This is a genomic window from Actinoplanes sp. NPDC049316 (genome assembly GCF_040677315.1).
Taxonomy (GTDB): domain Bacteria; phylum Actinomycetota; class Actinomycetes; order Mycobacteriales; family Micromonosporaceae; genus Actinoplanes.
In genome coordinates this window covers 341,016-398,686 of record NZ_JBFAQM010000001.1, presented here as the reverse complement: position 1 = coordinate 398,686, position 57,671 = coordinate 341,016, and the positions used below count along the sequence as shown (strand labels likewise).

49 protein-coding genes (1 of these 49 only partly in view) are annotated in these 57,671 nt (G+C 74.2%); 16 read left to right on the top strand and 33 right to left on the bottom strand.

Features of this window, described 5'->3' with window-relative positions; translation table 11 throughout:
- The 26 genes from AB0K03_RS01780 to AB0K03_RS01655 form a co-directional block, all read right to left on the bottom strand.
- Positions 1-1,097: the 5' portion of an amino acid adenylation domain-containing protein gene (locus tag AB0K03_RS01780; RefSeq protein ID WP_364678994.1), read on the bottom strand. It extends 3,931 nt beyond the left edge of the window; 1,097 of the gene's 5,028 nt are visible here — the first part of the coding sequence; it begins with the start codon at positions 1,095-1,097; its stop codon lies beyond the left edge, outside the window.
- Positions 1,098-1,127: 30 nt separating this feature from the next.
- Positions 1,128-1,340: an MbtH family protein gene (locus tag AB0K03_RS01775; protein WP_364678991.1), complete on the bottom strand. Its 213-nt coding sequence runs from the start codon at positions 1,338-1,340 to the stop codon at positions 1,128-1,130.
- A 39-nt stretch (positions 1,341-1,379) separates the two neighbouring features.
- On the bottom strand, positions 1,380-2,375 hold the full coding sequence (gene sbnB, locus AB0K03_RS01770) for a 2,3-diaminopropionate biosynthesis protein SbnB (RefSeq protein ID WP_364678989.1): 996 nt from the start codon (positions 2,373-2,375) through the stop codon (positions 1,380-1,382).
- An 81-nt stretch (positions 2,376-2,456) separates the two neighbouring features.
- Entirely contained in the window at positions 2,457-3,776 is a 1,320-nt protein-coding gene (locus AB0K03_RS01765; protein WP_364678986.1) for a condensation domain-containing protein, read from the bottom strand.
- A gap of 11 nt (positions 3,777-3,787) precedes the next feature.
- Positions 3,788-4,747 carry a 2,3-diaminopropionate biosynthesis protein SbnA gene (gene sbnA / locus AB0K03_RS01760; RefSeq protein WP_364679393.1) on the bottom strand — a complete coding sequence of 320 codons (960 nt, stop codon included), beginning with the start codon at positions 4,745-4,747 and terminating at the stop codon, positions 3,788-3,790.
- Positions 4,748-4,805: 58 nt separating this feature from the next.
- Positions 4,806-5,081, bottom strand: a complete 276-nt coding sequence (locus tag AB0K03_RS01755; protein WP_364678983.1) for an acyl carrier protein — start codon at positions 5,079-5,081, stop codon at positions 4,806-4,808.
- A gap of 16 nt (positions 5,082-5,097) precedes the next feature.
- Complete coding sequence (locus AB0K03_RS01750; protein WP_364678980.1) at positions 5,098-6,858, bottom strand: acyl-CoA dehydrogenase; 1,761 nt, start codon at positions 6,856-6,858, stop codon at positions 5,098-5,100.
- Entirely contained in the window at positions 6,855-8,603 is a 1,749-nt protein-coding gene (locus tag AB0K03_RS01745; RefSeq protein WP_364678977.1) for an acyl-CoA dehydrogenase family protein, read from the bottom strand. The genes AB0K03_RS01750 and AB0K03_RS01745 overlap by 4 nt, the downstream gene beginning before the upstream one ends.
- Positions 8,600-10,351: a fatty acyl-AMP ligase gene (locus AB0K03_RS01740; RefSeq protein ID WP_364678974.1), complete on the bottom strand. Its 1,752-nt coding sequence runs from the start codon at positions 10,349-10,351 to the stop codon at positions 8,600-8,602. Before AB0K03_RS01740 ends, AB0K03_RS01745 begins: the two co-directional genes overlap by 4 nt.
- Before the next feature lie 69 nt (positions 10,352-10,420).
- Positions 10,421-11,113, bottom strand: coding sequence for a DsbA family protein (locus AB0K03_RS01735; RefSeq protein ID WP_364678972.1), 693 nt, complete (start codon positions 11,111-11,113; stop codon positions 10,421-10,423).
- Positions 11,110-11,859, bottom strand: coding sequence for a 3-oxoacyl-ACP reductase FabG (gene fabG / locus AB0K03_RS01730; RefSeq protein ID WP_364678969.1), 750 nt, complete (start codon positions 11,857-11,859; stop codon positions 11,110-11,112). The genes AB0K03_RS01735 and fabG overlap by 4 nt, the downstream gene beginning before the upstream one ends.
- A 12-nt stretch (positions 11,860-11,871) precedes the next feature.
- Positions 11,872-12,387 (bottom strand): beta-hydroxyacyl-ACP dehydratase, encoded by a 516-nt coding sequence (locus AB0K03_RS01725; protein WP_364678967.1) that lies wholly within the window; start codon positions 12,385-12,387, stop codon positions 11,872-11,874.
- Positions 12,384-12,764, bottom strand: a complete 381-nt coding sequence (locus AB0K03_RS01720; RefSeq protein WP_364678965.1) for a hypothetical protein — start codon at positions 12,762-12,764, stop codon at positions 12,384-12,386. Before AB0K03_RS01720 ends, AB0K03_RS01725 begins: the two co-directional genes overlap by 4 nt.
- Positions 12,761-13,036, bottom strand: coding sequence for an acyl carrier protein (locus AB0K03_RS01715; RefSeq protein ID WP_364678962.1), 276 nt, complete (start codon positions 13,034-13,036; stop codon positions 12,761-12,763). The genes AB0K03_RS01720 and AB0K03_RS01715 overlap by 4 nt, the downstream gene beginning before the upstream one ends.
- A gap of 35 nt (positions 13,037-13,071) precedes the next feature.
- Positions 13,072-14,172, bottom strand: coding sequence for a beta-ketoacyl synthase N-terminal-like domain-containing protein (locus tag AB0K03_RS01710; protein WP_364678961.1), 1,101 nt, complete (start codon positions 14,170-14,172; stop codon positions 13,072-13,074).
- A gap of 23 nt (positions 14,173-14,195) precedes the next feature.
- Positions 14,196-15,020: an SDR family oxidoreductase gene (locus tag AB0K03_RS01705; RefSeq protein WP_364678959.1), complete on the bottom strand. Its 825-nt coding sequence runs from the start codon at positions 15,018-15,020 to the stop codon at positions 14,196-14,198.
- Complete coding sequence (locus AB0K03_RS01700; protein ID WP_364678957.1) at positions 15,017-15,961, bottom strand: beta-ketoacyl synthase N-terminal-like domain-containing protein; 945 nt, start codon at positions 15,959-15,961, stop codon at positions 15,017-15,019. Before AB0K03_RS01700 ends, AB0K03_RS01705 begins: the two co-directional genes overlap by 4 nt.
- Positions 15,958-17,109, bottom strand: coding sequence for a beta-ketoacyl synthase N-terminal-like domain-containing protein (locus AB0K03_RS01695; protein ID WP_364678954.1), 1,152 nt, complete (start codon positions 17,107-17,109; stop codon positions 15,958-15,960). The genes AB0K03_RS01700 and AB0K03_RS01695 overlap by 4 nt, the downstream gene beginning before the upstream one ends.
- Complete coding sequence (locus AB0K03_RS01690) at positions 17,106-18,062, bottom strand: thioesterase (protein ID WP_364678951.1); 957 nt, start codon at positions 18,060-18,062, stop codon at positions 17,106-17,108. Before AB0K03_RS01690 ends, AB0K03_RS01695 begins: the two co-directional genes overlap by 4 nt.
- Position 18,063: 1 nt before the next feature.
- The gene (locus AB0K03_RS01685; RefSeq protein WP_364678949.1) at positions 18,064-18,840 is read right to left on the bottom strand and encodes an alpha/beta fold hydrolase; all 777 of its coding nucleotides are present in this window, start codon (positions 18,838-18,840) and stop codon (positions 18,064-18,066) included.
- On the bottom strand, positions 18,837-19,817 hold the full coding sequence (locus AB0K03_RS01680) for a beta-ketoacyl synthase N-terminal-like domain-containing protein (RefSeq protein WP_364678946.1): 981 nt from the start codon (positions 19,815-19,817) through the stop codon (positions 18,837-18,839). The genes AB0K03_RS01685 and AB0K03_RS01680 overlap by 4 nt, the downstream gene beginning before the upstream one ends.
- Positions 19,814-20,983, bottom strand: a complete 1,170-nt coding sequence (locus AB0K03_RS01675) for a beta-ketoacyl synthase N-terminal-like domain-containing protein (RefSeq protein ID WP_364678943.1) — start codon at positions 20,981-20,983, stop codon at positions 19,814-19,816. Before AB0K03_RS01675 ends, AB0K03_RS01680 begins: the two co-directional genes overlap by 4 nt.
- Positions 20,980-22,227, bottom strand: coding sequence for a beta-ketoacyl-[acyl-carrier-protein] synthase family protein (locus AB0K03_RS01670; RefSeq protein ID WP_364678940.1), 1,248 nt, complete (start codon positions 22,225-22,227; stop codon positions 20,980-20,982). Before AB0K03_RS01670 ends, AB0K03_RS01675 begins: the two co-directional genes overlap by 4 nt.
- A 34-nt stretch (positions 22,228-22,261) precedes the next feature.
- Positions 22,262-22,531, bottom strand: a complete 270-nt coding sequence (locus tag AB0K03_RS01665; protein WP_364678937.1) for an acyl carrier protein — start codon at positions 22,529-22,531, stop codon at positions 22,262-22,264.
- 90 nt (positions 22,532-22,621) lie between these two features.
- A complete protein-coding gene (locus AB0K03_RS01660; protein ID WP_364678935.1) occupies positions 22,622-30,025 on the bottom strand; it encodes an amino acid adenylation domain-containing protein in 7,404 nt (2,467 codons plus the stop codon).
- 134 nt (positions 30,026-30,159) lie between these two features.
- The gene (locus tag AB0K03_RS01655) at positions 30,160-31,353 is read right to left on the bottom strand and encodes a helix-turn-helix domain-containing protein (protein ID WP_364678932.1); all 1,194 of its coding nucleotides are present in this window, start codon (positions 31,351-31,353) and stop codon (positions 30,160-30,162) included.
- Between the two features lie 111 nt (positions 31,354-31,464).
- Between AB0K03_RS01655 and AB0K03_RS01650 the strand changes: the two genes are divergently transcribed.
- From AB0K03_RS01650 to AB0K03_RS01640, 3 genes are read left to right on the top strand one after another with little or no spacing between them, the layout of a single operon-like run.
- Positions 31,465-32,538 carry a ferredoxin reductase gene (locus AB0K03_RS01650; RefSeq protein WP_364678929.1) on the top strand — a complete coding sequence of 358 codons (1,074 nt, stop codon included), beginning with the start codon at positions 31,465-31,467 and terminating at the stop codon, positions 32,536-32,538.
- A 10-nt stretch (positions 32,539-32,548) separates the two neighbouring features.
- Positions 32,549-33,733 (top strand): acyl-CoA desaturase, encoded by a 1,185-nt coding sequence (locus AB0K03_RS01645; RefSeq protein ID WP_364678926.1) that lies wholly within the window; start codon positions 32,549-32,551, stop codon positions 33,731-33,733.
- Position 33,734: 1 nt separating this feature from the next.
- On the top strand, positions 33,735-35,282 hold the full coding sequence (locus AB0K03_RS01640; RefSeq protein ID WP_364678923.1) for an alpha-amylase family glycosyl hydrolase: 1,548 nt from the start codon (positions 33,735-33,737) through the stop codon (positions 35,280-35,282).
- Between the two features lie 3 nt (positions 35,283-35,285).
- On the opposite strand, the gene AB0K03_RS01635 is transcribed toward AB0K03_RS01640, so the two are convergent.
- On the bottom strand, positions 35,286-36,536 hold the full coding sequence (locus AB0K03_RS01635) for an FAD-binding protein (protein ID WP_364678920.1): 1,251 nt from the start codon (positions 36,534-36,536) through the stop codon (positions 35,286-35,288).
- A gap of 60 nt (positions 36,537-36,596) precedes the next feature.
- A complete protein-coding gene (locus tag AB0K03_RS01630; protein WP_364678917.1) occupies positions 36,597-37,844 on the bottom strand; it encodes a YncE family protein in 1,248 nt (415 codons plus the stop codon).
- A 141-nt stretch (positions 37,845-37,985) separates the two neighbouring features.
- On the opposite strand from AB0K03_RS01630, the gene AB0K03_RS01625 reads away from it, so the two are divergent.
- From AB0K03_RS01625 to AB0K03_RS01615, 3 genes are all read left to right on the top strand, one after another.
- Positions 37,986-39,116, top strand: coding sequence for a helix-turn-helix domain-containing protein (locus AB0K03_RS01625; RefSeq protein WP_364678915.1), 1,131 nt, complete (start codon positions 37,986-37,988; stop codon positions 39,114-39,116).
- Between the two features lie 100 nt (positions 39,117-39,216).
- Positions 39,217-39,864 (top strand): DUF6230 family protein, encoded by a 648-nt coding sequence (locus tag AB0K03_RS01620; RefSeq protein WP_364678912.1) that lies wholly within the window; start codon positions 39,217-39,219, stop codon positions 39,862-39,864.
- Positions 39,865-39,873: 9 nt separating this feature from the next.
- Positions 39,874-40,578, top strand: a complete 705-nt coding sequence (locus AB0K03_RS01615; RefSeq protein ID WP_364678909.1) for a hypothetical protein — start codon at positions 39,874-39,876, stop codon at positions 40,576-40,578.
- A 3-nt stretch (positions 40,579-40,581) separates the two neighbouring features.
- On the opposite strand, the gene AB0K03_RS01610 is transcribed toward AB0K03_RS01615, so the two are convergent.
- A complete protein-coding gene (locus AB0K03_RS01610) occupies positions 40,582-41,268 on the bottom strand; it encodes a TetR/AcrR family transcriptional regulator (RefSeq protein ID WP_364678906.1) in 687 nt (228 codons plus the stop codon).
- A 172-nt stretch (positions 41,269-41,440) separates the two neighbouring features.
- Here AB0K03_RS01610 and AB0K03_RS01605 point away from each other — a divergent pair, with 172 nt between their 5' ends.
- Genes AB0K03_RS01605 through AB0K03_RS01595 form a run of 3 tightly spaced genes read left to right on the top strand, consistent with a single transcriptional unit; the run spans position 41,441 to position 43,636 of the window.
- Positions 41,441-41,953, top strand: coding sequence for a SigE family RNA polymerase sigma factor (locus AB0K03_RS01605; protein WP_364678903.1), 513 nt, complete (start codon positions 41,441-41,443; stop codon positions 41,951-41,953).
- Complete coding sequence (locus AB0K03_RS01600; RefSeq protein WP_364678900.1) at positions 41,946-42,527, top strand: hypothetical protein; 582 nt, start codon at positions 41,946-41,948, stop codon at positions 42,525-42,527. The genes AB0K03_RS01605 and AB0K03_RS01600 overlap by 8 nt, the downstream gene beginning before the upstream one ends.
- Positions 42,524-43,636 (top strand): acyltransferase, encoded by a 1,113-nt coding sequence (locus AB0K03_RS01595; protein ID WP_364678897.1) that lies wholly within the window; start codon positions 42,524-42,526, stop codon positions 43,634-43,636. The genes AB0K03_RS01600 and AB0K03_RS01595 overlap by 4 nt, the downstream gene beginning before the upstream one ends.
- Before the next feature lie 19 nt (positions 43,637-43,655).
- Here the strand turns inward: AB0K03_RS01595 and ppk1 are convergent, their stop codons facing one another.
- The gene (gene ppk1 / locus AB0K03_RS01590) at positions 43,656-45,833 is read right to left on the bottom strand and encodes a polyphosphate kinase 1 (protein ID WP_364678895.1); all 2,178 of its coding nucleotides are present in this window, start codon (positions 45,831-45,833) and stop codon (positions 43,656-43,658) included.
- A 204-nt stretch (positions 45,834-46,037) separates the two neighbouring features.
- On the opposite strand from ppk1, the gene AB0K03_RS01585 reads away from it, so the two are divergent.
- The 3 genes from AB0K03_RS01585 to AB0K03_RS01575 all read left to right on the top strand — a co-directional run bounded on the left by AB0K03_RS01585 (position 46,038) and on the right by AB0K03_RS01575 (position 50,023).
- A complete protein-coding gene (locus tag AB0K03_RS01585) occupies positions 46,038-48,545 on the top strand; it encodes an alpha-L-arabinofuranosidase C-terminal domain-containing protein (RefSeq protein ID WP_364678892.1) in 2,508 nt (835 codons plus the stop codon).
- An 11-nt stretch (positions 48,546-48,556) separates the two neighbouring features.
- Positions 48,557-49,591: a glycoside hydrolase family 43 protein gene (locus tag AB0K03_RS01580; protein ID WP_364678889.1), complete on the top strand. Its 1,035-nt coding sequence runs from the start codon at positions 48,557-48,559 to the stop codon at positions 49,589-49,591.
- 168 nt (positions 49,592-49,759) lie between these two features.
- Complete coding sequence (locus tag AB0K03_RS01575; protein ID WP_364678887.1) at positions 49,760-50,023, top strand: VOC family protein; 264 nt, start codon at positions 49,760-49,762, stop codon at positions 50,021-50,023.
- Here AB0K03_RS01575 and AB0K03_RS01570 read toward each other — a convergent pair.
- Entirely contained in the window at positions 49,983-50,717 is a 735-nt protein-coding gene (locus AB0K03_RS01570; protein WP_364678884.1) for a hypothetical protein, read from the bottom strand. The two genes, AB0K03_RS01575 and AB0K03_RS01570, sit on opposite strands and share 41 nt — an antisense overlap.
- Positions 50,718-50,826: 109 nt before the next feature.
- On the opposite strand from AB0K03_RS01570, the gene AB0K03_RS01565 reads away from it, so the two are divergent.
- A complete protein-coding gene (locus AB0K03_RS01565) occupies positions 50,827-52,344 on the top strand; it encodes an MDR family MFS transporter (protein WP_364678882.1) in 1,518 nt (505 codons plus the stop codon).
- Positions 52,345-52,354: 10 nt separating this feature from the next.
- A complete protein-coding gene (locus AB0K03_RS01560) occupies positions 52,355-53,704 on the top strand; it encodes a protein kinase domain-containing protein (protein WP_364678879.1) in 1,350 nt (449 codons plus the stop codon).
- A gap of 181 nt (positions 53,705-53,885) precedes the next feature.
- Here AB0K03_RS01560 and AB0K03_RS01555 read toward each other — a convergent pair whose 3' ends face one another.
- Together AB0K03_RS01555 and AB0K03_RS01550 are read right to left on the bottom strand one after the other, a co-directional pair.
- Positions 53,886-54,899, bottom strand: a complete 1,014-nt coding sequence (locus AB0K03_RS01555) for a LacI family DNA-binding transcriptional regulator (protein WP_364678876.1) — start codon at positions 54,897-54,899, stop codon at positions 53,886-53,888.
- 97 nt (positions 54,900-54,996) lie between these two features.
- Entirely contained in the window at positions 54,997-55,620 is a 624-nt protein-coding gene (locus tag AB0K03_RS01550) for a response regulator transcription factor (RefSeq protein WP_364679391.1), read from the bottom strand.
- 138 nt (positions 55,621-55,758) lie between these two features.
- Between AB0K03_RS01550 and AB0K03_RS01545 the strand changes: the two genes are divergently transcribed.
- Positions 55,759-56,862 (top strand): sensor histidine kinase, encoded by a 1,104-nt coding sequence (locus AB0K03_RS01545; RefSeq protein WP_364678873.1) that lies wholly within the window; start codon positions 55,759-55,761, stop codon positions 56,860-56,862.
- Positions 56,859-57,533: a response regulator transcription factor gene (locus AB0K03_RS01540; RefSeq protein WP_364678870.1), complete on the top strand. Its 675-nt coding sequence runs from the start codon at positions 56,859-56,861 to the stop codon at positions 57,531-57,533. The genes AB0K03_RS01545 and AB0K03_RS01540 overlap by 4 nt, the downstream gene beginning before the upstream one ends.
- The last annotated feature ends 138 nt before the right edge of the window (positions 57,534-57,671 follow it).

The following is a 57,671-nucleotide window of genomic DNA, read 5'->3' as shown; positions in this document are numbered from 1 at the left end:
CCCGCGTACAGCTCGCCGGGGACGCCGACGGGCACCGGATCGCCGGCGGGGTCGAGCACCAGCACGCGCAGCCCCGGCAGGGGACGGCCGATCGGCACCGGACCGGCGGCCGTCGCGGGCTCGACGAGCTGGGCGGTCACGTCGATGGCGCACTCGGTCGGGCCGTACGTGTTCCACACCGTCAGGTCGTGGCCGAGCCGGGCCCGGACCCGCGACACGAGCTCGGCGTGCAGGGGCTCGCCGGCCGAGAACAGCAGCCGCAGCGCGCCGCACCGGGTCCAGAGATCGGCGGGCTCCTCGGCCAGCAGCCGCAGCACCGACGGCACCACCTGCAGCACGGTCACGTCGTGCCGGGCGACGGCTCCCAGCATCGCGGCCGGGTCCCGTTCGGCGCCGGTGGGCGCGGCGACGACAGTGGCCCCGGCGATCAGCGGGGCCACGATCTCCCAGACCGCCGCGTCGAACCCGATCGAGGTCTTGTGCAGCACCCGGTCGCCCGGCCCGAGGCCGTGCCCGGCGACCGCCCAGTCGACCCGGTTGGCGATGCCCCCGTGGGTCACGGCCACCGCCTTGGGGCGCCCGGTGGAGCCGGAGGTGAAGATGGCGTACGCGACCTCGTCGGCCGCGGTCGCCGCCGCACCGGACTCCGGGCCGGCGCCGCCGTCGTCCCCGCCGATCGGGGCCGCCTGCAGGATCTCGGCGCCGGCCGCGCGTGCCGCGGATTCCAGCCCGGCGGTCACGAAGGCGTGCCCGGCGCCGACGTCGGCGAGCAGGCCGGTGAGCCGGGACGGCGGGTTGCCGGGGTCCAGCGGGACGAACGCCGCGCCGGCCCGCCAGGTGCCGAGCAGCGCGACGACGAGGTCGGCGCCGCGCTCCAGGCACACGGCGACCAGCGTTCCGGGGCCGGCGCCGCGCTCGCGCAGCATCCGGGCGGTGCGCCCAGCCGCGGCGTGCAGCTCCCGGTAGGTGACGGAGCGTCCCGCGTCCACGACGGCGATCGCGTCCGGTGCGCGGCGGGCCTGCTCGGCGAGGCGGCCGGGCAGCAGGGCTGCGGCGCCGCTGTCGCCGGCGGCGACCGTCGGAAGTTCGGTGGTCACGGGCACTCCTGTCCAGGTGGCGGGGTCGGGTTACGCGGCGCTGTCCAGGCGCTTGCGCAGGCTCAGCGGGCGCATGTCGGTCCACACCTCGGCGATGTGCTCGAGGCACGCGTCCCGGGGACCCTCGAAGCCCTCGGCCCGCCAGCCGGCCGGCACCTCCCGGTCGCTGCGCCAGATGGAGTACTGCTCCTCGTGGTTGAGCACGACGAGGTAGGTGCGGTCGTCGGTCGCGTCGGCGGTCATGGTTCGCTCCTTGTGCGGATAGGGATGACGGATCGGTGGTCAGGGCAGGAAGTCGTCGACGCGGACGCCGAGCCCCGCGTCCGCGGCCGACCGGCGTACGAACTCGGTGAGCGCGATGTCGAGCACGCCGAGGCCGAACGGCGAGAAGACGACCGGCCGGTGCGGGTCGCGGGTGACCGTCGCGGCGCCGCGCAGCAGCGCGCCCAGCGAGGCGGTCACGAAGTCGCGGCCACCGACGTGCTGCTCGGCCAGGTGCAGCGAGGTGCGCTCGCGGCAGACGTGATCGGCGTCGTCGACCACGTTGGTGGCCGCGAGGATCGTCGAGACGGTCAGGTCGCGCAGCGAGACGTGCAGCACGGTGGTGTCGGGCGGCGAGGCCGTCAGGTCCATGTGCGGCTCGGCGGCGGTGGTCGCCAGCGACAACAGCCGCTGCCGGCCGACGACCTCGAACGCCGTCGCGGCCGTGGTCACCCGCAGCGCGGGGAACTCGGCGGCGCACCGGTCGGCGAACGCCGCGGCCCGGGCGGGGTCCGTGTCGAAGCAGACCGCCTCGGTGAGCCCGGGCAGGGTGACGGTGAGGAACCGCAGGATCTCGTGGTTGATGACGCCGCAGCCGATGAGCCCCACGGCGCTCGGCGGCGCCGCGGTGGTCAGCTCCCGGGCGGCCAGCGCCGCGCTCGCCGCCGTCCGCCGCGCCGAGATGACGGCCCCCTCGACGAGCGCCGTGGGCCGCCCGTCCGCCAGGGAGTTCAGCACGATCGCGGCGCTGGCCCGCTCCCGTCCCCGGGCGACGTTGCCGGGGAACGAGGCGATCCACTTCATGCCGGCCGCAGGCGCCGCTCCCCCGGCGTACGCCGGCAGCCCGATGATCCGGTCGCGGCTGTGCGCCTCCTCGGGAAAGCGCAGGAAGATCGAGTGCGGCACCGCGGTGCGTCCCGCGTCGTGCAGCCGGTACGTGTCGGCGACGAGGTCGACGATCTCCTTCTCCCGGCCGGCCAGCACCGTCTCCACGTCCGCGCGCCGAAGGATCAGCATGGGGCTCCTCTGTCGAAAACCGTCTCGGTGAGCCCATCGTGCGAGGCGCGGCTATACCGGCCCTATACGGCGCGGAACCCGTTACGGGGCACCGGATCCGAGGCTCAGCAGGAAGGCCAGGTCGTGCTCGGCGACGACGGCCGGGCGGGTCACCGGCTGGTCCGGGTCCTCGACCGACGCCTCGACCATCCGGCGGTAGACGCCGGCGAGCCGCTCGATCGTCGCGGGCAGGAACAGGTCGCGGTTGTACCGCAGCAGCGCGGTGAACCGGCTGCCGCTCTGCAGCACCTCCACGGTGAGGTCGAGCTGGCCCTCCTGCTGCGGGACGTCGACCAGCTCGAGGTCCAGCCCGGCGTGCCGGACGGGCCCGTCGAACAGCCCGGGCACGGGCAGCCGGTCGGCCGCCAGCAGGGTGAAGGTCACCGGCAGCGGCGGCAGCCCCTCGCACAGCTCGGTCGGCAGGCCGTTGTGCGCCATCCCGGCGAGCATCTGGCGGCCCGCCGCGGTGATGACGTCCCGGAACGAGGGCCCGGTCTCGAATCGGGCGCCGACCGGCAGGATGTTCACGTAGTAGCCGACCGCGTCGCGGGTGCCCGGCACCGAGCGGGTGGTCGCCGGGCAGCCGACGAGGAAGGCGGCGCCGCAGCCGAACCGGTGCAGCGCGGCCTGGAAGGCGCCGAGCAGCCACGCGAACGGCGTGATGCCGTGCGCCGCCGCCGACTCCTGGATGCGGGCGCCGAGCGCCGCCGGCAGCGCCAGGGTGTGGGTGGCGCCGTTGAGCGTGCGCTGGGCGGGCCGGGGACGGTCGGTGAGCAGCTCGGCCCCGGTGAGGGAGGCGCAGACCGTACGCCAGTGCTCCCGCGCCCGCCGGCCCCGGGCGGAGGCGGCGAGCTCGCGTTCCGCGCGCACCCGGTCGTCCCAGGGCAGCACGGCGGGCAGGGACGCCTGCGGGTCCTCGTACAGGCACAGCAGGTCACGCACGATCAGCCACTGCGAGGTCGCGTCGGTGACCAGGTGGTGGGCGGCCGTGACGAGCACGGCGTCGCCGGGTGCCCGGGTCAGCAGCACGACCCGGAAGGCGCCGGTCGTGTCCAGCGCGAACGGCTCCGCCCCGGCCCGGCGGGCGAGGTCGAACAGCTCGGCGTCGGTGGCTCCCGGCGCCGGCCGCACGTCGAGCCGGACGGTTTCCGGCGCGCGCACCTCACGGACGTGCCCGCCCGCCGCGGTCATGGTGAACGTGGAGCGCAGCAGCTCGTGCCGGGCCGTCAGCGCGGTCACCGCCCGGCCCAGGCGGTCCGGGTCGAGCGGCGTGCGCACCCGTACGGCCAGCACCACGTTGAACGCGCAGCTGTCCGGATCGAGCTGATGGGCGAGCCACAGCGCCTCCTGTCCGGCGCTCATCGACATCGGACTCAGCCCTTCCAGAGGTGGGAGATCTCCCCGAAGTTCTCGTGCACCCAGGCGTCGGAGTAGATCGTGTCGAGGTAGCGGTCCCCGCCGTCCGGGAAGATCAGCACGCAGTTGGCGCCGGCCGGGACGCGGGCGGCGTACTTGAGCAGCGCGGCGACCGTGGCGCCCGAGGAGCCGCCGGCGAGCACGGCCTCCCGGTCGATGAGCTGCCGGCAGGCGACCACGCAGTCGAGGTCGGACACGTGGATGACCTCGCCGGCCGCGGTCGAGTCCAGCAGCGGCGGCACCACCGAGGCGCCGTGACCCGGGATGAGCCGGCGCGTCGACTCGAGACCGAAGATGGCGCTGCCGAGGGCGTCCACGGCGATCACGTGGGTGCCCAGCCCCTCCCGCCGGATGTGGTCGGCACACCCCCGCAGCGTGCCGAACGTGCTGACCGAGGCGAACAGGTAGTCGACCCGCCCGTCCAGCGCCTCGGCGATCTCGCGCATGGTGGTCTCGTGCGCCCGCGGGTTGAGCGGGTTCGCGTACTGGTTGGGCCAGAACGCGTCGGGGATCTCCTCGACCAGCTCCCGCACCCGGCGCAGCCGGACGGGCAGGTACTCGCCGGTCCGCTCGTCGCGCTCGGTGACGACCTCCACCTCCGCGCCGAACGCGCGCAGGATGGCCAGGTTCACCCCGGTGGTCTTGCCGTCCACGACGCAGATGAAGCGCAGGCCGAGGTTGCGGCAGATCTGGGCGAGCCCGACGGCGAGGTTGCCGGAGCTGGACTCGACGACCACGGAGCGGCCCGGCACGACCCGGCCGTCGCGCAACGCGTCGCTGAGCATGCTGAGCGCGCTGCGGTCCTTGATGCTCCCACCGGGATTGAACCGCTCCACCTTGGCGAAGACGTTGAAGGCGGCGCCCGGGACCAGGTTGCCGAGCTCCACGAGGGGAGTTCGGCCGATGGTCGCCAGAATGCCTTTGTAGGGTTTGTCCCGCACGGCTGTCCTTCCCCCTCCGGCACTGCCGGTCGCGTCAGCGGTCACCGGAGACGAGGCCGGTGAGGTGGTCCGTCATCGCGTTCACGGTCGGGTGGTCCCACGCCATCGTGGCCTCGACCACGACGCCGAAGCGGTCCTCGACGTCGCCGCACAGGGTCAGCGCGTAGACGGAGTCCAGGCCCAGATCGACCAGCGGGGCGCTGACGTCGATGTCGGCGGCGGGGCGTTCGAGGTAGAACGCCACCCGGTCCACCAGCCACGCCCGGACGGTCTCGGCCGTCTCCGTCGTGGTCTGCGAGGTGTCTGTCATCGTTGCTCCCTGGGCGTCAGGCGGGTCCAGAGGCCAGGCGCCCCCGGAACAGGTCGAAGGTGTGGCCGGCCTCGTGGCGGGCCGTCAGGTCGGCGAAGACGCGGTCCTGCGGCTCCGGCGGCAGCGGGCCGGGACGCAGGCCCAGCCGTCCGGCGAGCCGGTGCAGCGCGACGCAGGCCCAAGCGGGGTCGGCGGCTGGCGTGTCCGGCGCCGTGCGGCGGGCGTGCCACCAGACCCCGGCGACGGCCGCGGCGGCGAGCACGTGGGCGTAGCGGTCGGCGAGGGTGAAGGCCCGCGGACCGGCCAGCACCGTACGGTCGCGGGGTGCCAGCGCGAGCGCCCGGCCGGACAGGCCGCGCAGCTCCGTCACAAACAAGCCGGTGAGCGCGGCCAGGGGCGCCGATGCCGGTTGCCCCGCGAGGACGGTGTGCAGCCGGACGAGGTCACCGGCCAGACTGTCCGCGCCGCGGGCGTTGAGCTCGAGCCCGCCCAGGTGCAGCGGCGGCAGCGGCGCGTCGAGGTCGTACACGGATCCGCCGTCCACCGGCTCCGGGGCCTCGCCGGCCAGCGCCGCGCGCCAGCCGCGCTCGGCGAGCCGGGGCAGCTGCGTCACCAGGCTCGCCTGGCACACCGCGCTGCCCGCATGGGCCAGCGCGACGACCGGCAGGTCCCGGGCCGTCTTCTGGAAGATCGCGTACGGGCCGGTCCGCACGTAACTGCGCGCGCCCATCTGCACCGACAGCCGGTACGACGACTCCTGCAGCAGCTTGGGCACGAGGTACTTCACCGCCGCCGCGCCGACGCTGGTCTCCCCGGGCCGCAGGTGCAGCGACCGGGCCACGACGGAGGCGAAGGCGTCGCAGATCAGCAGATCCGCGAAGCACCCGGCGAGCGTGGACCGCGCCGAGGGCAGGTCGGCGAGGCGGCGGCCGTACAGCTGCCGGTCGCGGGCGAACTCGAGGACGGTCCGCAGCTGGGTGTCGCCGACGCCGACCACCATGGACGGCAGCACGGCGCGGGTGACCTGGAAGACGCGCAGGACGGTCTCCATCGCGCCGCCCTCGGCGCCCAGCAGCGCGTCGCCCGGCACCGGGCACCCGTCGATCTCGATGCCGCCGAGCAGGCAGCCGCGGACACCGGAGACGGGATACCGCCGGTCGCGCCGGACCCGGCCCGCGGGCAGCGCCGTCAGGTCCACCAGCAGGTGCGAGTGCCCGCGGCTGCCCGGGCCGTCGGCCGTACGCGCGAAGAACACCGCCATCTCGGCGCGGGAGATGTTGTTGACGAGCTGCTTGCCGCCGTCGAGGACGTACCCGCCGGGACCGGGCTCGGCGGTGAACTCGGTGCGGGAGAAGTCGCTGCCGTGGTCGAGCTCCGTGTACGCCGCCACGACCCGCCCGCCCGCGAGCAGCGTCCGCCCCACCCGCGCCTGCTGATCCGGCGTGCCGTCGGCCCAGACCGGCAGCGCGGCGATGAAGCTCGTGACGCCATAGCCGATGCCGAGCGCGCAGTCGCGCCGGAACACCGCACGCATCAGCTGCCCGAGCCGGTCGGCGCGGGTGAAGCGGCCGCCCAGGTGCTCCGGCACGAACTCGGCGTTCAGCCCGAACTCCCGCAGCGCGCGTTCGCCGTCGGCGAGCAGCTCGCCGCGCTCGTCGGCCGCCAGCACCGCGCGGTGCCCGAGCGGGTTCGCGGGATCGGCGGCGGGGCCGAGCGCCCGCTCGAGCCGGGCAGCCCGGGCCCGGTGGTCCTGCTCCGGGCGGAGGTCGACGGTCACGGCTTCTCCTTCGCGAGCTCGCAGGGGAACAGGGAGAAGAGCCGGCCCTCGTCGTGCTGGGCGCGCAGCACCGGCAGCAGCGCGTCGACGGCCGGTCCGTCCTCGTCGTCGAGGTCGGGTTCGCCGGTGAGGCGGCGCAGCAGGCGGGCCAGAACGGCGTCGAGCCAGAGCCCGTCACGCCACAACGGGTCGGCCGCCCGGGCCGCGTGACCGGCCACGAACAGGTGCGTGGCGGCCGCGGCGGCGTACAGCACGGCGTAGCGGCGGGCCAGCGCGAAGGTCTCCTCGGTGACGCCGCGGGGCGACGGCCGTACGGCGGACAACGCCTCGTGCACCTCGTCCGCCACGGCGAGGAGGCGGTCGCAGCGGGCGACCAGCGATCCGGGAACGGCAATGCCACGGACGGCGGCCACCGCGGCGGGCAGGCTCTGTACGACGCTGCTGCCGGAGCGCGAATACAGCGCGAGGCGTTCCGGCCGCAACGGCGGTGGCGGGCCCGCGAACGTGACGGCCGCGGCGAGGCCCGGCTCGTCGGCGTGCCCGGCGCGGTAGCCGCGCACGAGCGCAGGGAACTGGTTGACGAGCAGGTTGAGGTTGACCGCGGTGCTGCCGTCGAAGATGCCCACGATGCGGTGGTCGCGGTCGAGCTTCTGGAACGCGCCGTCCGCGTGGTCGGCGACCAGCATCGCGCGGGCGCCGAGCAGGCCGCGCAGGGCGTCGAGAACCTGGTCGCCGAGGCTCGGCACGAGGTACTTGACCACCGCCGAGGCGACGCTCTGCTCGGCCGGGAGCGCGTGGATGCTGCGGACGCCGACCAGGCTCACCGCCTCCATGGCCAGCATGTCCACATAGGACTCGGCGAGCGCGCGGGCGGCCTGGGGCAGCTCGGCGAGGGTGCGGCCGTACAGGCGGTGGCCCCCGGCGAACCGCAACGCCAGGCGCATCGCGTGGTCGGTCATGCCCAGCGACATGGCCGAGCAGAGCGTCCGGGTGATCTGGAAGCCCTTGAGGATCGTCTCCAGGCCCTCGCCCTCGGCGCCGATCAGCGCGCCGGCCGGCACCCGGGCGCCGGTGAACGCGATGCCGCTGATGTCCGCGCCGCGCACCCCGTGGGTCGGCACCGCCGGCAACGCCCGCCAGCTTCCCGGGGTCAGCGCCGCCTTGTCGACGAGCAGCAGGCTGAACCCGCGCGCGCCGCCCTCGGGCCTCGTGCGGGCCAGCACGCAGACCATGCCCGCCCGGGTGGCGTTGTTGATGAGCCACTTCTCCCCGTCGAGGCGCCAGCCGCCGGACGGCAGCGGCTGCGCGCTCAGGTCCCCGGCGAGCAGGTCGCTGCCGTGCGCCTGCTCGGTGAGGGCGAGCGAGACGACCTCACCGGCGCTCACCCGGGCGGCGAGCGCGGCCGCCTGCCGGTCGGAACCGGCCAGCCACACCGACACCACGCCCAGGTACGTCTTCACGTGCGCCAGCGCGACGGTGAAGTCGCGGCGGCTCAGCACGCGGATGAGCTGGGCGAGGTCCTCGCTGTCGCGCAGCTCGCCGCCGTGGGCGACCGGCACGAACCAGCGCGGCAGGCCCAGCGCGTCGAGTTCGCGGCAGATGCCCGCCGGGAACCGCTCGGCGCGGTCCAGGGCGGCGCTCTGCCGGACGATGCGTCCCGGGTCACCGAGCGCCTTCTCCAGCTCGGCAGCCAGGGCGTTCGGCGTCCATCCGCCCGTCGGCGCGGTCAGCGTCGCGCCGCTCACGACCGCGCCCCGGCGGTCGCTGAGGACACCCGCAGCGGACGGGCGGCGCCGCCGTGCAGGGCCGGGTCCAGCTCCTCGTGCCACGCCTCCAGCTCGCCGCGCAGGAACAGCTCCCGCATGCGGTTGCGCTGGATCTTCCCGCTGGTGGTCCGCCGGGTACGCCCCACGCGCAGCAGCACCAGCCCGGCCACCGCGACGCCGAGCCGGCGGGCCAGCGCGGTCCGCGTCCGGCGGGCCAGGGCCTCGAGGTCGCCGGCGGGCACCCCGCGGCCGCGCACCTCCTGCGTCACCACGATCTCCTCGTGGCCGCGCCCGGGCGCTCGGACGGCGAAGACGGTGGCGGGCAGGCCGTCGAACGCCGGGTCCAGCGCCGACACCTCCCGCTCGATGTCGTGCGGGTACAGGTTCCGGCCGTGCACGATGATGATCTCCTTCAGCCGGCCGGTGACCACCAGCGCGCCGTCGTGGAAGGCGCCGAGGTCACCGGTACGCAGAAAGCCGCCGTCGCCGCCCGCGGTCCGCCCGCCGAACGTCCGCGCGGTCTCCTCCGGCCGCCCCCAGTAGCCCTGGGCGACGCTGCCGCCGCGGATCCACACCTCGCCGATCACGCCCGGCTCGGTCTCGGTCCGGCGGACGGGGTCGACGATGCGCACGTCGAGCCCGCGCACCACCCCGCTGGCCGCGACCTCGACGGCGTCCGTGCCGCCCTCGGCCAGCCGGCCCTGCTCCAGCGCCACCGGGTCCACGCGGAACACCGCGGGCTCCTCGTGCGCGGGCGTACCCGAGACGTAGAGGGTGGCTTCCGCCAGGCCGTAGCCGGGCAGCAGCGCGGATCTCCGGAGCCCGGCGGGCCGGAACCGGTCGGCGAAGCGGGCCAGCGTCCGCGCGTCGACCGGCTCGGCGCCGTTGCAGGCGAACCGCCACCGCGACAGGTCCAGCCCGGCGATCTGCTCGTCGCCGAGCCGGGCGCACAGCTCGTACGCGAAGTTCGGCGCGCACGAGACGTCGGCGCCGCAGCTGTCGATGAGGCGCAGCCACGAGGCAGGCCGCTTGAGGAAGTCCGTGGCGGGCATCAGCACCGCGGTGCCGCCGAGGTACAGCGGCGCGAGCATCATCGCGATCAGGCCCATGTCGTGGTACGCGGGAAGCCAGCTGCACCAGGTCATCCCGCCGTGCCACCCGTGGCTGTCCCGCATCAGCGACAGGTTGTGGGCCAGCGCGCCGTGGTGCACCATCACGCCCTTGGGCTCGCTGGTCGATCCCGAGGTGTACTGCAGGAACGCCAGGCTGCCGGGCTCCGGCAGCGGTGGTGTCCAGCCGGCCGGATCGCTCTTCAGCGCCTCCCCGACCGGGACGACGGTCAGCGCCTCCAGCCCGTCGCCGGACAGCATCGCGGCCGTGTCGGTCAGGAGCAGCCGCGCGCCGGTGTCGCGGGCGATGCCGGCCGTCCGGTGCGTCTGGCGCCCCTGGCCGTCCGGCGGCGGGACCGGCACCGGCACCCGGCCGGCGTACAGGCAGCCGAGGAAGGCCTGGAGGAAAGCGGTTCCCGGGGCGCAGGAGAGCAGCACCCGCTCGCCGGGACCGGTGGCTTCCCGGGCCCAGGCCGCGACCCGGCGGGCGGCGAGGTCCAGCTCGGCGTACGTCAGGAACTCGGCGCCGCCGCCGCTGTGGAAGCGGACCGCGACGTGGCCGGGCTTCTCCGCCACCTGCCGGCGCAGCGCGCCGGTGAAGCTGTCGAACTCGGACACCGTCCCCCCGTTCCGTCGATCTGCGAGAAGCTTCGCCGCCCGCGCTATACCGCCCCTATACGGCGTCGGTCAGCCGCAGCCGCCGGCGTGCCCGTCCTCCACGCCCGGCGCCGCCGGCACCGTCACGGGCGGCGGTTCGGTCGGCGCGGCATCGGCCGCCAGCGCGGCCAGGAACGCGGGCAGCCGGTCGACACCCCAGAACTTCTGCCGCCGGTGCACGAAGAACGGCACGCCGAAGACGCCGTCGTGGTCGACGGCGAGCAGAGCGCGTACCCCCTCGGCGCGCAGCCCCGGATCGTCGGCCGCACCGGCCAGCTCGCCGCCGTCGAGGCCGAGCGCCGAGGCCATCCCGGCCACGACGGCCGGATCGCAGATGTCGCGGCCCTGCTCCCAGCGCACCCGCGCGGCCTCGGCGATGAACGCCGGGCCGAGCCCGTGCCGCCGCGCCGCCAGGTACGCCAGGTGCGGCACCTCCCACACCGGATCCCGGTCGACCGGCCAGGTCAGGCCGAGCCCGCGCGCGGCGGCGAGGCGCCGGACGTCCTGCAGGATGTAGTGGTGCTTCTGCCGGCTCATCGGCGTGTACGGGAAGCTGCCGCCGGCCTCCGCCAGCAGCGCCAGGCTCCGCTCGTCCGGCTCGAAGAACGGCACCCACTCCAGCCGGTCCGCGACCCGCGGATGGTGGTCGAGCAGGTCCCGGTACGCGAGGTACGAGTACGGGCTGCGCAGCGAGAAGTAGAACCGCGGCGGCCGGCCCTTCACAGCGCGATGCCGCCGTCGATCTGGAAGACCTGCCCCGTGACGTACGACGACTCGGCCGAGATCAGGTACGACACGAGCGGCGCCACCTCCTCGGGCTTGCCGAAGCGCCGCAACGGGATCCGGCCTAGCATCGCCTTCGCCGCCTTCTCCGACATCGCGCCGGTCATGTCGGTGTCGATGAAGCCCGGCGCGACCGCGTTGGCGCGCAGCCCGTACGGACCGACCTCCTTGGCAAGCGACTGGGTGAACCCGATGACGCCGGCCTTGGACGCCGAGTAGTTGGTCTGCCCGGCGTTGCCCGCGACCCCGGCGACGGAGGAGATCGTGACGACCGCCCCGGCGCCCCGCTTGATCATCGGGTAGAGCGCGGGCCGGCAGACGTTGTACGTGCCGTCCAGATTGGTGCGCAGGACCGAGTCCCAGTCCCCGCCGTCCATCATCACGAGCGGCCGGTCGCGGGTCACGCCGGCCGAGGTGACGATCCCGGCGACCGGGCCGAGCTCGCGTTCCACGGACTCGGCGAACTCCGCGCACTCCGCCCGCTCGGCCACGTCGACCTTGCGAGCGAGCACGCGGCGGCCCAGCCCCACGACGGCCTTCTCGACCTCGTCGGCGGCTGCGACGTCGTTCCGGTAACAGAAGGCGATGTCGTAGCCGTCGCGGGCGAGGTGCATCACGACCGCGCGGCCGATCCCGCGCGAGCCGCCGGTGACGATGACGACGCCGGATCTCTGCTGCTGAGTCATTCCGCTGCCTCCTCAGGCGACGGCGCCGGCGGGCACCGGCGCGGGGATGGACAGGGTCGGCGCGGGCAGGTCGGTGACGTCGCGCAGGGCCACCACGAAGGAGCCGACGCGCAGCAGCGGCTCGCCGTCCACCCGGCTCTCGCCGGCGAGGATCGCGGTGCCGTCGACCGCCTTCACGAGCCGGACGTGGTGCTCGATCACCTGGCCCGGGAACACCCGGCCCTCGACGGCGATCTCCTTGATCGAGCCGGCCAGCTCGACCTTGCCGGCCAGCACGTCCGGGTTCGGCGCCTCCCAGACCGCCAGCAGCACCGCGGACTGCGCCCACGATTCGACGACCAGCGGGATCGGGTACGCGTAGTCCGCGGCCCCGCCGGTGTGGCCCGCGTACACGGGCTCGTTGGCCGACACCGCCTTGCGGGTGGTCATCCGCTCCCCCGCCACGACCTCGGTGACCCGGTCGACGAGCAGGATCGGCGCGCGGTGCGGGATCGTGCGGCTGATGCGCTCCAGGCCGTACGCGCTCATCGGGCCTCCTCCGCGTAGCGCAGGCGCACGTCGGCGACCTTGCCCCGGGCGGTCCGCGCCTCGGCCCGGCAGATCAGCTCGGCGCCGTCCCCGCCGGTGACCGTCACCTCGGTGACCACCCGGTCGCCGGGGTAGACGGGGTGCAGGAACTGGCACCGCGCGACCGCGGTCAGCCGTACGGGCGGGCCGCCGCCGCGCCAGTGCCGCACCGTGCGGTCCGCCGCCTCGATGAGATAAACGCCGGGCAGGACCGGAAAACCGGGGTAGTGCCCGGCGAGCACCGGATCGGCCGGGTCGACGGTGAACGCCGCCGCCGCGCCACCGGCGTCGCGGCGCAGCGGCTCCAGCGCGGTCCCCAGCGGGCTCGGCGTGCTCACCCCTGCTCCCGCAGCTTGCGGCTCAGCAGCTCGTAGGTGGCCTGCAGGGACGTGACGGACGGCAGCTCGGCCTCGTCGAGCCGGACGCCGTACTCGCGCTCCAGCCGGACGGTGATCTCCAGCGCGAGCAGCGAGTCGACCTCGAGGTCGTCGGCGAAGTGGGCGTCATCGGCGATCTCGGCCGGGTCGATGTCGAGGACGGTCGCCACCTGTTCGCGCAGCTCCTCCTTGTCGATCGTCCGGACGCCTGCCGTGCGGGCGGTGTCGGTCATGGTGGTTCTCCGTTTCTTCGTGGGCGGGAAGGGGTTCAGGCGCGCAGCACGACGCAGCCGGCCTGGCCGTCGGGGTCGACGGAGGTGACGAGCACGGTGTCGCCAGGGCCGGCCAGGGCCAGCGCCGCGGCGAGCTGGAACGCCGAGGAGGCGGCCGACGCGTCACCGAGCAGCGGCCGCAGACGTTGCCGGCGCGGCGCGTGACCGGCCAGAACCTCGTCGAGGGCGGCGTCCTCGCGGGCGCCGAGGGCCCCGCCGAGGTCCGAGGGCACGACCAGGCGCACGTCGGCCACCGGCACGTCGGCCTCCTTCAGCGCCTCGGTGACGGCCCGTGCCACGGCATGCTGCGCGCCCTCGGGACGGCTGAAGGCGAGGAACCGCGCGGCGGCGATGGTGGCGAGCGGCGTACGGCCGTAGGAGCGCGCCCGTCCCTCCGGCTCGAGCAGGAACAGCGCGCAGCCCTCGCCGAGCGGGCCCGCGGGCTGGCCGGGGGCGGCGCCGGCGAACCAGCCGCGGTACTCCAGCCAGGCGCGGTCGACGGAGAACTCCTCGACGGCTCCGCAGAGAACGGCCGCGCAGTGGCCCTGCCGCAGCAGCCGGGACGCGTACCGCAGGCCCAGCAGCCCGGTGAGCCGTCCGCCCGCGACGGTGGTGTTGGGTCCCTTGATGGTGTGCCAGATCGCGCTCTGCCCGGCCGCCCGGTTCATCACGGTGTTGGGGAACCGGGCCGGGTCGACGTGGAACGGCTTCTCCCCGGCGAGCGCGTCGCGGGTGAAGTCCATGATGCTCTGCACGCTGCCGTGGCCGGTGCCGAGCACCATCCCGACCTCCTCGGGGGTGTCGGCGGTGAGCCCGGGCCCGGCCGACTCGAGCAGCGCGGCGGTGGTCGCCACGGCGATCGCGGTGGCGCGGTCCATCGAGCGGGTGCCCTTGCGGCCCAGCGCGGTGCGGGCGTCGAAGCCGGGGATGCGCCCGGCGCGGTCGAACGGGCCGGCGGTGCCGGGCTCGGCGGCGGTGACGGCGCAGCGCTGCTCGCGGACGCCCGCCGCGAACATCTCGGCGCCCAGGCCGTACGGCGACGCGGCCGACCAGCCCGACACGACGAGCGGGTCCGCGGGCGGGATCGTGGTGATCATGTGCGACTCCTTAGTCCGCAGGGCTACGACGGGGAGGGTCCCCAGGCGCCGGCGGCCGCGTGGAACTCGCCGCCGTCGACGCCGATCGTGTTGCCGGTGATCCAGGACGAATCCGTGCGCGCGAGCAGCGCCACCGCCTCGGCGACGTCGTCGGGCCGGGTGAGCCGCCCGTGCGGGTTGTTCTCCGCGGCGCGGGCGACGTAGCCGGCGTGCTCGGGGATGCGTTCCAGGGCCGGGGTGACGGTGACGCCGGCTCGCAGCGCGTTGACGGCGACCCGGTGCGGGGCCAGCTCGCAGGCCAGCTGCCGTACGTGCGACTCCAGTGCCGCCTTCGCCGCCGACACCGCGCCGTAGCTCGGCAGGGCCTGACCCACGCCGGCGCTGGTCATCGCGAACACCTTGGCGCCGGGACGGAGCAGGCCGGCGGCGTACAGGTCCTGGGTCCAGTAGACGAGGCTGTGCGCCATCACGTCGGCGGTCATCTCGAGCTGCCGCGCGGACAGCGTCTTGTCCCAGCCGGGCCGCGGCAGGAACGGCACGAGCGAGCCGAAGGCCAGGGAGTGCACGAGCACGTGGACGCCGGTGCCGCCGGTGAGCTCGCGCAGCGCGGCGACGACCCGCGTCCGCGTCTCCCGGCTCGCCGCGTTGGCGTTGAAGAACTCGGCGCGGACGTCGAGCTCGCGCAGCTCCGAAACCAGGCCCGCCACCTCGTCCTGGCGGGCGGCGGTGTCGAAGTGGACGCCGGCCACGTGCACGCCCTCGCGGGCGAGGCCTAGGCAGATCTGCCGGCCGATCCCGCTGGACGCGCCGAGGACCAGGCACCACGTGCCGGAGAGGTTCTTCATCATGGGCGGGGCTCCTGTCCGGGTGGCCGGCGGCGCGCGCCGGGGCGGCACGCCAGGGTGAACGCGAGGTGTCCGTCGTGGACGGCGGTGACGAGCAGGGTGTCGCCGGTCTCGGCGGCGAGAGCGTCGGCGAGGTGCAGCGCCGGGGTGAGGCAGCCGAGCGGCGCCTCGGTGCGGTGCCGGGTCACGGCGGCCTCCGGAAGCACCGCGGGCACCACGCGCGTGACCAGGTCGGCGAGGCCGGAGCCGTCCAGGATCAGGCGCACCCGTGAGCCGGGCGCGAGGTGGCCGGCAACCCGGCGGACGGCGGCGCCGATCGCGGTGGTGGCCCGGTCGGTGCCGAGGGCCGGCGGCGGCACGAAGAGCGATCCCGATCGCAGGACGGGCACGTCCCTGCGATCGGCGCCCGCTTCGAGGACGAACGCGACGGCTCCCTCCTCGCCCGCGTCCTCGCCCGGCAGCCGGTGCTCGGTGGCGGCGACCAGGGCCACGTCGCAACGCCCCGCCCGCAGCGCCCGGGCGCCGGCCTCGAGCGCGTCCATCGCCGCCGTCCGGGGCGACGCCATGGTGAGCGCGAACGCCTTCAGGCCGTGGTCGGCGGCGACCCGGTTGCCCAGCACGTTGACGGCGAAGTACGGCGCGTTCACGGGCGAGAGGCCGTCCGCGCCGTCCGCGCCGGTGACCTGACGGTCCATGTCGTCGAAGAGGCGTGCCAGGCCGCCGTTCGTGGCGAGCACCATGCCGCGGCGGTCCTCGGGGGTGCCGGCCAGGCTCGTGCCCGCGGCGGCGTCCCGGGCGGCGGCGAGGGCGTACTGGGTCGCGGGCGGCAGGTAGCGGTAGCCGCGCGGCCCGAGCCGGGTGCGGTGGTCGAACCAGCCGTCCGCCGGCGTCGTGCCACCGCCGGGCGTCACCACCGCGACCGCGGTCACCGCCACGGCGCTCATGCCGCCTCCAGGACCAGGGACATGTTGTTGCCGCCGAAGCCGTACGCGTTGACGAGCGCCCGCCGCCCGTCCAGCGGCACCGGGCCGTCCTGAGGCAGCGACACCTCGCACTCCGGGTCCTGCTCGTCGAGGCGTACGTTCGGCGGGACGCTGCCGTGCCGCAGGATCTGCGCGGCCGCCACCGCCCCGAGCGCGCCGGAGGCCCCGCCCGCGTGCCCCAGCAGCGCCTTGAGGCTGTAGACGGGCACGCGCCCGGCGCGGGAGCCGAGCACCCGGTGCAGCGCCCGGCTCTCCAGCGCGTCGTTGAGCCGGGTCCCGGTGCCGTGCGGCACGACGCACCCGACCCCGTCCGCGCTCCCGCCCAGCGCCTCGGTCATCGCCCGGACGATCTGGCCGGCCTCCGGCTCGGGCGCCGTGGGATGACCGGCGTCGCAGCTCCAGGCCGCGCCGGCGAGCCGGAGCCCGCGCCCCGGTACGGCGGCCCCTCGCGCCTCGGCGTGCTCACGGGACTCGAGCACCAGCATCGCGGCGCCCTCGGCGAAGACCGTGCCGCCGCGGTGCCGGTCGAACGGGCGGCACCGCTGCGGGTCGACCGCGCCGAGCCGGTTGAAGCAGCCCAGCGCCACCCGCGAGTACGCGTCCGCCCCGCCGGCGACCACCACCGACGCCTCACCGGCCCGGATCATGTCGGCGGCGAGGCCGATGGCGTACCCGCCTGCGGCGCAGGCGTTGGCGATGTCCTGGGCCGGGCCGATGACGCCGAGCGCCGCGGCGACCCCGGACGCCAGGCGGAACGGCGGCAGCCAGCCCTGCCCCGCGGCGTCCCCGCGACGGTCCCGTTCGTTGACGCCCGGCTCGCCCATGCAGCTGCCGACGACCACGGCGATGCCGGCCGCCTCCGCGGGACCGAGCCCGGCGTCGCGCCACGCCTCGCTGGCGGCGGCTGTCGCGAACCGGGTGGCGCGCGCGCCGGTCAGGTCCCCGTCCGGGGCCAGGTGGATCAGCGGGCGGTCCATCCTGGCCGGCGGATCGGCGGGGCGGTCGGGGCGGCGGGTCGCGGCGTCCGTCATGGCCTTCCACAACGCGTCCGCGCCGGTGCCGTGGCACGAGACGGCGCCGACCCCGGTGACCATGACGTCGCCGGTCATGCCGACGTACCGGCCAGGGCGGCGGTCATCCGGTCGTCGAAGGTGACCAGGCTCCAGTCGCGGCGGTTCTCGATCAGCGCGTACCCGTGGGTGATCGTGCCCGTGGAGGTGTGCACCAGCGCGCCGTCGCGCACGACGTACGTGTCCATCCGCGCGGTGTACGTCACGTCCTTGAAGACCTCCTCGACGGTGAAGACCGTGTAGAGGTCCTCCTCCATGCGGGCCTCGTCGAGCACCGTGATCCGCGAGCGCGGCACGACCGGGATCCAGTTCTGCTCGTCCAGCAGGGTCTTGATGGAAACGCCGCGGTCGTCGAGGAACAGGTCCACGACCTCCTCCATGAGCCGCAGGTAGCCGGACATCTGCACGCGCTCGGTGAAGTGGCAGTACCAGTACGGCATCCGCCACTTCCATGCGAAGGCGTTGCTGCCGGCGGTCAGCTGCTTGACGAGGTCGTCCGCGTCGAGGTTCACCTCGGGGGCCGCGACGTCCCAGCCGGGGGCCGCGCCGAGGCGGGACACCACGTTCGGCTGCAGCGCCGGCGGGATCGGCAGGTCTCCCCCGCCGCGCGGGTCGTGGCGCAGCTGCACCCGTACGGTCGAGGTCGCCGCCTTGACCAGGCCCTCCTCCCGGGCGACCTGCAGCACCACGCCGAAGAGCAGCTCGCCGTCGCGGGCGCGCCGGTGCGGGCGGACCGTGGCGGTGACGACGTCGTCGATGTGCAGCGCGTGCACGATGCGGGTGTCGATGTCCACGAGGTCGGTGCACAGGCCGTACGTCTCGTAGATCGCGCCCGGCGGCAGCCCGCCGGTGCGGAGGTGGTTCAGCACCGCCTCCTCGACCAGGTAGTTGACGTGCTTGAAACCGATCCAGGTGCAGATGTTCGAGCCCTCGTAGCGGGGCCGGATCGTCAGCTCGGACGGCTCCGTCAGCGCGGCGGTGGTCAGGGTCACGTCAGCTCCTTGAGGTGGTGGTCGGGCGGGAGAGCTCCCGCAGCAGGTCCCCGGCGACGCCGGCGCAGCGCGCGGGCCGCTCGGCCATCGGGAAGTGGCCGCAGCCGGCGAGGATCTCCAGCCGGGCGTCGGGCAGCCGCGCCGCGAGGGCCTCGGCGTCGCCCGGCGGCGCACAGAAGTCGTCGGCGCCGGCCACGATCCGCACGGGCAGATCCAGCGCGGCGACGTCGAGGAACGGCGTACGCAGGTACGCCTCGAAGAACCGGGTCCAGCCGTACGGGCCGACCCGGTCGCGGACCCGCCGGGCCATCTCCGCGACGACGTCGGCGCCGAGCCGCTCGCCGGCCCGGACGCGCAGCCCCTCCTCGAGGATCCGGTGGAAACCGTTGAGGTACGTCGAGGCGGTGTCCCACGTGAAGTCGCCCGCAGTGGCGCGGTGGAACGGCGCGAGCACCATCGCGGCCCGGGGACGCAGCACGCTGCGGGCCAGCCACTCCAGGGTCAGCGGCACCGCGAACGAGTGCGCGACGACGACGTCCACCGGGCCCGGCACCGCCGCCAGCGACCGGCCGACCAGGTCGGTGGGGTCGCCGCGGTGGCTCCACGCCGGGTCGCTGAGCGAGCTCCACGGCAGCCGGGCCGTCCAGACCTCGGCGCCGCCGGGCAGCGCGTCCGTGAACGACTCCCACACCGCGTCGTTGCCGGCGAGCCCGGACAGCAGCAGCACCCGCTGCGGTGAACCCGCGCCGGCCCGGCGGACCAGCCGCGCGGCGGTCACGGCGCGTACGAGGACAGGACGACCGCTGCGGCCGCGTCCTCGCCTCCCGCGTCGCCGATGCCGGCGGTGGCCAGCACGGACCCGGCGTGCGGGCCGCAGAGCCACGCCACCGCGGCCACGCACTGCAGGACGCCGAGCGCGCCGGAGGCGGGTCCGTACGCCGTGGACAGGTCCACGCGGTGCGCCCCCGTCACGACGTCCCCCGTCGGATCGGACCCGCGCTCCGGCACGCACCACAGCCCGACCGGCACCGCGCCCGCGGTGACCCGGGCGACCGCCGTGGCGAGCGAGGCCCGGCGCGCGTAGCGCCCGACGACGGCCTGCGGCCGCGCGCCCCGGTCGAGGGCCGCCGGCTCGGCCTCCAGCACCAGCGCGGCCGCGCCGTCGAACGGATCCGCGGTCATGCCGGAGCCGGACAGCACGTGGCGTACCGGCGCGTTGTCGGGTTCCACGCCGGCGACGAGCACCCGGTCGGCCCGGCCGGCCGCGATCAGCGTCGCCGCCCAGTGCACGGCGTCGAGGCCGGACGTCTGTCCGTTGGAGAGGGTGAGGTTCGCGCCGCGGAAGCCGTACGTGATCGCCAGCCAGGACGCGATGACGTTGCTGGAGGTGGCGGGCAGCGTCATGGGGCTGGTCCCCAGGTACGTGTGCTCCGCGATCGCCTGCACGGTGTCGCAGACCGTGTCGACGTTGCCGAGGTTGCTGCTGACCACCACGCCGACCCGGTCGCCGGGCACGGCCGCGCTGTCGTCCGCGCCGAGCAGACCGGCCGAGCGCAGCGCGTCGCGCCCGGCCACCAGGGCGAGCTTGGTCGCGCGGTCCTTGTAGCGCAGGCCGCGTCCGGAGAGCCGGCGTACCGGGTCGGGGGCCGGGTCCCGCCGGTCCCCGGGCGGCTCCAGCAGATCCCCGGCGTCGCCGAGACCCGCGACGGCGAGGCCCCAGCCAGTCACCACCACCCGGCGGCCGTCGCCCGTCATGCCGCGCTCCCGGCGTGCTCGACGCTCTCGACGACCGCGACGGCGTTGAGGCCGCCGAAGCCGAAGGAGTCGATCTGCGCCAGCCGCAGGGGCTCCGGGGGCCGTACGGCGGCGCCGCGGACCAGCCGGAACCCCGAGACCGCCTCGACCGGGTCGGTGAGGCCCAGCACCGGCGGCACCACGCCCCGGCGCATCGCCAGCACCGCGGCCACCAGGCTGTGCAGCCCGGAGGCGCCCGCGGTGTGCCCGGTCATGCTCTTGATGGCGGTCATGTACGGCATCGGCTCCACCCCGGCGAAGACGGCGCTGACGGCCTCGGACTCCGCCTCGTCGTTGAGCGGCGTGCCGGTGCCGTGCAGCATCACCAGATCGATGTCCGCCGGCGTCACGCCGGCCCGGCGGTGGGCCTCCGCGGTCACCGCGGCGATGCTCTTTGCCTCCGGGGCGGACGGGTGGTAGGCGTCGCAGTTGACGGCCACTCCGCGGACCCGGGCGTGGATGCGCGGGGCGGGGCCCGGCCCGTCGGCCTCGCGGCGCAGCACCACCGCCACGGCGCCCTCGCCCTGCAGCATGCCGCGGCGGTTGCGGTCGAAGGGGCGTACCCGGTCCGGGGCCTCGGGATAGCAGCGGTCGAGGAGCCCGTATGTGCTCTCGGTCAGGGTGTCCACGCCGGCGACCACGACCGTGTCCGCGTGCCCGAGGTCGAGCAGGTCCGCGCCGAGGGCGAGCGCGTAGAGGGACGCGGAGCACGCGTTGACCACAGTGTGCGTGTCGGCCGCGCCGAAGTGCCGCCGCAGCGCCGTGCCGAAGTGCAGATCGTGGACGTCGAAGGGAACCTTGTCGCGCCAGCACAGCTCGACCGAGCGCAGCTCGCGCAGGGTGGTGCCGACCAGGACCGGCACCTCGCTCAGGTCCGCGCCGAGTCCCGCGTCGGCGGCCGCCGCCCGGACGGCCTCCACGAGCCACCGGGTGGCGCGCAGCGGCTCGTCCGCGCCGGGCTCCGGCCGGTCGTCGATCTCGTACGCCACCCGCGCCCGGAACCGGCTGCGGTCGAAACCGCGCAGCTCGGCCAGGCCGGTGCGGCCGGCGATCAGCGCGGAGACCATCGCATCCGCGTCCGCGCCGACGCTGGCCAGCGCCCCCATCCCGGTCACGATCCAGCTCATGCCGCGCTCCGGTACCGGCGCATGATGAGCACCGCGTTGTTGCCGCCGAAGGCCAGCGCGTTGTTCTGCACGATGTCCAGCTCCATGTCGAGGGCCTCGTTCGGCACGCAGTCCACCGCGCACTCCGGGTCGGTGACGCGGTGGTTGACGGTCGGCGGGATGAAGCCGCGGGACACCGCGATGGCGCAGGCCGCGGCGGCGACCGCGCTGGCCGCGCCCATGCTGTGCCCGATCATCGACTTGATCGAGACGGTGCGCGGGACGGCGTCGTCGCCGAACACCTGCCGCAGCGCCCCGCACTCGGTGACGTCGTTGGCCTTGGTGCCGGTGCCGTGCGCGGAGACGAAGTCGATCTGCCCGGCGGTGACGCCCGCGTGCCGGTGCGCGTTGCGGACCGTCCGGGCGATGCTGTCCCGGTCGGGCGCCACGGGGTGCAGCGCGTCGCAGGCGAGGCCGTACCCGAGCACCTCCGCGTAGATGTGCGCGCCGCGGGCGAGCGCCGAGTCGAGGCTCTCCATCACCAGGATCCCGGCGCCCTCGCCGGTGAGGATGCCCTCGCGGTCACGGTCGAATGGGCGGCACAGCTCCGGTGCGATCGTGCCCAGCCGGTAGAAGCCCGTGAACGTCTTGCGGCACATGGCGTCCGCGCCGCCGCACAGGGCGATGTCGACGTCGCCGCTGCTGAGGGCGTCGTACCCGGATCCGACCGCGTAGTTGCCGGCCGCGCACGCGGTTGGGATCGTCACGGCCTCGACGTCCTCCAGGGCGAGCTCCCGGACGATGCCGGCGGAGAGCCGGCCGGCCGAGACCCGGCGGGCGCGGACCGGGTCGTAGGACTCCGGCCCGTCGCGCAGCCCCGCCTCGACCAGCTCGTCGAGGTCGCGGGACTCGCCGTCGGTGGTGCCGACGGAGACCAGGCAGCGGCGGGCCCGGACGTCGTCCTCGGTGAGGCCGGCGTCGGCGACCGCCATCCGCGCGGCGGCCACCGAGAACTGGCTCGCCCGGCCCAGCTCGGCCGGGTCGAGGCGCCGGATCCAGGCGCCCGGCTCGAAGTCGCCGACCTCGCAGCCCTGGGCGTGGGCGAAGCCGGCGGTGTCGAAGGCGGTGATCGCCTTGACGCCGCTGCGCCCCTCCCGCAGCCCGGATGCGAACGCCTCGACGCCGGTGCCGATGCTCGTGATGACGCCGAGTCCGGTGATGACGACCCGGCGGCGCGTGCCGCCCGGTGCTGGAGCGTGCTGCATCTTCCCTCCCGTCTGCCGGTCCCCGGCGGCGGCGTCAGCGGCGCGAGGCCTGCTCGACGACCTGGTAGATGCCCTGGAGGTTGACCATGCGGCTGAGCTCGGCCTGGTCGATGGTCACGTGCTGGCTGCGCTCGAGGGCCGCGAGGATCTCGATGGCGCTCAGCGAGTCCGCCTCGTGGTCCTCCTTGAAGAGGCTGGTCTCGGTGACCTCGTCCTCCTCGAGCTCGAGGATGTCGCAGACGATCGTCTTGATCTCCTGCTTGCGGTCGGCGTCGAGGCCTTCGGTCAGGTCGGCGTTCGGCATGTCGGCTCCGTTCGGTCGCGGGACGCGCCGGATAGGAGGGCGCGCCCTGTGTCGGGCAGGTCGAGAGTGCCGCCGGCGGCTATACGCGCCCTATACGACGGCGGGGTCGGCCGCGCCCGCGCCGGTCCAGCGCGCGGCGGGCCCGGCCGTACCGGGGCGGCGCAGGGCGTCGGCGACCAGCGAGGCGATCCGCTGCCCGGACTCGGCGTTGGTGAGCACGACGAAGCCGGCGCCGCTGTCGAGGCGGGTGAACGTCCCGGCGCGGTAGCCCGCGGTCCGGCCGCCGTGGCCGTACTCGGTGTCCGCGCCGGTGTCGTCGACGACGGTGCCGAGGCCGTAGAAGCTGCCCGGGTGCCAGACCGTCAGCAGCTGCTGGGCGAGGGAACGCGGGAGCAGGGCCCCGGGCTCGCCCCGGCGCGCACGGCGGATCTGCAGCGAGAGCTCGGCCAGGTCGGCCGCGCACGTCCACAGGCCGCCCGAAGCCGCCTCCGCGCGGGTACGCCACCCGTCCGTCAGCGGCCTGCCGTCGCCGTCGTGCCCGAGCGCGGCCGGATGCACGCTCCGCTCCGGGAACCACTGGTCGAAGCTGGTGGCGACGAGGCCGAGCGGTACGCACACCAGCCGCTCGACGAGCCCCGCGAACGTCTCCCCGGTGACGTCGCGCAGCACGAGCTCGACGACCGAGAAGTTGGCGCTGCTCTTGCGGAACTCCGAGCCGGGCGGCGCGTCGGGCCGTACGGCCGCCAGCACCTCGGTCAGCGACGGGAACGGCTCCTCCGGTCGATAGTGGACGGCCGGTGTCCACGCGAACCCGGACTGGTGGCTCATCAGCTCCCGCAGGGTCACGGCCGGGCCGGGCACCCGCCACGAGGTGAGGTAGCGGTTCACGTCCGCGTCGAGGCTGAGCACCCCGTCGGCCACGAGCGCGAGGACGGCCAGCGCCGTGACGTGTTTGCTGATGGACCCCACGCGGAACGGCGTCTCCGGCGTGACCGGCACGCCCGCGCCGGCGGCGGTGACGCCGTACCCGTCCAGGGCCACCACTTCACCCTCGTGGAGCAGGGCGACGGCGGCGCCCGGGACCCGGTGCTCGGCCATCTCCGCGAGCAGCCGGGCGGCGTCCACCGCGGGCGCCGCCGGCCCCGAGCTGACCGGTGCGGGTGGTGCTGCCGGGACGGCGGGCCCGAGGGCGTCCACCGCGGCGGCGACCTCGGCGAGGCTGTCGTACTCGTAGAGCATGCGCAGGGTCAGCGGGAGACCGGCGCGCCGGCCCTCGGCGATGACCTCGATGACCTTCAGCGAGTGGCCGCCGAGCGCCGCGAAACCGTCGCGGGAGCCGACCCTCGGCACTCCGAGGACCCGGGACCAGATGCGGGCTATGCGCTCCTCGGTGGGCGTGACCGGGGCGACGTACCCGGCGCCCGGGGCCGGACGCGGTGCCGGCACGGGCAGCGCGCCGCGGTCCACCTTGCCGTTGGCGTTGAGCGGCAGCCGTTCCAGCCCGGTGACGGTGGCCGGGAGCAGGTAGGCCGGGAGCCGCTCGGCCAGGTGACCGTCCACATCGGGCGGTGCCGACGGCGTCACGTAGGCGTGCAGCTCGCCGTCGCGTGCGGCGACGAAGGCGTCGGCGATCCGCGGGTGCTCCCGCAGCGCCGCCGCCACCTCACCGGGCTCCACGCGGTGACCGCGGATCTTCACCTGGTCGTCGGCACGGCCTAGGAACTGTAGGTCGCCGCCGGGGAGATGGCGGACCAGGTCACCGGTACGGTACAGCCGCGCCCCGGCCGGGCCGTACGGGTCGGGGACGAAGCGCGCGGCGGTCAGGGCGGGGTCGCCGGCGTACCCGCGGGCCACGCCCGTGCCGCCGACGTAGAGCTCGCCAGGGACGCCGGGCAGCATGGGCCGCAGACCGCCGTCGAGGACGTGCACGGTCATCCCGGGCAGCGGCCGGCCGATGGGCAGCACGCCGGCGTCGGCGCCGGCGGGCACCGGGTGCACGGTGGTGCCGACGGACGCCTCGGTGGGGCCGTACTCGTTGACGAGCCGTGCCCGCGGCGCCAGCGCGCGCCACCGCCGCAGGGTGTCCCGGGTGAAGGGTTCCCCGGCCACCACGACGACGGGGGCGAGCGCCTGCGCCTGCCCGGGCGTCAGCTGGTGCGCGAGCACGTCGAGGTGGCTGGGCGTGAGCTTGACGAACGAGTACGGCGCCCGCGCGGCGAGCCGCTCCCCCAGGTCGGCAAGCCCGGCGCCGGGCGGCAGCACGTGTACGGTCTGCCCGCTCGTCAGCGGCGCCCACAGGTTCGGCACCACGAGGTCGAACGCGACCGACGAGAACAGTGGCGCGCCGCTCGTGCCGCGTGCGGCGAGGTCGCGGGCCGCCCAGGCGACGTGGTTGGCCAGCCCGCGATGGGTGACCTCGACGCCCTTGGGCCGCCCGGTCGAACCGGAGGTGAAGATGACGTAGGCGACCTCGTCGGGGTCGTCGGCCCGGCGCGGCGGCGCACCGGCAGGCGCCTCGCGAGCGGCCGCGCCGGCCAGGACCGGGTCCAGCGGGCCGAGGCGGTCCGCGTACGCCGGCTCGCTGACCGCCGCCGTGACGCCGGCCGAGGCCACCATCGCGGCGACGCGCCGGGCCGGGTACGACGGGTCCACCGGCACGTACGCCGCCCCGGCCTTCCACACGCCGAGCAGGGCGGCGGGCAGGTCGGGGCCGGGCTCGAGCAGCACCGCGACGCGGGCGCCGGGCCGCACACCGCGGACGTGCAGGGCATGAGCCAGCCGGTCGGCGCGTGCGTCCAGCTCCGCGTACGTGAGCGTGGTGGCGCCGAAGGTGACCGCCACGGCGTGCGGGGTCCGGGCCGCCTGCTCCTCAACGAGGCGCGGCACCGCGGCGAACGGAATCGCGAGACCGGTGTCGTTCACCGCTGCCAGCAGCTGCCGCTCGGCGGGCTCCAGCAGCGGCACGGCCGCGTCACCGTCCGGGTCGGCCGCCATGCACTCCAGGACCCGGCGGAACAGCGCCGAGATCCGCCGGGCGTACGGGCGGGTCAGCACCCGCGTGTCGGTCTTCAGGCTCACCCGCCGCCCGACGGTCGTGACCGCCAGGTCGAACTCCGTCTTGCCCGGCGCCATGACGCTGTCCGCCTCGACGGCGTCGCTCTCCAGCCGCGCGAAGTCGACGTGGTTGATGACCACGCGGACCAGCCGCCGGCCGCCGGCGTCGCGCTGCATCTGCGGCATCGGGTACCACCGGTGCGGCCACAGCCGGGCCTCCCGGTCGAAGGCGGCGCGGACCAGGTCCCGCCACGTGCCGGCCGGCGCGTCGAAGGGGAACGGCACGGTGTTGAGGTGGACGCCGTACATGCGGTCCGCGCCGGCGACCTCCGGCCGGGTGTGCACCACGACGCCGGAGCTGAAGCGCTCCTCGCCGCCGAGCCGGCCCAGGACCGCGCCGTACGCCGCCACCAGCACGCTCTTGAGCGACGCCCCGGCCGCGGCCGCCAGCCGGCGCAGCCGCTCCTCCAGGTCCTCGAAGCCGAACGTGACCCAGAAGTGCTCGGCCGGCCGGTCCGGCTCGCCCCAGCCGGCGGGCAGCGCGAACGCGGGCCGCTCGGCGACCACCCCGGCCCAGAACTCCCGGTCGGCCGGCTCGCCCAGGGACGTCAACTCGGCCGCGACCGAGTCGGCGAAGCGCACGCCCGGGCCGGTCCACGCCGCGGGGGCGCCGTCGCGCCGGAGCTGGGAGTAGACCTCGAGCAGCTCCTTGAGCAGCGAGTGGTAGCTCCAGCCCTCGACGATCCCGTGGAACTCCGACGCCGACAGCCACCAGCCGTCGTCGGTGCGGTGGGCGGTCAGCCGCAGCATCGGCGGCGCCGTCAGGTCGAAGACCCGGGCCCGGTCCTCGTCGTGGAACGCGTGCAGGTCGCGCCGTACCTCCGCGGCGGTCCGGCCGCGCAGGTCCCGCACGGCCACGGGAACCTCCGCGGCCCGGTGCACCAGCTGCATCGGTACGGAGAACCGCTGCAGGTCGAAGGACGTCCGCACCACGTCGTGCCGGTCCGCGACCACCCGGGCGGCCGCGCGCAGCGTGTCCGCGCACAGCTCGACGCCGTCACGGATCCGGGTCGTGGCCACGTTCTGGTACGTGTTGAACCGGTCGTGCGCGAGCATGTCGACGACCATGCCGACCTGGGTCTGCGTCAGCGGGTACGCGTCCACCACCCCGTCCGGCAGCCGCTCGCGGTCCGCCGCGCCGAGCAGCTCGAACGGGCGCACCGGCGTCCAGCCGCCCGCCCGGCCCCGGCCCGCGGCGGCCCGGCACAGCGCGGCGACGGTCCGGTGGTCGAACACGTCGCGGATCGTCACGTCGTGGCCCTCCGCGCGCAGCGCGCCGACGAGCGCCACGGCCTGGATCGAGTCGCCGCCCACGTCGAAGAAGCTCGCCTCGACGTCCACCTCGGCCAGGCCGAGCACCCGGGCCCAGATCCCGGCGAAGCGGCGCTCCGCATCGTCGCGGGGCGCGACCCGGCCCTGTGCCGTGGCGGCCGGCGCGGGCAGCGCCCGCCGGTCCAGCTTGCCGTTCGGGGTCAGCGGCATCCTCCCGACGACCACGAACGCGGCGGGCACCATGTGCTCCGGCAGCGCGGCCCGCAGATGGGCCCGCAGCTGCGCCGGCGTGGGCGCCTCCCCGTCCGCGACGACATAGCCGACCAGCCGCGGGCCGCCGGGACCGTCCTCGCGGGCCACGACGGCGGCGTCGCGGACGGCGGGATGACCGGCGAGCACGCTCTCGACCTCGCCCGGTTCGATGCGGAAGCCCCGGATCTTCACCTGGTCGTCGGCGCGGCCGAAGAACTCCAGCTCCCCGGAGGGACACCGGCGGGCGAGGTCGCCGCTGCGGTACATGCGGCTGCCGGGAGGGCCGTACGGGTCGGGCACGAACCGCTCGGCGGTGAGCCCGGGCCGGTGCAGGTAGCCCTGAGCCACCCCGGCGCCCGTCACGTACATCTCCCCGACGACCCCGGTGGGCACCGGGGTGCCGTACGCGTCCAGCAGCCGGATCGCCACCCCGGACAGCTCACGGCCGATCGGGTTGCCCGCGCGCTCGTCCACGTCGGCTCGGGTGACGGTGTGCGCGGTGGCGTGCACGGTGACCTCGGTGATCCCGTACATGTTCACGATCGCCGTGCGGTCCGGCGCGATCCGGTCGAACCACGGGCCGAGCTCGGGCACCGCGAGCCGCTCGCCACCGGTCACGACCGCGCGCAGCGCGAGCCCGGCGGCCCTCGGGTCGTCTCCGGCGACGGCCGGCACGAGACCGCGCAGCGCCGACGGCGTCTGGCACAGGACGGTGACGCGCTGCGCCACGAGCAGCTCCAGCAGGTCGCCGGGCGAGCGGGCGGTGTCGAGATCCACGACGACCAGACGGCCGCCGTGCAGCAGCGCGCCCCACATCTCGTACACGGAGAAGTCGAAGGCGACGGAGTGGAACAGCGTCCACACGTCGTCGCCGCCCGCGGCGACGTGCTCGGCGGTGGCCGCCATGAGCCGGCAGACGTTGCGGTGCGAGACCACGACGCCCTTGGGACGCCCCGTCGATCCCGAGGTGTGGATGACGTACGCCGGGTCGTCCGGGTGCGGGGTCACCGAGGGCGCCGCGGCGGGTATCGGGTGCGGGGCATCGAGCGATATCACGGTACGGCCGGCGCGGGGAGGAACGGTCCCCGTGTCGGTGAGCACGATCCGCGCCGCCGTGTCGGCGAGGATCAGCTCGATGCGGGACGCGGGTGTCGCCGGGTCGAGGGGCACGTACGCCGCCCCGGCCTTGAGGACGCCCAGCAGCGCGGGCATCAGCAGCGGACCGCGCGGGAGTAGCACCGCCACGAGGCTGCCCGGGCCGCCGCCGTACGCCGCCACGAGCCCGGCGACCCGGTCGGCGGCGGCGTCCAGCTCCCGGTAGGTCAGCTGCTCCGCGCCGCAGGTGACCGCGATCGCGTCCGGGGTCCGGGCCGCCTGCTCCTCGAAGCGCCGGGCCAGGGTCCGGTCGTCCGCGTCGCCGGGCACGAGGGGCGCCTGCTCCTCGTCGTCCGACAGGTCCAGCATGGACAGTGGCCGGTCCGCAGCGGTCACGGCGGCGTCGAGGAGGCGCACGTACTGCGCCAGCATGCGCTCCGCGGTGGACTCGTCGAACAGGTCGGTGGCGTACTCCAGCCGGATCCGGAGGCCTCCGGACGAGCTGCGGTCGACCAGCATCGACAGGTCGCAGCGGGCCTTCGCGATCGGCGGCACGGCCTCGGTCATGGTGACCCCGGGCAGCCGGTAGTCGGTCTCGGTCTCGTCCCGCAGGGTGAACAGCGCCTGGAAGACCGGGGTCCGGGAGAGGTCGCGGCCGGGTTCCAGCTCCGCGGCCAGCAGCGGGAACGGCACCCGCTGACGGTCGAACGCGTCGAGCACCGTCGCGCGGCCCTGCGAGACCAGCTCCGCGAACGTGGGGTCGCCGGTCCAACGGGCGCGCAGCACCAGGCTGTTGACGCCGTACCCCAGCATCCGCTGCCATTCGGGGCGGGTCCGCAGCGAGGACACGGTGCCCACGGCCACGTCCGTACGCCCGGCCCACCGCCCGAGCAGCACCTGGAAAGCGGTGAGCAGCACGGTGAACGGCGTCGTGGCGGCGGCCGAGGCGAGGTCGCGTACCGCCTCGGCGGTCCGGGCCGGGACCGGGGCCGCGACCGTGCCCGCCCGGTCTCCTCGCAGCGGTGGACGCCGCCGGTCGGTGGGCAGGTCGAGCGGTTCCAGACCGGCGAGCTGCCCGCGCCAGTACGCCAGGTCGCCGGCGAGCGCCTCTTTGGATGTCTGTTCCCGCTCCCACCGCGCGTAGGCGGCGTACTGGGTGGCCGGTGGCAGGGAGTCGCCGCGGTACAGCGCGCCCAGCTCCTCGGCGAAGATCCGCGTCGACCACGCGTCGCAGGCGATGTGGTGCGCCACCACGAAGAGGATGTGCTCACGCGGGCCGCAGGCGAGCAAGGTGCCGCGGAGGGGCCACTCGTTCTCGAGGTCCATGCAGCGCGCGCCCTCACCGGCGATCCAGCGGCCGGTGGCAGCGTCGCGCTCCCTCTCGGGGACGCCGCTCAGGTCCGCCACGGCGAGCGTGCCGGACCGCGGCGGGTCGGCCACCTGCACCGGCTCGCCGTCGCGCAGCAGATACCGGGTACGCAGGATGTCGTGCCGCCCGGTCAGCGCGTCCCACGCGGTGTGCAGCCGCGGCACGTCCAGCGTCCCGGTCAGCCGCAGCGCGACGGTCACCAGATACTCGTCGCTGTCCGGGCGCAGCCGGTGATGGAACCACATCTGGCGCTGCCCGGCGGAGAGCGGCAGGGGACCCCCGGGCTCGGGCGCGGCGGCCCGGGCGGGCGCCCCGCGGCCCTCGAGCCGGCGCTGCAGCAGCGCGGCGCGACGTTCGGCGGCCGTTGCGGGGCGCGCGTGACCGGTGTCCATGTCAGCTCCTTCGTCGCCGGTGCGGTACCGGCCGCGGTCCGCCGCGCGAAGGGGCACGAGCTGCAGCGGACGGCTCGGCCGATGGCCTCACCGAGCGTCGGCGAAGGGGCTATACCGGGCCTATAAGGCGACCCTCAGGCGGGCGGGACGGCCAGCGCGACGGTCAGGATCTGCAGCCACTTCGGGTCGCGGAGGCGGTCGCCGTACAGCTCGCGGATGCGGGACATGCGGTAGCGGACCGTCTGCGGGTGGACGAACAGCTCCGCCGCCACGTCCTCGCGCCGGCCCTGGTGCAGCAGCCAGCTGCGCAGCGTCTCCACGAGCTTCTCCGCGGTCGCCTCGCGCTCGCCCTCCAGCGGGGCCAGCGCCTGGGTGCGCAGATCCTTCAGCGCCTGCGGGTCCGCCGTGACGACCAGCGCCAGCAGGTGGTCCTCGGTGTCGGTGACCGCGCCGCGGCGGGGACGGCGGACCAGGCCGCTGACGCGTACGGCCCGCAGGAACGACTCGCGGGCCCGCAGCCACGGGCGGGGCGGGCCGATCACCGCGCCGCTGCCGCCCAGCAGGCGCATCACGTGCGCGCGCCCGGGACCCTGGGCGTCCGGGACGAGCAGCACCGACGTGTCCGGCATCTCCGGGCCGGCCTCGGCCACCTGCAGCGTGCGCGGGTCGAGCAGGTCGGCCAGCGCCCGGGCCGCGCGCTCCGGCGCCAGCACCGCGGTCAGGGTCTGGGGCGGCACCCAGTCGGCGCGCTCCGCCGCGGCGATCACCGCGTGCACCGGCTCGCCGGCGATCAGCGCCTGCGCGAGCAGCTCCAGATGGCGCCGGCGGGCCCGGCCGGAGGACGCCAGCTCGTCGGCGTGCCCCGCGACGCTGGCCGCCGACAGCTCGTCGATGTACGCGAACACCAGCTCGGCGAAGTGCGCGATGGTGGACGCGGGTTGACCGTTCGCCACGCTGATCGCCGCGAGCTCCCGCCAGGAGACCCGGGCCCCCACCCGGTACGCCGCCAGCAAGGCGTCCAGGCTGCGCCCCGAGCGGGCCTCGCCGCGGCCCAGCGCGTACGCCGCCTCGAGCGCCGGGGTCAGCGGCGCGCCGGGGTCCGGGCCGGCCGCCCGGGAGACCAGCTCGAGGAAGGTGCCGAGGGCGGCGCGGACCGCCTTCTCGATCTTCGCGCCGAGCTCGCCGGTGAACGCCTCCGCGTACGCCGGGACCTCGGCGGTGATCGCCGCGATGGTCTGCACGGCCACGTCGGGCAGTCCTTCGCGCAGGGGTGCGACGATCTCCCCGGAGAGCCGGAAAGCGCGCACGTCGGGGAGCGTCGGTTCCATGAGCTGCCTCGCCGTTTAGCCACCGCATCTTGTACCGACCGAACAATAACCCCCGCGGGATTCACTTCGACAGGTCAGGTCTTCGTTCCCCCATCACAGCATGCTGAGAACATGGCTGTTACGCAGACCCTGCGGTCCGGGGCCTGGCGGGTCGTGGAGCTGATCACGACCCCGCTCGTCCCGGCCGACTACCTCGACGCCGTCGCCCCGCTGCGCAACCCCTCGGTGCTGCGCGCGAAGATCGAGGCGGCCCATCCCGAGACCGCCGACAGCGTCACGCTCACCCTGCGCCCCGGGCGCGGCTGGCGTCCGCACGTCCCGGGCCAGTACGTCCGCCTCGGCGTCGACGTGGACGGCGTGCGGCTGTGGCGCTCGTACTCGGTGACCAGCGCGCCCGGCGGCCGTGACGGCCGCTTCACCGTGACCGTCAACGCCGTGCCCGGCGGCAAGGTCAGCACGCACCTGGTCCGGCGCGCCCGGGCCGGGACGATCGTGCACCTGGACCTGCCGGCCGGCGAGTTCACGCTGCCGGCCACCCGGCCGGGCAAGGCGCTGTTCGTGACCGCCGGCAGCGGCATCACCCCGGTCATGGGCATGCTGCGCAGCCACCTGGACGAACTCGGCGACGTCGTGGTCGTGCACTCCGCGCGCACGCCGGAGGCCGCGGTCTTCGGCGCCGAGCTGCGCGCGCTGGCCGGGCAGGGCCGCATCCGCCTGATCGAGCGGCACACCGCCACCCAGGGCCGCATCAAGGCCGCGGACCTGGACGAGCTGGTGCCCGACCGCGCCGAGCGCGAGACGTGGGCGTGCGGCCCCAACGAACTGCTCGACGACATCGAGGCGCACTGGGCGCAGACCGGCGCCGGCGGCCCGCTGCACACCGAGCGCTTCCGGCCGACCGTCGTGGCGGACGGCGCCGCCGGCGGGAGCGTCACCTTCACCCGTGCCGGGAAGACCGTCGCGGCCGGCGGGGGCGAGCCGCTGCTCGACGCCGGTGAGGCCGCGGGCGTGCTCATGCCCTCCGGCTGCCGCATGGGCATCTGCTTCAAGTGCGTGCTGCCGCTGCGCGAGGGCGCCGTACGCGACCTGCGCGACGGCCAGCTCACCGTCGCCGAGCCCGGGGACAACATCCCCGTCCAGACCTGCATCAACGCCGCGGCCGGCGACTGCCGTATCGACCTGTAGGAGAACCAGCGTGACCACACTGCAGCGCAAGGACGTCAACCCGATCGCCCACCTCACCCCCGAGGACATCGAGCAGATCGGCATCGAGCTCGACGCGATCCGCGACGAGATCATCGAGAGCCGCGGCGAGAGCGACGCGCGCTACATCCGCAAGGTGATCTCCGTGCAGCGGCGCCTGGAGCTGGGCAGCCGCGCGGTCCTGCTCTTCTCGCTGTTCCCGCCGGCCTGGCTGGTGGGCACGGCCGGGCTGTCGATCGCCAAGATCCTCGAGAACATGGAGATCGGCCACAACGTCATGCACGGCCAGTGGGACTGGATGCGGGACCCGAAGATCCACTCGACCAAGTGGGAGTGGGACAACGCCTCGCCCGCCGAGCAGTGGAAGCACTCGCACAACGAGCTGCACCACACGTACACCAACGTGGTCGGGCGCGACAACGACCTCGGGTACGGCATCATGCGCGTCGACGAGGACCAGCCGTGGACGCCGGCGTACCTCGGGCAGCCGCTCTACAACTTCATCAACGCCTGCTTCTTCGAGTACGGCATCGCCGCGTACGACCTGGAGCTCGGCCGCAACCTGAAGACGAAGAAGCGGCGCCGCGCGCCGGAGTTCCGGGCCGCGCTCAAGAAGACCCGCAACAAGATCGGCCGGCAGATCCTCAAGGACTACGTGATCCACCCGGCGCTGTCCGGCCCGTCGTTCCTGCACACCATCGCCGCGAACGCCGTGGCCAACCTGGTCCGCAACCTGTGGACGCACTCGGTGATCATGTGCGGCCACTTCCCCAACGGCGTGGAGACCTTCGAGCGCACGTCGATCGAGGGCGAGACCCGCGGCGAGTGGTACCTGCGCCAGATGCTGGGCTCCGCGAACATCAGCGGCAGCAAGGCGATGCACATCATGACCGGCAACCTGTCGCACCAGATCGAGCACCACCTCTTCCCGGACCTGCCGAGCAACCGGTACGCCGAGATCGCCCCGAAGGTGCGCGCGCTCTTCGAGAAGTACGAGCTGAAGTACGTCACCGGCCCGCTACCCAAGCAGGTCGCGTCCGCGTGGGCGAAGGTGTTCCGGCTGGCGCTGCCCAACCGCGGGCCGGCGTCCGTACGCCCGCCGCGCAAGCAGATCGACCCGAGCCTGCCGAAGGTCGCCCGCTGGCAGCGCGCGGAGGCCAAGCCGGCGAACTCCTGAGGTGTCACCGTGGTGGCGTGACGCCGTCGTCTACCAGATCTACCCGCGCTCGTTCGCGGACTCCGGCGGCGACGGCGTCGGCGACCTCGCCGGCATCACCGAGCGGCTGGGGCACGTCGCCGGGCTCGGCGCCGGCGCGGTCTGGCTGACCCCGTTCCAGCGGTCACCGCAGGCCGACCACGGGTACGACGTCAGCGACTACTGCGACGTCGACCCGCTCTTCGGCGACCTCGCGGCGTTCGACGCGCTCGTCGCCGAGGCGCACACCCGCGGCCTGCGGGTCATCGCCGACCTCGTGCCCAACCACTGCTCGGACCGGCACCCGCTGTTCCGCGCGGCGCTCGCGGCCGGGCCGGGCAGCGCCGAACGGGCCCGCTTCCACTTCGCCGACGGCCGCGGCCCGCACGGCGCCGAGCCGCCGAACAACTGGCCCAGCGTGTTCGGCGGCCCGGCCTGGACCCGGGTCACCGAGCCGGACGGCCGCCCGGGCCAGTGGTACCTGCACCTGTACGCGCCGCAGCAGCCCGACTGGAACTGGCGGGACCCGCGTACCGCGCCGTTCTTCGACGACGTGCTGCGGTTCTGGTTCGACCGCGGCGTCGACGGGCTGCGCATCGATGTGGCGCACGGGCTGTTCAAGGCCGAGGGCCTGCCCGGCCTCGCCGATCCCGCAGCCGTCCCGCCGATGCGTCTGCGCGGCAACCCCCTGGCGTGCGACCAGGAGGAAGTGCACGACGTGTACCGGCGGTGGCGGCGCCTCGCCGACTCGTACGACCCGCCACGCGCGCTGATCGGCGAGGTCAACCTCGACCCGGAGCGGGCCGCCCGGTACGTCCGCGCGGACGAACTGCACCAGGCCTTCGCCTTCGCCCTCGTCACCGCCCCCTGGGACGCGCGCCACTGGCTCGAGGTGGGCACCCGCCTGCTCACCCGGCCCCCGGTCACGTGGGTGGTGGAGAACCACGACGTCACGCGTACGCCCACCCGCTACGGCAACCCGGCCCGCGCCCGTGCCGCCCTGCTGGCGATCCTGGCGCTGCCCGGGGCCGCGTACCTCTACCAGGGGCAGGAACTCGGCCTGCCCGAGGCCGACGTGCCGGCGGACGAGCGGCAGGACCCGGCCTGGACCCGGTCGGGCCTGAGCCGCGACGGCTGCCGGGTGCCCCTGCCGTGGCGGCGCGACCCGGCCGGCGCGTTCGGCTTCTCCCCCACCGGCGCGGCGCCGCCCTGGCTGCCGGTGCCGCCGGACTGGGGCGAACACTCGGTGGAGGCCGCCCCGCCGGCCCTGGCGCTGTGCCGCGCGGCGATCGCCCTGCGCCACCGGCTGCACGGCGACGGTGTGCTGCGGGCCGCCGACACCGTCCAGTGGGCCGTGCACGACGGTGGCCTGCTGGTCGCCGTACGGGAAAATGCTCTGACCCTGGCCGTCGCCATGGGCGACCGTCCCGTCCCGCTGCCGCCCGGCGAGGTCCTGCTGACCAGCGACCCGCTCACCGACGCCGGCCTCCTGCCGCCGGACACGGCGGCCTGGCTGCGCCCGCCGGGCTGAGGCTCAGTCGAGCAGGGCGTCCAGCCAGGGGTTGCGGAAGACGCGCTGCGGGTCGTATTCGTGGGTGAGGGCGACGAAGTCGGCGAAGCGCTCGTACTGCGCGCGGATCGTCTCCGGGGCCGCGGTGAAGACCTTGCCCAGGTGCGGACGGGGGTCGAACGGCGCCAGGGCCTCCTCCAGCTTCGCCACGACCGGCAGGACCGCCTCGGTGTCGGCGATCCACGTGAAGTGCAGGGCGAAGGTGTCGCGCCGGTAGTTGGGGCTGAGCCACAGCTCGTCCGCGGCGATGGTGCGCAGCTCGCAGATCTGCAGGACCGATGCCACGTCGGCGCCGATCGCGGCCACCGCGTCGACGGCCTCCAGGGCGCGGTCGCGGGGGACGTGGTATTCCGACTGCAGCTCCTCGCCGCTGCTCGGGGTGAACTCCATGCGGAAGTGCGGCAGGCGGGTGTGCCAGGGGCCGGGCTCGCCGGTCTGGTCGGTCGCGTTCATCGCCGGCATGCCGGGGACCGGGTGGCGCGGGCCGTCGGCGCGGGTGGCGCCGTACCAGTCCCCCGGCGGCATCGGGTCGCGGCGCTTGAGCCACGCCATGGTGATGTCCGGGGTGGTCCAGGTCGTGAAGAGGCTGACGCTGTAGCCGTCGGCGAGGATGGCGGGCAGGTGGGCCTCGACCGCGGCGCGCGGGAGGCGGTCGTAGACGTACTGGCGGATGTCGTACGCCGGTTCGACGTCGAGGGTGATCGCGGTGAGGACGCCGAGCGCGCCGAGGTGCACGACCGCGCCGCGGAAGGTGTCGCCGTCGGTGTCGCGGCTCAGCGTGACCAGTTTGCCGTCGCCGGCGACGAACTCGATGGCCGAGACCGCGGTGGCGAGGTTGCCGTTGCGCACGCCGGAGCCGTGGGTGGCCGTCGCGATCGCCCCGGCGACCGAGATGTGCGGCAGCGACGCGGTGTTGTGCAGGGCGAGACCCTCCGCCTGCAGCCGGCCGGCCAGGTCACCGTAGCGGGTGCCGCCGTCGACGCGGACCGAGGTGCGGTCCGCGCTGATCTCGGCGACGCGCGGCAGGCCGGCGAGCGAGACGAGGTCGCCGCCGGTGTCGGCCATCCGGTTGAAGGAGTGGCCGCTGCCGAGGACCTTGACCGGGCCCCCGGCCGCCACGATCTCCTGCACCTGCTCGACGGTGGCCGGCCGGTGCAGCCGCCGCGCGCCGAAGACGATGTTCCCGGCCCAGTTGGTGACCCGTTCGTCGCTCATGACCCCAGCACATCACGCCGCGGGCCGGATCGCCCATCCGCCGCCGGAGATCACGCCGGGTCAGGGGGCGACCCAGTCCGCCGCGACGTGCCCGATCCGCACCCGCTGGGGGTGGTCGCCGACGCCCACCGAGGCGACCTTGCGGCCGGTGGCGAAGTCGATCGCGGTGACCCGGTCGGCGCCGGACTCGGAGATCACACAGCTGCGGCCGTCGCCGCTGACGGTCGCCCAGTACGGCTTGCTCGCCGGTACGAGCTCACCCGGGTTCAGCGTGGCCCGGTCGACGATCGTGACGTAGTCGTCCATCGTCCCGGCCACGCAGAGGCGGCTGCCGTCGGGGCTGATCGAGAGCCCGTGGTGGCGCGAGTCGTTGACCCAGGTCGTCCGGTCCGGGTTGGTGGCCGGGTTCTTGGGCAGCTCGCGGACGCGGGTGACCCGGTCGCTCGCCACGTCGTACTCGACGAGCCCGGCGAAGAACGACACCTGGAAGTACAGCTTCGACTCGTCCGGGGTGAACACCGCGGGGCGGACCGCGTCGGACAGGTCGCTGCGGCCGAAGGCGTCGAGGCGCGGGCGCATGTCGATCGTGCGTACGGTCCGGAAGGTCTTGGTGTCCACGACCGTGATGTGCCGGTCGCCCTTGGTCCAGTCCGAGGCGGGGTCGTCGAGCGAGGTGTTGACCTCGCCGATCGACATGTTCCACAGGGTCCGGCCGCCGTCGGTGTAGATGTTCTCGTGCGGCTTGTCGCCCGCGGCGAACGACCCGAGCTGGCGGCCGGTGACGATGTCCAGCACGTGCACGGTGTTGGAGGTCGACGCGGAGACGGCCACCGCCGTGCCGTCGGGCGAGACGGCCATGTGGTCGGAGCGGTAGCCGGAGACCGGGAAGCGCCAGCGGATCGCCCCGGTGGCCAGGTCGATCGAGACCACGTCGGCGAAGCTGGGCCGCGACACCACGAGCGCGCTGCCGTCCGGCGTCGTGTACATGTCGTCGACCAGCTGGTCGTGGCCCTCGCCGGGGCCGAGCTGCACGCCGAGGTAGTAGGCGAGCTTGATCGGGTTGAGGTAGATCTCCCAGAGCCGGTCGCTCTTGTCGGGCACCACGTCGAGCCGGCCGATCTTCGCGAAGTCGCCGCGGGAGGCGATGACGTCGACCGTGCCCTCCCAGTTGTTGCCGACGAACATGACCTCGCGCAGGGCCGGCGCCGCGGCCGCCGGCGTGCCGGCCGCGGCCGGCAGCAGACCCAGGGCGGCGGCGAGCACGGTGGCCAGGGCACGCTTCTTCTTCGGTACGGACGCAGCGCTCACGGACGCCTCCCGTGCGTCGGGCGGGCGCGCCGCGGGATGTTCCGCCCGGCGTCCCGCGATGTTACTTTGCGGTAACGCATAGGGAACAATGAATGGCCCGGCGCCGGTAGAGGACGGGGTCCAATGCAGCAGCCTCCCGTTGTGCATGACCCACAACCGCACGAGGACGCGCTCTCGGGTCTGCTCGCCGACCTGGCGCGCGACGAGCGGCTCGCCGACGACGTCACCCGCGCCGCCCGCGTCGGCGATCCGGAGATCGCCCGGCTGCCGTGGGAGGAGAGCCGGCGGCACGTGGACGCGTTGCTGCGGGCCGGGTTCGCCGCGTTCGCCCGCGACGGGGAGCCGGACTTCACCCAGGCCGACCGCTTCGGCGCCGAGCGGGCCGCGCTGGGGGTGCCGGTGGCCGCGCTGCTCACCGGCGTGCACGCCGGCCGCAGCCGGGTGCTCGAGGTCGCGGTGAGCCGGGGGCGGGCGGCGGGGATCCCGTACGACGTCATGCTGCACGCGCTGCTGCGCCTCGACCGGTACGGCGTCCAGCTCGAGCGGCGGGTGGTGGACGCGTACCGGGCGGCCGAGCGGGACCTGGGCCGCGACCACCGCGAGGCCCGCATCGCCGTGCTCCGCGCGCTGCTGCTCGGCGAGCAGGACGACGCGACGGTGCCGGACCCGGCGCGCTTCGGGCTGCGCCCCGGCGAGCGTTACCACTGCGTGGTGTCGGACGTGGCCGACCCGGCGGCGGCCCGGCGGCTGGAGCAGGCGTTCGCGCGGTGCGGCGGGGTTCTCGCGCCGGTCGCGGGACGGCTGAGCGGCCTCACCCCGCGCCTGCCCGCCGGTTCGCCCGCGCTGACGGTGAGCACCCCGGCGGTGCCGGTCGACCAGGCGCCGGCCGCGTACGCGCTCTGCCTGACCACGCTGCGCTCCGTCCGCGACCGCGGGCTCACCGGGCTGCACAGCGTCGTCGACCTGGCCACCGAGACCGCGCTGGCGGCCCAGCCGCTGCTGGCCGGGTTCCTCGGCGCGGCGCTGCTCGGCGCCCTCGAGCCGCGCGACGACTTCCACCGCGACCTCGCGGCGACCGCACTGACCTATCTGGACCACGGCCAGCGGCTCGACCGCACCGCGGACGCCCTCCACCTGCACCCGAACACGGTCCGCTACCGGCTGCGCCGCCTGCAGGAACTCACCGGTCTGCCGGACCATCCGACCGTGCCGGAGACCGTGCGGTGGTGGTGGGCGCTGCGATCGTGGCTTGCGGAACGGCCCGGACATTGACGAAGATTCATGTCTTGACGGTGCTTCCGGGCCGGGGTTAACGTCCGTCCATTCAGAAAAAGCAGCTTTTCTGGATCCCCTCCGACGGGAGTGACGTTCGATGCCCGACCATCACCCGACAGCCCCGGAAGGCGGCACCCGCTGGCGCCGATTCGCGCTCGTGATGGGCCTCAGCACGGTCGCCACCGCGGGCGTCGTCACGCTGATCTCGCACGGCGCGCTGGCGGCGACCTTCGTCGTCTCCGGCCAGCAGTTCAAGGTCAGCGCCGACGAGCTCGTGGCCACCGGCTTCGTCCAGTACGGCACGGTCGACGCCCGCCAGGAACCCGGCGGCTCGCAGCAGCCCGAGCCCGTCGCGGTCTCCGCCATGAAGACCGCGACGCTGAAGAACCTGTGCCAGTCGGTGGTCACCGACCTCGGCGACTTCGGCTCGGTGAGTCTCACCATCAAGGCCGGCACCGGCAGCCAGCCGGTGACCGCGAAGAACATGGTCGTCGACATGTCACAGCTCGGCGGCAACGCGAAGTTCGAGACCATCGAGATCGGCCGCGACGCGTCCACGCTGGACAAGGGCCCGAACGACATCCCGGGCGAGAAGGACCAGCGCCGCGAGGGCTTCTTCAGCCAGCAGGCCGACAAGGTCACGATCACCGATCTCAAGCAGGTCGCCTGGGCCACCTCGGCCGGCGAGTTCAACCTGCGCGACCTCAAGCTGGCCCTGCACTGGGGCAAGGACGAGTGCTTCTAGGGAGAACAGATGCAACCACTGCGCCGTAAGGGCGTCATCGCCGCCGTCGTGGGCCTCGGCCTGGGCGCGATGTCCGCCGCCCCGGCCTGGGCGCTCGCCCCGGGCACCACCGTCGGCCCGGCCGGGCACGCGTACACGGCCTCGCTGGTCGGCGGGACCACCGCGAAGTTCGTGGTCGGCAGCACCACGGTGACCTGCAACCAGTCCGGCAACACCGGCCAGGTGCCCGAGGCGCCCGGCAACACCGCCGCCGACGGGCCCGTCAGCTCCGCGCTGACCCCGGCCACGTTCAGCAACAACGGCGGCAACTGCCCGACCAACGTGCTGTTCACGACGGCGAAGACCGTCTCCAACAACACCAACGGCGACTGGACGATCGCCCTGCAGTACGACCCGGCCGGCTCGACCGGCACGATGACCATCCCCACCGCGGGCGTGGTCACCACGATCTCCGGTCTGGCCTCCTGCACGGTCACCGTGGCGCCGGACGGCCCGGCCTCGGTGAGCGGCCCGTGGGTCGACGGCACCGGCACCACCCCGCCGGTGCTCGACTTCTCGGCCGGCGTCAGCCTGCCGATCCGCGTGACCGGCGGCCTTACCTGCCCGACCGGCGCCACCACGGCGACGTTCTCGGCGAGTTACGCGGTCACCGACACCACCGACGCGGCCCAGCAGATCACGGTCACCGACGGCACGGTCGCGCCGCCCGAGTGAGCCTCACGCCGTGGCGGCCACCCGGGCCGCCACGGCCGGGCCCAGGAACGGCACCAGCACGAAGTACGTCAGGTCGGGCAGGCGGTCCGGCAACTCCGCCGCCCGGCCCGTGGACACCAGATCGAAGATGACCCCGTAGACGCCGGCCATCACGGCGTCGACGACCCCGGCGGGCACCTGCGGCCCGCCGGGGCGTCGCGGCACCTCGGCGAAGAACCCGGCGTAGCTCTCCAGCAGCGCGCGCCGGCGCTCCCGGGCCCGCGGGCCGGCGGCGAGCACCTCGACCACCGCCATGACCGCGAACGCCGGCTCGGCGGCGAGGATCCGCAGCAGCGTGTCGAGCCCGCGGTGGATCCGCTCGGGCCAGCGCGCAGGCCGGCTGAACGCCTCGGCGACGGCCTTCTGCATCAGGTCCACGCCCAGATCGAACGCGGCGAGCAGGCACGCCTCCTTGTCGGCGAAGTGCTCGTAGAAGGCCCGCGTGGACACGCCGGCCGCCGCGCACACCTCGGTCAGCGACGCGTTCGCGTACCCCTTCCGCGCCACCACGCGGGCCATCGCGTCGATGAGCCGATCACGCTGCGTACGCGAGACGAACTCGCGCGGCAGGTCGTGCCGGCCGCGGGGCAGCCGCGCCGGTCCGCGCGCCGCGCCGGAGCCCGGCAGACGCTGCTGCCCGACCTCGACCATGCTCCCCCTCGCTGCGCGAACCCCGTGACCAGCAGCCTAATGGACGCCGATATGTGCGATCCTCGCGTGCGCGCGGCGTGCTGAAGATTGCCTGCAACCTTGATCGCCGGTACCGCGTGTAGTGCCCATGACCACCACCACGGAGGGCCCTCCGAGGGGAGCACCAACGACGATGCCGGCGGCCGACCCCCCAGCGGACTTCGACGCGGTGTACGCCGCGCAGTACGCGGACCTCACCGTGCAGCTCTACGCGTACTTCGGCGACCGGCAGGAGGCCCAGGACGTCGTGCAGGAGGCGTTCTGCCGGGCCCTGCGCCGGTGGTCGTCGGTGTCGAAGTACGACGACCCGGTCGCCTGGGTCCGCCGGGTGGCGTGGAACCTGGCGGTCAGCCGATGGCGCCGCTCCCGTACGGCACTGTCCTTCGTGCGCCGGCAACGGCCACAGGAACCGCAGGTGGACGGTCCGAACACCGACCGGATCGAGCTGGTGGAGGCGCTGGCCACGCTGCCCCCGGCGCAGCGCCGCGCGATGGTCCTGCACTACCTGGGCGACCTGAGCGTCTCCGAGATCGCCGAGCGGGAGAGCGTCGCCGTCGGCACCGTGAAGTCCTGGCTGCACCGTGGCCGCGCGAGTCTGGCCGTCCAGCTGCACCAGCCCGACCAGCCGGAGGCCCGCCGTGCCTGACCCGCTCGCCCCCCTCTTCGAGGACCTGCGCCGCCAGGCGCTGCCCCGGGTCCAGGCGCCCGGCGCCGCGGCCGCCCGGCGCACGGTGCACCGGCGGGTGACCGTGCAGGCCGCCGCGCTCGCCGCCGTCGTGATGGCCGCCGGCGGCACGTTCATCGTCTCCCAGCGTGGCGGCGACGGCGGGACCCCGGCGGTCGCACCGAGTTCGATGGTGTCGGACTTCCCCGTGCCGGCCTCGTCTGCGGCCCTGTGGCAGGGGACCGACCAGGCCGGGATCGTCCACAGCCTGGTTCCCGGCGCCCAGCACTGGGACGTGATGGGCGAGGACACCCAGGATGTCGGGATGCAGGCCGGCAAGGGCGCGCACACCCTCCGGGTCGGTTGCTCCGGACCGGCGCCACTGGCGGTCACGATGCTGCTGAACGACAAGCTGGACCAGCAGCACACGATCGCGTGCACCGACTCCGGCGTCGTCCACGACTTCGGCTTCACCATGGCGCGCGCCGGCTCCGTCCGAGTCCTTCTCGGCGGGGGGCAGTTCGACGCGTACGCACTCAAGGTCACGAAGAAATGAGCCGGATCCGCCCGCGGCTGGCGGTGCTCGACGGCCTGCGCCTGGTCGCCGCGCTGGCCGTCCTCGCGTACCACTACACCGTGGCGTGGCGCATCGACGGCGTACGGCTCCCGGAGTACTTCCTGCCGCGGACCGTGCACGTCACCGTCTACGGCTTCCTCGGCGTCGAGCTGTTCTTCCTCATCAGCGGCTTCGTCATCTGCATGAGCAGCTGGGGGCGGACCCTGGGCGAGTTCTTCGCGTCCCGGGTGGGCCGGCTCTTCCCGGCCTACTGGGCGGCGGTGGTGATCACCGGCGTCGTCGCGCTCGCGTACCCGGTCACCGGGGGCGTCGCCGACGGTGACCGGCCGAGCCTCGTCGACCTGCTGGTCAACCTCACCATGCTGCAGCAGCCGCTCGGCCACGACCCGGTCGACGCGGTGTACTGGACGCTGTTCGTGGAGCTCAAGTTCTACCTGATCATGGCGGTGGTGCTGCTCCGCGGCCTGACGTACCGGCGGGCCGTGCTGCTGTGCGCCGGCTGGATGACGGCCGCCGTGCTCGCTCCCTCGCTGCAGAGCCCGGTGCTCAGCGGCCTGGTCATCAGCGACTACGCGCCGTACTTCATCGGGGGCATCGCCCTCTACCTCATCCACCGGTTCGGCCCCACCCCGCTGCTGTACGGCATCACCGGCTTCGCCTGGCTGGTCTGCCTGGCGCGGGTCGAGGACCGGCTCGAGGACGTCCGGGCGGGGTTCGCCGTACCGTCCTGGCCCGGCATGCTGATCATCACGGCGTGCTACGTGATCCTCCTGCTCGTGGCGCTCGGCCGCACGGACCGCATCCAGTGGCGGTGGCTCGGCGTGGCGGGCGCGCTGACCTATCCGCTCTACCTGCTGCACTGCCGGCTGGGGCACACGATCATCCGGGTCGCGTACGAGCACACCCGGGTCCCGGTGTGGACGCTCGTCGCCACCACCACGGCACTCATGCTGGGGCTCGCCTGGCTCGTGCACCGCTACGTCGAACGGCCCCTGGGTCGCCGCCTCCGCAACGCGATCCGTACGCCGCAGCTCGACTGGGAACCCGTCCCGCAGCGGGCACCGGCCCGCGAGCACGCCTCGGTGTGAGGCCCGTGGCACGACGTCGCTAGACCGGCGAGCCGGCCGTAGCCGCGCAGCGCTCGATGAACACCTGCTGGGCACTGCGGCACGCCTCCGTACCGTCCGGGTGCCGGCGGACGTACTCGCCGTCGGGCCGCATGTCCCACGCCGAGCAGTTGTCCTGCTCGTACGTGCGCAGGACCTCCTCCAGCTCCGCCTTGACGACCGGATCGCCGACCGGGGCGACGACCTCCATCCGCCGGGAGAGGTTACGGGTCATCAGGTCCGCCGAGCCGATGTAGAACTCCGGCGTGCCACCGTTCTCGAAACGGTAGATGCGGCTGTGCTCGAGGAACCGGCCGACGACGCTGAAGACCCGGATGGTCGGTGACAGCCCCGGCACGCCGGCGCGCAGGCAGCACAAGCCGCGGACGTTGAGCACGATCGGGACGCCGGCCAGGCCCGCCCCGTAGAGCTCCCGGATCATCTGCGGGTCCTGGAGCTGATTCATCTTGGCCCGGATGCCGCTGGGCCGTCCCGCGCGGGCGTGCCGGGCCTCGCGCCGGATCAGCTCGGTGAATCGCTCCCGCAGGTCGTGCGGCGCCACCAGCAGCTTGCCCGGCGTGGGGGCGGGGATGCCCGCCGTCAGCTCGTTGAAGACCGCCGCAGCGTGGGCGGCCAGGTCCGGGTCGGCGGTGAGCAGCCCGAGATCCTCGTACAGCCGGGCCGTGCCCTCGTGGTAGTTGCCCGTGCCGACATGGACGTAGCGGCGGAGGCCGTCGGCTTCTTCGCGCACCACCAACGCCAGCTTGACGTGGGTCTTGACCCTCTCCACGCCGTACGCGACGTGCGCGCCCGCCTGTTCGAGCTCCCGGCCCCACCCGATGTTGGGCGCCTCGTCGAAACGGGCGGTGATCTCGACCAGGACCGCCACCTGCTTGCCGCTGCGGGCAGCCTCCTTGAGCACCTCGATGATCGGGGACCGGCGGCTCGTCCGGTAGATCGTGAGCTTGATCGCGAGAACCGACGGATCGGCGGCCGCACTGCGCAGGAACCGCAGGATCGACGTCTCGAAGCTGTGGTACGGCAGATGCACCAGCAGGTCCCCGCGCCGGATCTCGTCGAAGATCGCCGAGGGATCGTGGTGGTCCGGATGCCGCAGCCGCGGATGAGTCACCGGCTCGTGCGGCGGATCCCGCTGGTCGGCGTGCCCCGGCACCGGCAGCCTCATCAGGTCACCGAGCGCCAGCATGCCGGGAATCGCCAGGACGTCGGCCGGGTCGGTGTTCAGCTGGGCCGCGAGCCAGTCCCGCAGCTCGGCGGGCATGCCGGCGCTGACCTCGAGGCGCACCACGCCCGCGTACTTGCGCGCGGTCAGCTCGGCGGTGACCATGCCGATGATCGCACCGGGCGTGAGGTCGGCGTCCTCGTCGACGATCTGGTCCGTCCACGGGTCGTCCTTGGCGCCGCGGGTGATCCGGAAGAAATGGCACTCCAGCCTTGACGCGCGCGGGAAGAGCACGCCCAGGTTGTCCGCGATCACCTGTTCGATCGGCACCCAGCCCGCATCGTCGCGCAGCGGCACCCAGCGCGGGCGGTTGGCCGGCACCTTGATGCGCACGAAGCGGTGCTTCCGGCGGCCCGGCTCGGTGACCAGCACCCCGAGGTTCAGCCCGAGATTGCTGATGAACGGAAACGGGTGAGCGGCGTCGGCGGCGAGCGGGGTGAGGATCGGTTCGACGCAGTCCACGAAGTACCGGGCGAGGTCGTCGCGCTGTGCCGGTTCCAGGTCGCCGACATCCACGATGGGAGCGCCCAGGTCGCGCAGGGCCGGGCGCAGCTGCTTCTCCACGACGCCGGCCACCGTCTCCTGCTGGGCCCGCAGTTCGGCGCGGCAGGCGGCCAGCTCCTCGGCCGGGGTCAGGCCGTCGGGTCCGCGCCGGGGCGGGTCCCTGCGTACCCGCCGGAACAGGCCGCCGAGCCGCTTCATCGCGAACTCGTCGTAGATCATGCCCATGATCCCGGCGAACTTGACCCGTTCGAGAAGAGGCTGCGCGGGGTCTTCCGCCAGGGCCAGCACCCGGCGGGCGAAGCTGAGCCAGCTCACCTCCCGGTTGATGAAGGCCGCCGTCGAGTCGGGCGTGAGCGACGGAAGCGTCGGGTCGGACGAGCTCGGCACCACGGGTCCTCCGATCGCGATCACCGATCGGCTGGTCGCAGCCATCGGCGACGCTACGACGAGCCGGCCGGGACGCACAGGGCCTATCGGCCCAACCGTCCCTCACCGAAGAACGGCATCGCACGTAACGTCCCGTTCACCAGCGGAGGGTGATGTCGTGGCGTTTCACGGGTGTTGACGCATCGTTGCACGTCGATGATACTCGCCGTTGTTAACGGTCACATCAACTCCTGCCCACCAGGAGGACGCATGTCCCGCTCCCGTCTGCTCGCCACCGCCACGGCGGCCGCCCTGCTGCTCACCACGGCCGGCGTCCCCGCCCGGGCGGCCGCCCCCGACTACACGATCACGGTCGACCCGTACGCGGCCGGCCCGGCCATCCCCGGCTCCATGTACGGCGTCTTCTTCGAGGACATCAACTTCGCGGCGGACGGCGGCCTCTACGCCGAGCTGGTCCGCAACCGCTCCTTCGAATTCCTCCCCGCCGACAACCGCGCCTACACCGGCCTCACCGCGTGGACCCCTGCGGCGCAGGCCGGCGGCAGCGGCACCGCCACCACGGCCGACGACGACGCGCGCCTCAACGAGCGCAACCGCACGTACCTGAAGCTGGCCCTCACCAGCCCCGCCGGCGGCCGGTACGGCGTGACGAACTCCGGCTACAACACCGGCTTCGCGGTCAAGGCCGGCGCCGGCTACGACTTCTCCGTCTGGGCGCGCAGCGACAACCCGGCCGGCACCGTGCTGACCGTCGCGCTCACCGGCGCCCGCCCGCGCACGATCAGCGTCCGGGGTGACACCTGGCGCAAGTACGCCGTCCGGCTCACCGCCACCCGCACCCTCGACACCGGACGGTTGTCGGTGCTCGCCGGCGGCACCGGCACCCTGCGCCTCGACATGGTGTCGCTGTTCCCGCGGGACACGTACAAGGGCCGGCCCAACGGCCTGCGCCGGGACCTGGCGGAGAAGATCGCCGCGCTGCACCCGGGCTTCCTGCGCTTCCCGGGCGGCTGCCTGGTCAACACCGGCAGCATGTACGGGTACGACGCTGCGAACGGCTACCCGCGGGCGCGCGCGTACCAGTGGAAGGACACCGTCGGACCGGTCGAGACACGCGCGACCAACGCGAACTTCTGGGGCTACAACCAGTCCTACGGGCTCGGCTACTTCGAGTACCTGCAGTTCGCCGAGGACATCGGGGCCATGCCGCTGCCCGTGGTGCCGGCCCTCGTCACCGGCTGCGGCCAGAACCGCGCCACCGACGACCCCGCCCTGCTGCAGCGGCACATCCAGGACACCCTCGACCTCATCGAGTTCGCCAACGGCCCGGTCACCTCGCACTGGGGCGGGCTACGCGCGCGGATGGGTCACCCGCGGCCGTTCGGGCTGACCCACATCGCGGTCGGCAACGAGGAGAACCTTCCCGACCAGTACTTCGCGAACTTCGAGAAGTTCCGCGCCGCGATCGAGGCCGCCCATCCGGGCTTCACGGTGATCAGCAACTCCGGCCCGGACGACCAGGGCGCCACCTTCGACCGGCTGTGGGCCCAGAACCGCGCGGCGGGCGTCGACATGGTCGACGAGCACTACTACAACACCCCGTCGTGGTTCCTGCAGAACAACAAACGCTATGACGCGTACGACCGCAGCGGGCCGAAGGTGTTCCTCGGCGAGTACGCGTCGCTGGACGCCAAACTGTCCAATTCCCTGGCGGAGGCGGCGTACATGACCGGCCTGGAACGCAACGCCGACGTGGTGCGGATGGCCTCGTACGCGCCGCTGCTCGCCAACATCGACAACGTGCAGTGGCGCCCGGACCTCATCTGGTTCGACAACGACGAGTCCTGGGGCTCCACCAGCTACCAGATGCAGAAGCTGTTCATGACCAACGTCGGCGACCGCGTGCTGCCCAGCCGTGCCACCGGCCGCGTCGTGCAGCCGAAACCCATCACCGGCGCGATCGGCCTGTCCACCTGGGCCACCGCCGCCACGTACGACGACGTGAAGGTGACCGCCCCCGACGGCACGCCGTTGTTCGCCGACGACTTCGACGACGGCGACGCCGACGGCTGGACGGTGGTCGAGCCGCGCGGCTCCTGGTCGGTCACGAACGGCGCCTACACGCAGTCGGACACCGCCGCGCAGGACACGCTGGTCAAGGCCGGGAACATCACGGCCACCGACTACGACCTGACGCTCAAGGCCACCAAGAACGCCGGCGCGGAGGGCTTCCTCGTCGCCTTCGGCGTCCAGGAGAGCGGCGAGCTGTACTGGTGGAACATCGGCGGCTGGAACAACACCCAGGGCGCGGTCCAGAAGGGCGCCGGGAACAGCAAGGAGATCGTGATCGCCAAGCCGAACTCGGTGGTCACCGGCAAGACGTACGACGTGCGCATCGAGGTCCGCGGCACGCACGTCCGGCTGCTGCTCGACGGGCAGGAGTGGGGCAGCTTCACCGACGACAAGGTGAGCGAGCCGTTCGCCCAGGTCGTCACGCGCGACGACCGCACCGGCGAGCTGATCGTCAAGGTGGTCAACGCGCAGCACACCCCGGCCGTCACGACGGTCGACCTCGGCGGCCTGCGGGTCGCCCCCACGGCCCGGATGACCGTGATCACCGGCGATCCCGGCGAGCAGAACACCCGCAGCGCCGAGCCCGTCCAGCCGGTCACCACGACCGTGGGCGGGATCGGCGCCACGTTCACCCGGACGTTCCCCGCCGACTCCGCGACCTTCCTGCGCATCCGTACCCGCTGAGAGGACCCGTCATGACGTACGGCATCGACCGGCGCACCCTGCTCCTCGGCAGCCTGGGCGCCCTCGCCGGCAGTGAGCGCCCGGCCGCCGCAGCCGCGGTCGCGGCTACTCCGCCGCTGATCGCCCAGCGGGCGGACCCGTTCATCACCCGCCCCGTCGCCGGCACGTACTACTTCACCGGCTCGGTCCCCGAGTACGACCGCGTCATCGTCCGCGGCGCCCCGACCATCGCCGGACTGTCCACCGCGACCGAGTCCGTCGTCTGGCGCCGCCCCGCGTCGGGCCGCATGGGCGGGCACATCTGGGCCCCCGAACTCCACCGCATCGACGGCCGCTGGTACATCTACTTCGCCGCGGGCGACGCCGACGACGTCTTCCGCATCCGCATGTACGTCCTGGAGTCGGCGCTCGCCGACCCCCGGGACCCGGCCGGGTGGAAGCTGCGCGGCCAGATCGCCACCGAGTGGGACAGCTTCTCGCTGGACGCCACCACCTTCGCGCACCGCGGCCGCCGCTACCTGATCTGGGCGCAGAGCGAACCGGAGATCGCGGTCAACTCCAGCCTCTACATCGCCGAGCTGAGCAACCCGTGGACGCTGCGGACCAAGCCGACCCGCATCGCGACGCCCACCCGCAGCTGGGAGATCCAGGGCTACCGGGTCAACGAGGGCCCGGCGGCGCTGGTCCGCAACGGCCGGGTCTTCGTGACGTTCTCGGCCAGCGCCACGGACGCCCGCTACTGCATCGGCCTGCTCACCGCGGACGCGAACGCGGACCTGCTGCGCAACGGCTCGTGGGTCAAGACCCCGCAGCCGGTGTTCACGACCAACGAGCAGACGAGCCAGTACGGCCCCGGCCACAACTCCTTCACGGTGGGCGCGGACGGCGTGACGGACGTCCTCGTCTACCACGCCCGCGACTACCGCGACATCACCGGCGACCCCCTCTACGACCCCAACCGGCACACCCGGGTGCAGAAGCTGACCTGGAACCCGGACGGAACGCCGTCGTTCGGTGTGCCATCCGGCGGCGCCGGCCCGCTCTGAGCTCAGGGGCCCGTAACGGCAGGCCCGTGGCGCAGACTGGCACCATGACGGAGACGCCGGTCGGCAGGCTGCACCACCTGATCGTCGACTGCCCGGACCCGATGGCCGAGGCGACCTTCTCCGAGCGCGGTCCTCGGCGACCCCGTCACGTATGCCGACGACGACTTCGTGGTGGTGGCGGCGAGCACGACCACGTCCGGGCTGGCGTTCCAGCGCGCCCCCGGGCTGACGGCGCCGACCTGGCCCGACCCGGCCGTGCCGCAGCAGCTGCACCTCGACGTGATGGTCGACGACCAGGAGGCGGCGGGCCGCGCCGTGCTCGCCCTGGGCGCCCGGCGACTGCCCGGCGACCACGTGTACGCCGACCCGGCCGGCCACCCGTTCTGCCTGATCAGGCGTCCGGGCTGGGCCCCGCCGGTCCACCCGGGGTGACGCCGGGCTGGCGGGCCCAGCCGCAGTCCGGGCACAGGTCGAACGCCGTGTACCGGCGCACCCGCGGCCGGCCGCACCCCGGGCACCGGGCCGGCCGCTCCCCCGCCGGCCGGGTCCCGTACAGCCGCAGCACCGTGACGTCCATCGCCGGCCGCAGGAGGCCGTCGCCCGGATCGACCGACAGCCGGCCGGTGCGTTCCCGGACGTCCGTCCGCAGCACCACCCACGGACGGGCGTGCGGCGCCGGGGGTTCGCTCAGCAGCGGGGCCACCACGCCGGGCGCGACCTGTTCGATGCCGGACACGACCGCCGCGCCGGCGTGCAGGCCCTCCCGGCCCAGATCATCGCGCCAGGAGCGGGCCGCGGACGCCGGTCCGCGCGGCGGGTGCGTCCGCAGGATCAGGCACACGCCGCCGTTCTCGGTGGCCAGCATGGACACCTTCACGCCGGTGCCGCGGCTGTCGTTGAGTGCGGACAGCCCCGCCGCCTCGTCCGGGGTGCGTACGCCGGCATGCAGCAGGTGCGCGACGCCGCGTACGTAGCGCCAGATCACGTCCCGCAACGCCGGCACGACGACGTCCGCGCAGGTCAGCTCCGCCCACGGGACCGGCTCGGCGACGGGGCCGGGCTCGGCCGCACGGCGCCGGGGCGGCACGAAGATCGCGGAGTCTGGCTGGGGCGAGCCGGGACGCATGCGGGCATGGTGCCACCATCGCGGCCGTCGATCGGCGGCGGCCCACCACCCTGCGACGACTCCATGCCCACAGTGGACCGGAGCGTACTCACAGGTGATCATCCCCACCATGCCGGTGGTCACACCGGGCCCGCAGCGCGGGCGGGCGGGCCGCGCGCGTGGTTACGTGGCAGCCGTGGCGGATGACAAGGTGGGGCTGCGGTCCGAGCGGGGGCCGGTGCTGGCGGCGGTGATGCTGGCGACCGCGCTGGTCGCGATCGATTCGACGATCATCGCCACCGCGGTGCCCTCGATCGTCGCGGACATCGGCGGGTTCGCCGAGTTCCCGTGGCTGTTCTCGATCTACCTGCTGGCGCAGGCGGTGTCCGTACCCGTCTACGGCAAGCTGTCCGACCTGTACGGCCGCAAGCCGGTCGCGCTGTTCGGCATCGCGCTGTTCCTGGTGGCGTCGATCTTCTGCGGCGCGGCGTGGAACGTGTGGGTGCTCATCGCGTTCCGGATGGTGCAGGGGCTCGGGGCCGGCGCGATCATGCCGACCACCATCACGATCGTCGGCGACCTGTACTCGGTGCAGGAGCGGGCCAAGGTGCAGGGTTACATCGCCAGCGTGTGGGGCGTCTCCTCGGTGATCGGGCCGACCCTCGGCGGGGTGTTCAGCGAGTGGGCGTCGTGGCGCTGGATCTTCTTCATCAACATCCCGATCTGCCTGGCCGCCGCGGCCACCATCGGGCGCCGCTTCGACGAGCGGGTCGAGCGCAGCCGGCCGGTCATCGACTACCGGGGCGCGGCGCTGCTGACGTCCGGGCTGACGTTGCTCATCCTCGGCGTGCTCGAGGGCGGCCAGGCCTGGGCCTGGGACTCCCCCGCGAGCCTCGCCGTGCTCGGCGCCGGGGCGATCCTGCTGCTCGCCTTCGGCTTCGCCGAGCGGCGGGCCGTCGAGCCGGTGCTGCCGCTGTGGGTGTTCCGGCGGCGGCTGCTGCTGACCAGCGGCCTGACGTCGGCCGGGGTGGGCGCGATCCTGCTGGGGCTCAGCTCGTACGTCCCGACGTACGTGCAGGTGGTGCTCGGCAGCGGGCCGCTCGTCGCCGGGTTCGCGCTGGCCACGCTGCTGCTGGGGTGGCCGATAGCCGCGAGCCAGTCGGGGAGGGTGTACCTGCGGCTGGGGTTCCGCGGGTGCGCGCTGATCGGCTCCGGGATCGTGCTGGCCGGATCGGCTCTGCTGCTCCTGCTCGGGCGCGACTCGAACGTGTTCCAGGTGGGGGCGTACTGCCTGGTCATCGGGGTGGGAATGGGACTGACGGCGCCGCCGACGCTGGTGGCCGCGCAGTCCAGCGTGGGCTGGGCGGACCGCGGGGTGGTGACCGGCAGCAACATCTTCCTGCGGTCGCTGGGCAGCTCGCTGGGCGTCGCGGTGTTCGGCGCGATCGCGAACGCACAGCTCGGGTCGCGCGGCGCGGACCCCGTACGGCTGAGCACCGCGGTGCATCACATCTTCATCGGCCTGGTGGTCGTCGCCGCGGTCATGGTGGTGACCGTGGCGCTGATGCCGCGCGGCGACCGGCCGGGACCGGAACCGGAAATTTCCGGATCGGACGCTGCGGTTGACACCCCCGCGGGGCGTGGGTGAGTGTTCCGGGGTGACGCATGAGTGGCCGGCCGCGGGGGATCTGCTCGCCCGGCGTTACCGACTGGTCGCCCTCCTCGAGTCCGGTGGCATGGCGGACATCTGGCGGGCCGAGGACGAGCTGCTCGAGCGTCCGGTCGCGTTGAAGCTGCCCACCGGGACCAGCGCCACCAGCGCCGAGGCGCTGCACCTGGCCTGGAAGGAGGCCCGGATGGCGGCCCGGCCGGCGCACCCCGGCATCGCGGTCGTGCACGACTACAACGGCGCGGTGCGCCCCGACCGCTCGGTGGCGCCGTTCGTGGTCATGGAGCTGCTCACCGGCGAGACCCTCGCGGCCCGCGTCGAACGGGTTCCGCTGGGATGGCGTGAGGCCGCCCGCATCGGCACCGCCGTCGCGGAGGCGCTGGCCGCGGCACACGCGAGCGGCGTGGTGCACCGCGACATCAAGCCGGGCAACGTGATGCTCACCCCCACCGGCGTCAAGATCCTCGACTTCGGGATCAGCGCGATCACCGGTGAGCCCGACGACGACGAGACCGGGGCGACGTTCGGCACGCCCGCGTACGTGGCCCCGGAACGCCTCGACGGCAAGCCCGCGGAGCCCGCCACCGACGTGTACGGCCTCGGCGTGCTGCTGTTCGAGATGGTCGCCGGGCAGCCGCCGTACCCGGTGGACACGTGGGAGGAGCTGGAGGAGGCGCGGCGTACCCGCAAACCGCAGCTGCCGCCCGACCTGCCGGCCGGTTTCCGCAAGGTGGTCACCGACTGCCTCGGCGACGAGCCGGGCCTGCGCCCCACCGCCGAGGAGGCCGCCGACCGGCTCTCGCTGCTGGGCGCGGATCCCCCGCCACCGCGGCACCCGGCCCGCCGGCGCATCGCCGTCCCGATCGGCATCGCCACCGCCGTGGCGGCGCTCGCGGGCGCGATCGCGCTCATCGCCCGGCCGGAGGACGGCCCCGGGCCCGACCGGGCCGCTCCCCTTGTCCCGGCGCCGGTCACGTCGTCGGCGCGGCCGTCGCCCGCTCCCTCCGTCCTCGCGGCCGACCCGCCGGCGTCGCCCACGGCCCGGCGCACCACCGCGCCCGCGCCACGGGCCCCGCTGGACTTCGACGACGCCGTGGCCCGGGTGCGCTCGGCCGTCGAGACCGGCCGCGAGCAGCGCGAGATCCGGGCGGACGTCGCCGTGGACCTGCTCAACCTGCTGGACAACCTGGACAGCGCCGACACCGCCGCCGTCGACGCCCGCCTGACGGACCTGCGCCGCAAAGTGCGCTCCCGCGCCCAGGAGGGCAGCGTCGCGCCGGGCCGGGCGGACGTCCTGCAGGCTCGGCTGACCGACGTCGACCGGGCCGCGGGCAGCTGACGCGGCAGGCGGTCGCGACCTTCGGCCCTACGGATCGCGGCGGCGGCGAGCGATTCCGGCCGCAGGACGCCGGCCCGGAGGTGGTGGCCATGACCGCGCCCGGAACGCCTCAGCCGCCCGTCACGGGCACCGCGATCGCGACGTGGGCCGCCGTGGCCGCCGTACCGGCCGGCGACGGTTCCTAGGCCGAGCCGCGCACCACGAGGCTCGTGGGCAGCACGACCTCCGTGTCGCCCGGGTCGTCCGTACCGTCGATCTTGGCCAGCAGGAGCCGGACCATCTCCTGGCCCATCTGCTCGATCGGCTGGTGCACCGTGGTCAACGGCGGGTCGGTGTGGCGGGCGATCACCGAGTCGTCGAAGCCGATGACCGCGACGTCCTGCGGCACGCGCCGGCCGTGCTCGCGCAGCACCCGCATCGCTCCCGCGGCCATCATGTCGGAGGCGGCGAAGACGGCGTCGATGTCCGGGTGCCGGTCGAGGAGCCACGCCATGGCCGCGGCGCCGCTCTCCTCGCTGAAGTCGCCGTGCGCGACCGGGCCGTCGCCGACGACGTCGCGGAAGCCGTCGAGGCGGGCGATGCCCGCCGCCATGTCGAGCGGGCCGGTGATGGTGGCGATGCGGCGGCGGCCCCGATCGCGCAGGTACGCGACCGCGTCACGCGCCCCGCCCCGGTTGTCCGCATCGACGTAGCAGCCCGGCTCCCTGCGCGTCGGACGGCCCGCTCGCACGGTGGCGACCCCGCGCTCCTCCAGCGTGGCCGGCAGCGTGTCGGAGCCGTGCAGCGACAGCAGCAGGACGCCGTCGACGTGCTGGCGGGTCAGGTAGCCCTCCAGACGCTGCCGCTCGTGCGGGGCCTGCGCGATCATCAGCACCATCTGCAGCCCGCGGTCGACGAGCCCGCCGGAGATCGCCTGCACGATGCGGCCGAAGAACGGCTCGGTGAAGAACCGCTGCCCCGACTCGAAGATCACCAGCGCGACCGAGTCGGTGCGCTGCGTGACCAGCGTGCGGGCGGCCCGGTTGGGCACGTAGCCCAGCTCGGCGATCGCGTTCTCGACGGCGGCCTTGGCCTGCGGGCTGACCTGGGCCGAGCCGTTCACGACCCGCGACACCGTCCCGCGGCCCACGCCCGCCAGGGAGGCGACCTGATCCAGCGTCGGCCGTCCGCTGGACCGGCTGCGTTCCGTCGTCATTCGGCACCTTCCCCTTCACGCCGAACACAACCTACAACCGGCGCGCCCGTGCCCGGCCGCGCTCCCGCAAGAAGCCGCGCTGCTCACACGGAGACGCTCAGATCAGGCCGGCGCGGACCGCGTACGCGACCGCATGCGGACGGTTGCGCAGGTTCAGCCGGTGCGTGATGCCGTACATGATGTTCTTGACCGTGCGCGTGGAGTAGGACAGCTCCTGCGCGATCTCGCTGGTGTCCAGCCCCTCGGCCATCAGCCGCAGGATCTCTATCTCCCGCTCGGTGAGGCCGCCGGCCGCCGCGGGCGCCGACTCGCGCAGGTCGCGCTGCAGGCGTTCGACGTGCTGCAGGAGGCCGCCGACCAGGTCGGGCGGCATGATGCCGCCTCCGCCGGCCACCGCGGTGACGCAGCGCACGAGCACGTCGGCGGTGACGAGCCGCCGCGGCACCACCGCCATGACCCGGTAGCGCACCACGGTCAGCAGGTCGTCGGCGGACAGGTCGTCGGCGATCAGCACCACCGGCGCGCCGAACTCGCGCGCCGCCCGGCTCAGCGTCCCGGCGAGCTCGGCGTTGAGCGCGGCGGCGGCCACGACGAGCACGTCCGGGCGCGCCTGCCGCTCGTCCGCGAGCACGCCGATGTGCGCCGCGCCGCGCAGCAGCGCGGCCAGCCCGGCCCGGCTCAGCGGGTCGTGGGCCCGTACGGCGACGTGGAGGCGTCCCACGGTCATGGCGATGACGCTAGCGACCCCGTGCACGTCCGTCGTCCTCCCAGGAAGGGCATTGATCTACCCCGCTGGGGGTACGGCGGATACCACCGCGGAGAGACGAGACGCGGCCCCGGCGTGGCTAGGGTGGGTACCGTGCGGGTCCCCCTCAAGCCGCTGTACATGGACGTGCTGCTCGCGGTCGTCCTGACCGGCCTCACCGTGGCCACCCTCGTCGGCCAGGCGACGGCCGGAGTGTCATGGCCCGCCGTCGGGCTCGCCGTGCTCAGCGCCGCGCCGATCGCCCTGCGCCAGCGGCTGCCGCTGGTGGTCGCCGCGGTGGTGCTGGCCGCGCTGGCGGCGTACAGCATCCGCTACGGCGAGCTGCCGAACAACGCGGTGGGCATGGTCGTCGTCATGTTCACGGCGGCGACGCTGCGCCCGCGCCGTGAGACGGCGCTGGTGTTCGCCGGGGCGGTGGCGGTCACGGTGATCGCCTTCGTGAACAGCGACGAGCCCTGGCTGGTGTCGCAGATCGGCCAGACGGTGCTGATCCTCATCGGCGCGTGGGTGCTCGGCGAGGGCACCCTGCGCTGGGCCCGGCGCGCCGAACGGCTCGCCGCGCAGGCCGCCCAGGCGGTCAGCGACGAACGGGTCCGCATCGCCCGCGAGCTGCACGACATCGTCACCCACCACATGTCGGTGATCTCGCTGCAGGCGGGGCTCGCCGAGTACGTGCTCGACGCCGACCCACCCACCGCGAAGGCCGCGATCGCCACCGTCGGCACCGCCAGCCGCGAGGCGCTGCTCGACATGCGCCGGCTGCTGGACGTGCTGCACGTCGACCACGAGTCGGACTACGCCCCGCAGCCCGGGCTGGCCCAGCTCGACGAGCTCGTGAACCGCACCCGCAACGCGGGGCTGGACGTGACGGTGACGGTGTCCGGCCCGGTCCGGGAGCTGGCGCCCGGCGCCGAGCTGTGCGCGTACCGGATGATCCAGGAGTCCCTGACGAACGTGCTCAAGCACGCCGGGCCGGCGGCGGCCCGGGTGGAGATCGACTACGGGGAGCGCACGCTGACGGTCAAGGTGAGCGACGACGGGACCAAGATCCACGGGTACGGCGAGCCGGCGGCGTCGCACGGCATCCGCGGCATGCGCGAGCGGGCCGAGCTGTTCGGCGGCGTGCTCACCGCCGGCCCCCGCGCGGAGGGCGGCTTCACCGTGCTGCTGCGCCTGCCCATGGACGAGCTGCGATGACCGTACGGGTCCTGATCGCCGACGACCAGGCGCTGATCCGGGCGGGGCTGGCGGCGCTGTTCCGCGCGGCGCCCGGGCTGGAGGTGGCCGGCGAGGCCTGCGACGGCGCCGAGGCCGTGACGCTGGCCGCGCACACCCGCCCCGACGTGGTGCTGATGGACATCCGCATGCCCGTGCTGGACGGCATCGGCGCGACCCGCCGCATCCTGGCCACGCCGGAGGAGCAGCGGCCGCACGTCGTCGTGCTGACCACCTTCGACCTCGACGAGTACGTGTACACCGCGCTCGGCGAGGGAGCCTCCGGCTTCCTGCTCAAGGACACCCCGCCGGAGCGCATCATCTCGGCGATCCACGCCGTCGCCGCCGGCGACATCCTCATCGCGCCACGCATCACCCACCGGCTGGTCGAGACGTACGCCCGGCAGCACCGCGCCAAGGAGTTCGCCGTGCCGGAGCTGGCGGAGCTGACCGCGCGGGAGAAGGAGGTGCTGCGGCTGGTCGGCAACGGCCTGAGCAACGGGCAGATAGCCGAACGGCTGGTGCTCAGCGAGGCGACCGTGAAGACGCACGTCAAGCGCATCATGACCAAGCTGCGGCTGAGCAGCCGGGCGCAGGCGGTGGTGGTCGCGTACGAGAGCGGCCTGGTGGTGCCCGGCCCGCGCGGTCAGTAGCCTGCCGGTCGGCCCGGGGCCGGGGAACATCTGCGAGTGGCTCGACGCCACGGCCCTGGACGGGTTCCCGACGATGGTCGGCCTGTTCGCCGGGCCGTGGCTGGACGAGCTGTGGGACGGCCCGGACGCCGAGGTGGC

Bases quoted from the DNA above. Each gene is read 5' to 3' on its own strand.
- AB0K03_RS01670 (WP_364678940.1), bottom strand. From the start codon at position 22,227: ATGCAGCACGCTCCAGCACCGGGCGGCACGCGCCGCCGGGTCGTCATC.
- AB0K03_RS01540 (WP_364678870.1), top strand. From the start codon at position 56,859: ATGACCGTACGGGTCCTGATCGCCGACGACCAGGCGCTGATCCGGGCG.
- AB0K03_RS01725 (WP_364678967.1), bottom strand. From the start codon at position 12,387: ATGAGCGCGTACGGCCTGGAGCGCATCAGCCGCACGATCCCGCACCGC.
- AB0K03_RS01585 (WP_364678892.1), top strand. From the start codon at position 46,038: ATGTCCCGCTCCCGTCTGCTCGCCACCGCCACGGCGGCCGCCCTGCTG.
- AB0K03_RS01755 (WP_364678983.1), bottom strand. From the start codon at position 5,081: ATGACAGACACCTCGCAGACCACGACGGAGACGGCCGAGACCGTCCGG.
- AB0K03_RS01660 (WP_364678935.1), bottom strand. From the start codon at position 30,025: ATGGACACCGGTCACGCGCGCCCCGCAACGGCCGCCGAACGTCGCGCC.
- AB0K03_RS01705 (WP_364678959.1), bottom strand. From the start codon at position 15,020: ATGATGAAGAACCTCTCCGGCACGTGGTGCCTGGTCCTCGGCGCGTCC.
- sbnB (WP_364678989.1), bottom strand. From the start codon at position 2,375: ATGCTGATCCTTCGGCGCGCGGACGTGGAGACGGTGCTGGCCGGCCGG.
- AB0K03_RS01715 (WP_364678962.1), bottom strand. From the start codon at position 13,036: ATGACCGACACCGCCCGCACGGCAGGCGTCCGGACGATCGACAAGGAG.
- AB0K03_RS01610 (WP_364678906.1), bottom strand. From the start codon at position 41,268: ATGGTCGAGGTCGGGCAGCAGCGTCTGCCGGGCTCCGGCGCGGCGCGC.
- AB0K03_RS01615 (WP_364678909.1), top strand. From the start codon at position 39,874: ATGCAACCACTGCGCCGTAAGGGCGTCATCGCCGCCGTCGTGGGCCTC.
- AB0K03_RS01635 (WP_364678920.1), bottom strand. From the start codon at position 36,536: ATGAGCGACGAACGGGTCACCAACTGGGCCGGGAACATCGTCTTCGGC.
- AB0K03_RS01595 (WP_364678897.1), top strand. From the start codon at position 42,524: ATGAGCCGGATCCGCCCGCGGCTGGCGGTGCTCGACGGCCTGCGCCTG.
- AB0K03_RS01665 (WP_364678937.1), bottom strand. From the start codon at position 22,531: ATGCCGAACGCCGACCTGACCGAAGGCCTCGACGCCGACCGCAAGCAG.
- AB0K03_RS01655 (WP_364678932.1), bottom strand. From the start codon at position 31,353: ATGGAACCGACGCTCCCCGACGTGCGCGCTTTCCGGCTCTCCGGGGAG.
- AB0K03_RS01605 (WP_364678903.1), top strand. From the start codon at position 41,441: ATGCCGGCGGCCGACCCCCCAGCGGACTTCGACGCGGTGTACGCCGCG.
- AB0K03_RS01675 (WP_364678943.1), bottom strand. From the start codon at position 20,983: ATGAGCTGGATCGTGACCGGGATGGGGGCGCTGGCCAGCGTCGGCGCG.
- ppk1 (WP_364678895.1), bottom strand. From the start codon at position 45,833: ATGGCTGCGACCAGCCGATCGGTGATCGCGATCGGAGGACCCGTGGTG.
- AB0K03_RS01620 (WP_364678912.1), top strand. From the start codon at position 39,217: ATGCCCGACCATCACCCGACAGCCCCGGAAGGCGGCACCCGCTGGCGC.
- AB0K03_RS01765 (WP_364678986.1), bottom strand. From the start codon at position 3,776: ATGAGCGCCGGACAGGAGGCGCTGTGGCTCGCCCATCAGCTCGATCCG.
- AB0K03_RS01650 (WP_364678929.1), top strand. From the start codon at position 31,465: ATGGCTGTTACGCAGACCCTGCGGTCCGGGGCCTGGCGGGTCGTGGAG.
- AB0K03_RS01580 (WP_364678889.1), top strand. From the start codon at position 48,557: ATGACGTACGGCATCGACCGGCGCACCCTGCTCCTCGGCAGCCTGGGC.
- AB0K03_RS01700 (WP_364678957.1), bottom strand. From the start codon at position 15,961: ATGAGCGCCGTGGCGGTGACCGCGGTCGCGGTGGTGACGCCCGGCGGT.
- AB0K03_RS01775 (WP_364678991.1), bottom strand. From the start codon at position 1,340: ATGACCGCCGACGCGACCGACGACCGCACCTACCTCGTCGTGCTCAAC.
- AB0K03_RS01555 (WP_364678876.1), bottom strand. From the start codon at position 54,899: ATGACGACGGAACGCAGCCGGTCCAGCGGACGGCCGACGCTGGATCAG.
- AB0K03_RS01710 (WP_364678961.1), bottom strand. From the start codon at position 14,172: ATGATCACCACGATCCCGCCCGCGGACCCGCTCGTCGTGTCGGGCTGG.
- fabG (WP_364678969.1), bottom strand. From the start codon at position 11,859: ATGACTCAGCAGCAGAGATCCGGCGTCGTCATCGTCACCGGCGGCTCG.
- AB0K03_RS01565 (WP_364678882.1), top strand. From the start codon at position 50,827: ATGCCGGTGGTCACACCGGGCCCGCAGCGCGGGCGGGCGGGCCGCGCG.
- AB0K03_RS01570 (WP_364678884.1), bottom strand. From the start codon at position 50,717: ATGCGTCCCGGCTCGCCCCAGCCAGACTCCGCGATCTTCGTGCCGCCC.
- AB0K03_RS01695 (WP_364678954.1), bottom strand. From the start codon at position 17,109: ATGACCGGCGACGTCATGGTCACCGGGGTCGGCGCCGTCTCGTGCCAC.
- AB0K03_RS01680 (WP_364678946.1), bottom strand. From the start codon at position 19,817: ATGACGGGCGACGGCCGCCGGGTGGTGGTGACTGGCTGGGGCCTCGCC.